This window comes from Citrobacter sp. CK194, from assembly GCF_030333395.1.
Classification (GTDB): Bacteria; Pseudomonadota; Gammaproteobacteria; order Enterobacterales; family Enterobacteriaceae; genus Citrobacter_B; species Citrobacter_B koseri.
In genome coordinates this window covers 344,332-402,002 of record NZ_JAOWGA010000012.1, presented here as the reverse complement: position 1 = coordinate 402,002, position 57,671 = coordinate 344,332, and the positions used below count along the sequence as shown (strand labels likewise).

Below are 57,671 nucleotides of genomic sequence, written 5' to 3'. Positions count from 1 at the left end.
CGGGCATTACGCAACGCGTACCATGCCCAGCACACAACGGAAACCAGCGCCAGCGCGATACCTGAACCGTAGCGCCAGCCGCTAAACTCCGGCAGCCCCTGATTCAGCTCCGCAATATTGACGCACAGCAGGCCAACGCCGATGAGCGCCAGCGCAGGCGCCAGACGCCGCCAGGATAACTTACCATCTCGCTGGCTGTAGAGCAGGTTGGCAAACACCGGGATCACCACCGGCAACGTGCCGATGATCATGGTAGAAACAGGGGCTCCCGTGCGCTGGATGGCGCTCGCCAGGCAGACGTAATAGATCAGATTGCCCATCATCGTCAGCGCGAGTGCGGTTATCCAGTCTTTGCGCGTCAACTGGCGCAGGCGCGCACGCCCCAGCCACGCCAGGGGCACAGCAATTAACCCCAGCGCCAGATAGCGCCCCATCGACTGCAATACCGCCGGATACTCCGGTACGATCAACGGTCCGACAAAAATCAGTCCCCACATTAACCCTGCCAGCAGGGCATACAACACGCCGCTAATCATCGTTGATATCCACATCGTTTCACATTGCGAAAAGTGTAGGCAGGAGAAATGCGCCAGTATTGTATGAGATTGCGCATTAGCGCGGATAAACCTGTTTTTGATAACGCACTGGCGTAATGCCGTAGCGATGGGTAAAGGCGCGCGTGAGATGAGATTGATCGGTTAGCCCGGTGGCGGCCGCCACATCCGCTGCGGGCATCCCGAGCGTGAGAAACGCCTTTGCCCGCCACAGACGGATCGCCATCAGCATTTGGTGCGGCGTAACGTGGAAATGGGCCTTGAACTGACGCTGAAAATGCCAGGGGCTTAATGAGGCGACCCGCGCCAGTTCGTCAAGCGTGACCGGATGCATGTAGTTGTCGTGCAGGTAGTCCCGCACGCGCTCAAAGCGATGCCCGCCTTCCCGCACTTCCGGCGCATGGCGCGCCAGCGGCTGGAAGGTGTCGATCAGATCGAGCAGCAGCCCTTTTTGCGCCAGCGGATCGTCGGTATGCCACAGGCCGTGGATCAGCGTGCAGATCTGGCGTGAGCGCAGCGGATCGTGGCGCGTGACCTCATGAAACCACCAGTGACGAACCCCGGTCACTTCTTCCAGCAGATCGGGATCGAGATAAATCATCCGATAGCGCCAGCCGTCGGCGGTTTCCGCTTCGCCGGTATGCAGCTCATCGGGATTCATGGTGACAACGGAGTGAACGGGGGCAACGTACTGCGTGCCGCGATAGCGAAAGCGTTCGGCGCCGGCTTCAATCGCGCCGATACCGAAGGCTTCGTGGGTATGAGGCTCGAAAGCGTAACGCGAGATATGCGCATGATACAGCTCAACCCCCGGCACCTGCGCCAGATGGCGAAAGCGGGCGCTGTCTTTCTCATCGCTAAACTGTTCGGGTACGCCTTGCACGTTGTCTCTCCCTGAAAGCCATCTGTTCATTATCAGAGATGGCCAGCAGGGATGCCACAACAATTAACCTGTTTTTAACACTTACAGGATGCTTTTGACGCTTTCCGCCAGCGAGGTTGTCGGGCGACCGATCAGTGCGCTCAGAGTATGGCTGTCGTCAAACAGGCCGCCTTTTGCGGCGCCCGCGTCAGAATCAGCCAGCATATCCGCCAGACCCGCTGGCAGGCCCACGCCTTTCAGCGCGGCGGCGAAATCGGCTTCATTCAGGTTCTGATAGACGACCTTTTTCCCGCTCTGTTTTGCCAGTTCGGCGGCTAACTGGCTCAGCGTCCAGCCTTCGTCGCCTGCCAGTTCATACACTTTACCGGCATGGCCTTCTTCGCTGATGACGCGAGCGGCTGCGGCAGCGTAATCGGCACGGGTTGCAGAGGCGATTTTGCCTTCTCCGGCCGCGCCGATAAAGACGCCGTGCTCCAGGGCCGCTGGCGCGCTCGCCAGGTAATTTTCGGTGTACCAGCCGTTGCGCAGCAGGGCGTAAGGAATGCCTGAATCCGCCAGCATTTTTTCGGTTTCCACATGTTCAACATGCAGGCCCAGCGGGGAACGGTCTGCGTGCAGCAGGCTGGTATAGGCAATGAATTTCACGTTTGCGGCTATTGCCGCGTTAATCACGTTGCGGTGCTGAGCGGCACGTTGCCCGACTTCGCTTGATGAGATCAGTAGCAATCTGTCGATGCCCTGCAACGCTGCCGTGAACGCGGATTCGTCGCTGTAGTCCGCCTGGCGTACGGTAACGCCCAGTCGGGTTAGCGCGTCAGCTTTCGCGGGGTTACGGACAATCGCCGCAATCTGGCTGGCAGGAACGGTTTTCAGTAAGGTATCGATAACGTGTTGGCCCAGTTGGCCGGTCGCGCCGGTAATTGCAATCATGGGGGATCTCCCTGTGTTCGTCTTGTGTTTCATTAAGCTAGCACTTAAACTTACTTTTAGTAAGTACGTACAAAAAGGTAAGTGTAAAGATGACGAACCCGACGCTTTCTCAGCAGCTTCGCGATGGCAATTTGTTTGCCGAGCAGTGTCCTTCTCGCGAGGTGTTAAAGCATGTCACCAGCCGCTGGGGCGTATTAATTCTCGTGGCGTTGCGTGATGGAACGCTCCGCTTCAGCGATTTACGCCGCAAGATGGGCGGCGTGAGTGAAAAAATGCTGGCGCAGTCATTACAGGCGCTGGAGCAGGATGGATTTATTCATCGTGTGTCGTACCCGGTGGTGCCGCCGCATGTGGAGTACAGTCTGACGACGCTGGGTGAACAGGTGAGTGAGAAGGTCGCCGCGCTGGCGGACTGGATCGAGCTCAATTTGCCGCAGGTGCTGGCACAGCGGAAAGAGCGAGCGGCATAACGGCTTGCCGGATGGTGCTGCGCTTATCCGGCCTACGGCGTGTCGATCGCATAGGCCGGGTAAGGCGAAGCCGCCACCCGGCGTGGTTTTACTTACTCAAATCCAGCTGATAAATCGCAAAGCCGATGTCATCGGTAGCGACTTTATTCATCGGATATTGTCCCTTCTCTTTGATAAACGCGGCAGCCTTGTCGGACGGCGAGGTTTCGAAGCGGATATCCAGTTTCGTGTCGCTGTGAACTGGCGCCAGACGCCAGTTGTTGTCCGCCGCCGGGTGGATTTCCCCCGCACGCTTCGACTCCGCGCCAATCCACGCCGCCAGCACGGAGCGGTTCTCATCCGGTGATGCAAAAGCGATGTGGCTGTCGCCCGTACCGGCAAATTTGCCGCCGTAGGCGCGATAGTTATTGGTCGCGACCAGGAACATGGCGTTCGGATCGACAGGCTTGCCGTTGAAGGTCAGATTTTTAATACGTTCCGCTTGCGGATTCACCGTCTGGCATTCGCCGTCGTAGCGCGCAGGCTGCGACACATCAATCTGATACTCCACGCCGTCAATCACATCAAAGTTATAGGTGCGAAAACTGTCCCAGTTGATCAATGACTGCGGTTTACTGCTGTGGACATCAATCTGATTGAACTGCCCGGCGGAACATTCCAGCCACTCTTTTACCTCTTTGCCGCTGGCTTTTACGACGACCAGCGTATTCGGATAGAGGTAAAGATCGGCGGCGTTGCGGAAGGTAAGCTGACCTTTTTCCACTTCAACAAAGCTGGCAGGATCGTTTTTACGTCCACCGACTTTAAACGGCGCAGCGGCAGAGAGCACCGGCAGTTTCGCCAGGTCCGGGTCGCCCTGAATAAAGTGTTCGACATACGCTTTCTGCGCGTTGTTCACCACCTGCACGGTAGGATCGTCCTGCACCAGCGCCAGGTAGCTGTACATGTTATCGGCGGACTTACCGATCGGTTTGCTAACAAACTCGCGGGTGGCATCGTGGTCGGCTTTCAGGATACCCACCAGTTTTTTATCTTCTGCGGCCAGCGATTTTTTCGCGGCGGCATCGTAAATGGGCCGCGCTTCGGCTTTCGCATCGGTCACCTGCCATTTGCCGCTGTCGTTGTTGAGCACCAGATCCACCACGCCCAGATGATCGCCCCACATACCCGGCATGACCGCCGGTACCCCGTTAAGCGTACCTTTTGCGATATCCGCGCCGTTGATATCGGCAAAATCTTTGGAAGGGAAGACCGCGTGCGCATGGCCGAACATGATGGCGTCAACGCCGGGGACTTCGCTCAGGTAATACACGGAGTTTTCCGCCATTGTCTGGTACGGATCGGCAGAAAGCCCGGAGTGGGCAATCACCACCACAACGTCGGCGCCGTTGGCCCGCATCTCCGGCACATACTGACGAGCGGTTTCGGTAATGTCGTTGACGGTGACTTTGCCGCTCAGGTTGGCTTTATCCCAGGTCATAATCTGCGGAGGGACAAAACCGATATAGCCAATTTTCAGCGTCTGCGTGTTGCCCTCTTTATCGACCACGTCAGTCTCTTTGATCAGATAAGGCGTAAACAGCGGCTTTTTGGTCTTAACGTCGATGATATTGGCATTCACGTAAGGGAATTTCGCGCCCGCCAGCGCCTTATGCAGATAGTCCAGACCGTAGTTAAATTCATGGTTACCGAGGTTGCCGACCGCATAATCCAGCGTATTCAACGCCTTGTAGACAGGGTGAATATCACCAGCTTTCAGCCCCTTTGCCGCCATGTAATCGCCCAGCGGACTCCCCTGAATAAGATCGCCGTTATCGACCAGCACGCTATTTTTGACTTCATTTCTGGCGGCGTTAATTAAACTTGCTGTGCGTACCAGTCCGAATTTTTCGGTCGCTGTATCTTTGTAATAATCGAAATCCATCATGTTGCTATGCAAATCAGTGGTTTCCATAATCCGAAGATCGACGGTCGCCGCATTCACGCTGGCGGCGATCAGCGTGGCCAGGAGCGTTGCGCTAAACTTAATCATCAGGGGCATCCTTTTTTAGATCTGAAACACAAAAGAAAATGTATATAAGTCTTGTTGCTTACAGAACTGTGAATCATGACATGAATTCAGCCATTAAAACCGCAATCGCTATCACAGATGGCGGATTCATTTACGATGGGGTATAAGTAAAACAAAGAGTTAAACGCCACTGCCATAAACGAGGTGGAGAATGCTAGAACATGTATGCCAGCTTGCACGGAATGCGGGCGATGCCATTATGCAGGTCTACGATGGAATCAAACCGATTGAAATCACCAACAAGCAGGATGATTCTCCGGTTACTGCGGCGGATATTGCCGCCCACGCGGTGATACTGGAAGGGTTACAGGCGCTGACGCCGGATATCCCGGTTTTGTCGGAAGAAGATCCGCCCTCCTGGGATGTGCGCCAGCACTGGCAGCGCTACTGGCTGGTTGACCCGTTAGACGGCACCAAAGAGTTCATCAAACGTAACGGCGAGTTTACCGTCAATATTGCGCTGATTGATAAAGGTAAACCGGTTCTGGGCGTGGTCTACGCGCCCGTCATGAAAGTGATGTACAGCGCTGCGGAAGGAAAAGCCTGGAAAGAAGAGTGCGGCGTACGTAAACGGATTCAGGTGCGCGACGCGCGACCGCCGCTGGTGGTGATTAGCCGCTCCCATGCCGACAACGAGCTGCAAGAGTACCTGCAACAGCTGGGCGAGCATCAGACGACCTCCATCGGCTCATCGCTGAAGTTTTGTCTGGTGGCGGAAGGGCAGGCGCAGCTGTATCCGCGCTTTGGGCCGACCTGCGTCTGGGACACTGCCGCAGGCCATGCCGTTGCCGCTGCGGCCGGGGCGCACGTTCACAACTGGCAGGGGAAACCCCTGGACTATACCCCGCGTGAATCGTTCCTTAACCCCGGCTTCCGGGTCTCTATCTATTAATTATTCAGCAACTTATGCAGCAGGGCGATCACCTGCTGCACCTCTGCCGGGCTTAACCCGCCGTCTTTGGCATACTGAATACGCCCGTCTTTATCGAGCACCACAATGGCGGAGCTCTCTTCTTCAAGCTGCCATGCCTTACGCGCCACGCCATTGCTGTCGACAATAAATTGTGACCACGGATAAAGTTTTTTATTGCTCTCGATGCTGCTGCGCACAAACATGCTGGTGCCCGGAATCGCGTCGTCGGTGTTGACGATAGTGGTCGTCTGGTAGCGGTCATGCGGGAGATTCGCGGATTTAATCGCTTCTATCAGCGCGGCGTTTTTCTCTTTCGCTGCCGTTCGTCCGGCGATGTGCTGCAACACCCGAACTTTCCCGGGGAGCTGCGCGCTATTCCAGCTTTTGTAGCTAAACTTGTTGTTATCAAGAATCAGTTCGCCGCGATCGGCGATCCCAATCGGTGATACGCGCTGATGGGTTTCAAAGTTATGCGCGGAGGCCATCATCGGCAGTAACAGGCACGACAGCGCCAGCAGTTTACGTAAGGTCATGGGGTTTCCTTCTTTATTTTTTGCAGGTGATCCGACCACTTGGGTCTGAGGTTTAATCATATGTGCGAATGATGCTTTTTCCCGCAAGCGTGATGCCAGTTTGCGGACGGGCGCACAAATCCTGCGAAAAATGAAGACTTATACTGAAGACAGCGAATCGGTGAATAGATAATTCTGAATAACTGTAATGAAAAGGTAAATAAACTTATACACACTGGAAACATCGTAGAGATAGTCTATAGTCATATGGCATTAAAATTTGCGCCTTAGAACAGCTGGGCCGAATGTGGCACCGCAAAGGCGTAACGCTCAGCAGGAGATAACAATGAAAATTTTCCAACGGTACAACCCGCTACAGGTGGCGAAGTACGTGAAGATCCTGTTCCGTGGACGGTTATATATCAAGGACGTTGGCGCTTTTGAGTTTGATAAGGGCAAGATTCTTATCCCAAAAGTGAAGGATAAGCAGCATTTGTCTGTGATGTCCGAAGTTAACCGTCAGGTTCTGCGTCTGCAAACTGAGATGGCTTAACCAAAGTGCTATGCAGTAGTTTAAAGTAGTATAAAAAAACGGCTCCCAATGGGAGCCGTTGATGTTTCCAGGGCCGGGCATTTATGCCGGGCCTTCTTCTTTCTCTTTGCTATCCGGCAGTTTAGGGACCAGGATGCTGGTTTTGGTGTCGAGGCGCGTTACCAGTAGCTGATCGATACGGTAGTTGTCGATATCCACCACCTCAAATTTATAACCCGAGAACTTCACCGAGTCGGTGCGTTTCGGGATTTTACGCAGCATAAACATCATAAAGCCGCCGATGGTCTCGTAGTTGCCGGACTGCGGGAACTCGTCGATATCCAGCACGCGCATGACGTCGTCAATCGGCGTTCCGCCGTCGATCAGCCAGGAGTTTTCATCGCGCGCCACGATTTGTTCTTCCAGACCCTGGCCGACCAGGTCGCCCATCAGCGTGGTCATCACGTCGTTCAGCGTGATAATCCCGACCACCAGCGCGTATTCGTTCATGATCACCGCGAAGTCTTCCCCCGCCGTCTTAAAGCTTTCCAGCGCTTCAGAGAGGGTCAGGGTGTCCGGCACGATTAATGTGTTGCGGATCTGCACGCCGCTGTTAAGCGCCATACTCTGGTTTGCCAGAACGCGGTTGAGCAGATCTTTAGAATCAACGTAGCCGATGATGTGGTCGATATCTTCATTACACACCAGGAATTTTGAGTGCGGATGCTCCGCGACTTTATTTTTCAGGCTTTGCTCATCTTCGTGCAGATCGAACCAGATGATGTTTTCACGCGATGTCATGGAAGACGGCACGGTACGTGATTCCAGCTCAAACACGTTTTCAATCAGCTCGTGTTCCTGCTTACGCAGCACGCCAGCAAGCGCCCCGGCTTCCACGACGGCGTAAATATCGTCCGAGGTGATATCGTCTTTACGCACCATCGGGATTTTAAACAGGCGGAAAATGCTGTTTGCCAGGCCGTTGAAGAACCACACTAAGGGGCGGAAAACGAACAGGCAGAAGCGCATCGGGTTGATGATACGCAAAGCCACGGCTTCTGGCGCAATCATACCGATGCGTTTCGGGGTTAAATCGGCGAACAGGATGAACATACCGGTAACTAACGAGAAGGAGAGCACGAAGCTTAACTGCTCGGAGAGTTCTGGCGACATATAGTTCGAGAACAACGAATGAAAGGCCGGAGAGAATGCGGCATCGCCGACGATACCGCCCAGAATGGCGACAGCGTTAAGGCCAATTTGCACCACGGTAAAAAACGTCCCGGGGTTTTCCTGCATTTTCAGGATGCGTTGCGCATTGATGTTGCCTTCATCAGCCAGCAACTTGAGTTTTATCTTTCGTGAAGCGGCAAGCGAGATCTCGGATATCGAGAAGAACGCACTCACAGCGATCAGGCAGAGTATAATTAAAATACTGTTTAACATATCTTATCCGACCGTTCAGGTCAGATCCTCGGAAGGGGAAGTTGATAAATCCGTGTGATATACACATTGAAAACCGGCCCGAAGGATGTGGGCCGGTAATTTCAGTCGCTAGTATAGCGTAAGGAACTGTAAAGCCGCCAGAGGCGCTGAATTAACCTTGCGGCGGTAAGCACACGCCGATCCCGCCAATGCCGCAATAGCCATACGGATTCTTGTGCAGATACTGCTGGTGATCGTCCTCGGCATAGTAAAACGGGGTGGCGGTGTTGATCTCGGTGGTGATGTGGCGATCGTCGTTTGCCGCAGTCATCGCGCTCTGGAAACGCGCCAGGCTGGCATGTGCGGCGGCGTTCTGCTCTGGCGTTAACGGATAAATCGCCGAGCGGTACTGCGTTCCGTGATCGTTGCCCTGCTGCATACCTTGCGCCGGATCGTGATTTTCCCAGAAGACCTGCAACAATTGTTCATAGCTGATAACCTGCGGATCGTAGACGACGCGTACCGCTTCGGCGTGGCCGGTTTGCCCGGAGCAGACTTCCCGATAGGTTGGGTTTGGCGTATAGCCGCCGGTGTATCCCGCTGCGGTGCTGTAAACGCCGGGTAATTGCCAGAACAAACGCTCGACGCCCCAGAAGCAACCCATGGCGAAGAGGGCAATTTCCATCCCTTCGGGCACGTTTGTCATTGAGTGTCCGTTTACCGCATGTAAAGTTGCCACTGGCATCGGGGTATTGCGTCCAGGTAGGGCATCTGCTTGTGAAACAAGATGCTTTTTATCAAATAAACTCATGGGCCATTCTCCCGAAATCAGTAATTGGGGTTAAGGTTGTAACGAGACGCGTCTTTGCACACAATAGTTACAGTGAATGCGTCTAGAGTAAACATAAGAAATATTTGGGTTGTCGTCTGTTTTTCAATCCCGGTTGTTGGGTTTTTGTTAAGCCGTGGAGCGGCATTGTGATTTCCTTCCAGGGGTGGGAATAAGGGATATTCAGGAGAAAACGTGCCATATATCCGTCAGTTATGCTGGGTTAGCTTACTGTGCTTAAGCGGTTCTGCCGTAGCCGCAAACGTCCGTTTACAGGTCGAGGGGTTATCGGGCGAGCTGGAAAAAAACGTTCGTGCGCAGTTGTCTACGATTCAAAGTGATGAAGTGACGCCGGACCGGCGTTTTCGCGCGCGCGTTGATGATGCCATCCGCGAAGGATTAAAAGCGCTGGGCTACTACGAGCCGACCATTGATTTTGAGCTGCGCCCGCCGCCGGAGAAGGGGCGTCAGGTCTTGCTCGCCAAAGTGACGCCAGGCGAACCGGTTCGCATCGGCGGAACAGAAGTGATTTTACGCGGCGGCGCGCGTACCGACAGGGATTATCTGGATTTGCTGAAAACGCGTCCGGCCATCGGAACCGTGCTGAATCATGGCGACTATGACGGCTTCAAAAAGTCATTAACCAGCGTGGCGCTACGTAAAGGCTATTTCGACAGTGAATTTAATAAAAGCCAGTTAGGCGTGTCGCTCGATCGTCATCAGGCGTTCTGGGACATCGATTACAACAGCGGCGAGCGCTATCGCTTTGGCCAGGTCACTTTCGAAGGTTCGCAGATTCGCGACGAGTATCTGCAAAACCTGATCCCGTTCAAAGAGGGAGATTACTACCAGTCGAAAGACCTGGCGGAACTGAACCGCCGTCTGTCGGCCACCGGCTGGTTTAACTCGGTCGTCGTCGCGCCTGAATTTGATAAAGCGCGCGAAACCAAAGTATTGCCGCTGCACGGCGTCATGTCTCCACGTACTGAAAACACCATTGAAACGGGCGTCGGCTACTCTACCGACGTCGGGCCGCGTGTGAAGGCGACGTGGAAAAAACCGTGGATGAACTCCTACGGCCACAGCCTGACCACCAGCGCCAGTATCTCCGCCCCGGAGCAGCAGGTCGATTTCAGCTATAAAATGCCGCTCTTAAAGAACCCGCTGGAACAATACTATCTGGTTCAGGGGGGGATTAAGCGCACCGATCTCAACGACACCGAAGCGGACTCCTCCACGCTTGCCGTTTCCCGCTACTGGGACCTTTCCAGCGGCTGGCAGCGCGCCATCAATCTGCGCTGGAGCCTCGACCACTTTACGCAGGGTAACGTCACCAACACCACCATGCTGCTCTATCCGGGCGTGATGATCAGCCGTACCCGATCGCGCGGCGGCCTGATGCCGACGTGGGGGGATTCCCAGCGTTATTCCATCGATTACTCGAACACCGCCTGGGGTTCGGACGTGGATTTCTCGGTATTTCAGGCGCAAAACGTCTGGATTCGCTCGCTGTACGATCGCCATCGCTTCGTGATGCGCGGCAATCTGGGTTGGATTGAGACCGGCGATTTCGACAAAGTGCCGCCGGATTTGCGTTTCTTCGCCGGTGGCGATCGCAGTATTCGCGGTTATAAATACAAATCTATCTCGCCGGAAGACAGCGACGGCAACCTGAAAGGGGCGTCGAAGCTGGTGACGGGCTCGCTGGAATACCAGTACAACGTGACCGGAAAATGGTGGGGGGCGATGTTCGTCGACAGCGGCGAAGCCGTCAGCGATATCCGTAAGAGCGACTTTAAAACCGGCGCCGGGGTTGGCGTGCGTTGGCAGTCTCCGGTCGGGCCGATCAAGCTCGATTTTGCCGTGCCGGTTGGTGACAAAGACGAACACGGTTTACAGTTTTACATCGGTCTGGGGCCTGAATTATGAGTTTATGGAAGAAAATAAGCCTCGGCGTACTGATTTTTATTCTGCTGCTGCTGGGAACCGTGGCGTTCCTGGTGGGCACCACGACGGGGCTGCATCTGGTCTTTAACGCGGCGAACCGCTGGGTGCCGGGGCTGGAGATAGGTCAGGTAACTGGCGGCTGGCGTGACCTGTCGCTGAAAAATATTCGTTACGATCAGCCCGGCGTGGCGGTGAATGCCGGTGAAATCCACCTGGCGGTGAAACTCGGCTGCCTGTGGGACAGCAGCCTGTGTGTTAACGATCTGTCGTTGAAGGACATCAACGTCGCCATCGACAGCAAAAAAATGCCGCCTTCCGAACCGGTGGAGGAAGAAGAGGACAGCGGGCCGCTGAATCTTTCCACGCCGTATCCCATCACGCTTTCGCGCGTGGCGCTCAGCAATATCAATCTCAAAATTGATGATACGACCGTCTCGGTGATGGATTTCACCTCCGGCCTTAACTGGCAGGAGAAAACCCTGACTCTGAAGCCAACTTCGCTACAGGGACTGCTAATCGCGTTGCCAAAAGTGGCGGAAGTGGCGCAGGAAGAGGTGGTTGAACCGAAGATTGACCATCCCCAGCCGGATGAGAAGCCGCTTGGCGAGACGCTGAAAGATCTGTTCTCAAAGCCCGTGTTGCCGGAGATGGCCGATGTGAATCTGCCGCTCAACCTTAATATTGAGGAGTTTAAGGGCGAACAACTGCGCGTGACGGGCGATACTGACCTGACGGTGCGCAACATGCTGCTGAAAGTCAGCAGCATCGACGGCAATATGAAACTGGATGCGCTGGATATCGACGCCAACCAGGGCACCGTCAATGCGACCGGAACGGCGCAGTTGACCAACTCGTGGCCGGTGGATATCACCCTCAACAGCACGCTGAATATCGATCCGCTGAAAGGCGAAAAGGTGAAGCTGAAGGTAGGCGGCGCGCTGCGTGAACAGCTGGAGATCGGCATTAACCTCTCCGGGCCGGTGGATATGGATCTGCGCGCCCAGACGCGCCTCGCCGAGGCTGGGTTGCCGCTGAACGTCGAAGTGGCAAGCCGCCAGGTTTACTGGCCGTTTACCGGCGACAAGCAGTTCCAGGCCGACGATATCAAACTCAAACTTACCGGCAAGATGACCGACTACACGTTGTCGATGCGCACGGCGGTGAAAGGGCAGGACATTCCGCCCGCCACCATTACCCTGGATGCGAAAGGCAACGAACAGCAGATCAATCTCGATAAGCTCACCGTGGCGGCGCTGGAAGGGAAAACCGAGCTGAAAGCGCTGGTCGACTGGCAGCAGGCGATCAGCTGGCGCGGCGAACTGACGCTGGACGGCATCAACACGGCGAAAGAGATCCCGGACTGGCCTTCTACGCTTAATGGCCTGATCAAAACCCGGGGAAGCCTCTATGGCGGCAGCTGGCAGATGGATGTGCCTGAGCTGAAACTGACCGGTAACGTGAAGCAGAACAAGGTCAATGTTAACGGCTCTCTGAAGGGTAACAGCTACATGCAGTGGATCATTCCGGGTCTGCATCTGGAGCTGGGACGCAATAGCGCCGATGTGAAAGGCGAACTGGGCATTAAGGATCTCAATCTCGACGCCACGATTGATGCGCCGAATCTGGATAACGCGCTGCCGGGGCTGGGCGGTACCGCCAAAGGGCTGGTGAAGGTTCGTGGTACGGTCGATGCGCCGCAGCTGCTGGCGGATATCAACGCGCGCGGATTACGCTGGCAGGAGCTGTCGGTGGCGCAGGTGCGTGTGGAAGGGGACATCAAATCCACCGACCAGATCGCCGGGAATCTTGACGTTCGCGTTGAGCGGATTACGCAGCCGGACGTCAATATCAACCTCGTCACCCTGAATGCCAAAGGCAGCGAAAAGCAGCATGAACTGCAACTGCGGATTCAGGGCGAGCCGGTCTCCGGGCAGCTTGCGCTTGCGGGTAGTTTTGACCGTAAAGAAGCGCGCTGGAAAGGCACGCTCAGCAATACGCGCTTCCAGACGCCGGTGGGGCCGTGGTCGCTGACGCGCGCCATTGCGCTGGATTACCGTAACCAGGAACAGAAAATCAGCATCGGGCCGCACTGCTGGACGAACCCGAATGCGGAGCTGTGCGTACCGCAAACAATCGATGCCGGGGCAGAAGGACGGGCGGTGGTGAATCTCAACCGTTTCGATCTGGCGATGCTGAAGCCGTTTATGCCGGACGCCACGCAGGCCAGCGGCGTCTTTAGCGGGAAAGCGGATGTCGCGTGGGACACCACCAAAGAGGGGCTGCCGCAAGGGCAGGTCACGCTGTCGGGTCGTAACGTGAAGGTAACGCAACGGGTCAATGACGCGCCGTTACCGGTGGCTTTCGACACGCTGAACCTGAATGCCGATCTGCACAATAACCGGGCGCAGTTAGGCTGGATGATCCGTCTGACCAATAACGGCCAGTTCGACGGGCAGGTACAGATAACCGACCCGCAAGGGCGGCGTAATATTGGCGGTAACGTCAATATCCGCAACTTCAACCTGGCGATGGTCAACCCTGTCTTCTCGCGCGGCGAAAAAGCGGCGGGCATGTTGAACGCAAACCTGCGTCTGGGGGGCGACGTGCAAAGCCCACAGATGTTTGGTCAGCTACAGCTGAGCGGCCTGGATGTGGATGGCAACTTTATGCCGTTTGATATGCAGCCAAGCCAACTGGCGATGAATTTCAACGGTACGCGCTCAACTCTGCAAGGCGTGGTGCGCACGCAGCAGGGGCAAATTAATCTGAGCGGCGACGCCGACTGGAGCCAGATAGATAACTGGCGCGCCCGCGTGGCGGCGAAAGGCAGCCGCGTGCGTATCACCGTGCCGCCGATGGTGCGGCTGGATGTTTCCCCGGATGTGGTCTTTGAGGCGACGCCGAGCCTGTTCACGCTGGATGGACGTGTGGATGTGCCGTGGGCGCGTATCGTGGTGCATGAACTGCCGGAAAGCGCGGTAGGCGTCTCCAGCGATGAAGTCATGCTCAATAACGATCTACAGCCTGAAAATCCGCAGAGCGCGTCGATTCCGATCAACAGCAACCTGATTGTCCACGTAGGGAACAACGTCCGCATGGATGCGTTTGGCCTGAAAGCGCGTCTGACCGGCGACCTGAAAGTTGCGCAGGATAAACAGGGACTGGGGCTTAACGGGCAGATCAATATTCCTGACGGGCGCTTCCATGCGTATGGTCAGGATCTGATCGTGCGTAAGGGGGAACTGCTGTTCTCTGGCCCGCCGGATCAGCCACTGCTCAACATCGAGGCGATTCGTAATCCTGAATCGACGGAGAACGACGTCATTGCCGGGGTGCGCGTGACCGGCACCGCAGATGAGCCGAAAGCGGAAATCTTCTCCGACCCGGCGATGTCCCAGCAGGAGGCGCTATCTTACCTGCTGCGCGGCCAGGGGCTGGAGAGCGATCAGAGCGACAGTGCGGCGATGACCTCAATGCTTGTTGGTCTGGGGGTTGCACAAAGTGGTCAGGTTGTGGGTAAAATCGGGGAGACATTTGGCGTAAGCAATCTGGCGCTGGACACGCAAGGGGTGGGCGACTCATCCCAGGTTGTGGTCAGCGGATATGTGCTGCCAGGTCTGCAAGTGAAATATGGTGTGGGTATATTTGACTCTTTGGCGACGCTCACGTTACGTTATCGCCTGATGCCTAAGCTATATCTGGAAGCAGTGTCTGGCGTAGATCAGGCACTTGATTTGCTCTATCAGTTCGAGTTTTAGCAATGCGAATATTTGTTTACGGCAGTTTACGACGCAAACAGGGCAACAGCCACTGGATGACCAACGCCCAGTTGCTGGGCGATTACAGTATCGATAACTACCAGTTGTATAGCCTGGGCCACTATCCAGGCGCAGTTCCGGGAAACGGATCGGTACACGGTGAAGTTTATCGTATTGATAACGCCACGCTGGCCGAACTTGATGCCTTGCGCACCAGGGGCGGCGAATATGCACGCCAGTTAATCCAGACACCGTACGGAAGCGCATGGATGTATGTGTACCAACGTCCGGTCGAAGGGTTAACGCTGATTGAAAGCGGTAACTGGTTAGACAGAGACCAGTGCTGATAAAAAAACACGCCACCTTCGGGTGGCGTTGTTTTATGTGGTGCCATAATCATGCTGCGGATGCTTGATGGCGCTGCGTCCTTCACCACCGCCACTGGAGGTGGCTTAGGATGGATAAAAAAAAGACCCTCAATAAATGAGGATCTCCAATAGTGACGTTGGCCTTAACGCGAAAACGAACTTATTTCTTCGCTGCGCGCTCGAAGGAAGCAACGATTTCAGCTTTAGCCGCTTCAGCGTTGTCCCAGCCGTCAACTTTCACCCATTTGCCTTTTTCGAGGTCTTTGTAGTGCTCGAAGAAGTGCGTGATCTGCGCTTTCAGCAGTTCCGGCAGGTCGTTCACGTCGTTGATGTGATCGTATTCTTTGCTCAGTTTGGTGTGCGGTACGGCAACCAGCTTCGCATCTTCACCGGATTCGTCGGTCATTTTCAGAACGCCAACCGGACGGCAACGGATCACAGCACCCGGTTGCAGCGGATACGGCGTCGGGACCAGAACATCTACCGGATCGCCATCCAGAGACAGGGTGTTGTTGATGTAGCCGTAGTTGCACGGATAGAACATCGCGGTGGACATGAAGCGGTCAACGAACAGTGCGCCGCTCTCTTTGTCAACTTCGTATTTGATCGGATCTGCGTTAGCCGGGATCTCAATAACAACGTAGATATCTTCCGGCAGATCTTTACCCGCAGGGACGTTGAGTAAGCTCATGTCTGTTTCCTTTAAATATATATGGCAAACAAGTGGCGAGTATTATAGCCAACTCGCGCTGAAAGTCTCCGCTTGTTTTCGTCTTCTTTCCCCTCCGGCTGCGATTTTCAGACGGTTTACGTGACAGGAAAATCCATAACAACAGCTGCTTTTTTCATAGGCGAATGAAAGCGATTACAAAGTTGTGATTAACCTTTTATTTACTTTTTTGAAGTGTGATGTAACGCAATCCGTTACATCACCTATTGTCTATAGTTTTCCTCGCGAATGCTTTTCACCCAACAATAACCTGGGCTACGAGGACATCATTATGTGGAAGCGCTTACTTTTAGTCACAGCAGTTTCGGCAGCCATGTCGTCTATGGCAATGGCCGCCCCCTTAACCGTAGGATTTTCGCAGGTCGGCTCTGAGTCCGGCTGGCGCGCCGCCGAAACCAACGTGGCGAAGAGCGAGGCCGAAAAACGCGGCATCACGCTGAAAATTGCCGACGGTCAGCAAAAACAGGAAAACCAGATTAAAGCCGTACGCTCATTTGTCGCTCAGGGCGTGGACGCCATCTTTATTGCGCCAGTGGTCGCGACAGGCTGGGAACCGGTCTTAAAAGAAGCCAAAGATGCGGAAATTCCGGTCTTTCTGCTCGACCGCTCCATTGATGTTAAAGACAAATCGCTCTATATGACCACCGTCACCGCCGACAACGTGCTGGAAGGCAGATTGATCGGCGACTGGCTGGTAAAAGAGGTGGATGGTAAGCCGTGTAACGTTGTTGAGCTGCAAGGCACCGTCGGGGCCAGCGTGGCGATCGACCGTAAGAAAGGGTTTGCCGAAGCCATCGCCAAAGCGCCAAACATCAAAATCATCCGCTCTCAGTCTGGCGACTTTACCCGTAGTAAAGGGAAAGAGGTGATGGAGAGCTTTATCAAAGCGGAAAACAACGGCAAAAACATCTGCATGGTTTACGCCCATAACGACGACATGGTGATCGGCGCGATCCAGGCGATTAAAGAAGCGGGCCTGAAGCCGGGAAAAGATATTCTGACGGGCTCTATCGACGGCGTGCCGGATATCTATAAAGCGATGATTGATGGCGAAGCCAACGCCAGCGTTGAACTGACGCCGAACATGGCCGGGCCCGCTTTCGATGCGCTGGAGAAATACAAAAAAGACGGCACGATGCCTGAGAAGCTGACCATCACCAAATCGACGCTGTACCTGCCTGACACCGCAAAAGAAGAGTTAGAGAAGAAGAAAAACATGGGCTACTGATTTTGCTGTTGGTCTTCTGTAGGCCGGATAAGGCGTTACGCCGCCATCCGGCATTTATTGCCTGATGGCGCTGCGCTTATCAGGCCTACGGAAAGGCCGCGCTTTCGAACCGGAGGAATGCCATGACTATCGACCAAAATCAGGAAATCCTCCGTACCGAGGGACTCAGTAAATTCTTTCCCGGCGTTAAGGCGCTGGATAACGTCGATTTTAGCCTGCGCCGGGGCGAAATCATGGCGCTGCTCGGGGAAAACGGGGCGGGAAAATCAACGCTGATTAAAGCATTAACCGGCGTATACCATGCCGATCGCGGCACTATCTGGCTGGAAGGCCAGGCGATTTCACCGAAGAATACCGCGCATGCCCAGCAACTGGGGATCGGAACTGTCTACCAGGAGGTTAACCTTCTGCCCAATATGTCGGTGGCGGATAACCTGTTTATCGGTCGTGAGCCCCGGCGTTTTGGCCTGCTACGGCGCAAAGAAATGGAGAAACGCGCCACTGAATTGATGGCCTCTTACGGCTTTTCGCTGGATGTGCGTGAGCCGCTCAACCGCTTTTCCGTTGCAATGCAGCAGATTGTCGCTATCTGCCGGGCCATCGATCTCTCCGCGAAAGTCCTGATCCTCGACGAACCTACCGCCAGCCTCGACACCCAGGAAGTTGAGATGCTGTTTGGCCTGATGCGCCATCTGCGCGATCGCGGCGTCAGCCTGATCTTTGTTACGCACTTTCTCGATCAGGTTTATCAGGTGAGCGATCGGATCACCGTGTTACGCAACGGCAGCTTTGTCGGCTGCCGCGAAACCCGTGAGCTTCCACAGATCGAACTGGTGAAAATGATGCTGGGGCGCGAACTGGAGACCCATGCGCTACAGCGGGCGGGGCGCACCTTGCTGAGCGATAAACCGGTGGCTGCCTTTAAAGATTACGGCAGGAAGGGCACGATCTCGCCGTTCAGCCTGGAAGTCCGCCCCGGCGAGATCGTCGGTCTGGCAGGGCTGTTGGGATCGGGGCGTACCGAAACCGCAGAGGTGATCTTTGGCATTAAACCGGCCGACAGCGGCAGTGCGACGATCAAAGGTAAGCCGCAAACCCTGCGATCGCCGCATCAGGCTTCGTGCCTTGGGATTGGCTTTTGCCCGGAAGACAGGAAAACGGACGGCATTATTGCCGCCGCATCGGTACGGGAAAATATCATTCTGGCGCTACAGGCGCAGCGAGGCTGGCTGCGGCCGATTTCCCGCAGAGAACAGCAGGAGATTGCCGAGCGTTTTATCCGCCAGTTGGGCATTCGTACCCCCAGTGCGGAACAGCCGATTGAATTTCTCTCCGGCGGCAATCAGCAAAAAGTGTTGCTGTCGCGCTGGTTGCTGACCAAACCGCAGTTCCTGATCCTGGATGAGCCGACACGCGGCATCGACGTTGGGGCGCATGCGGAGATCATCCGCCTGATCGAAACGCTGTGTGCGGACGGGCTGGCGCTGCTGGTCATCTCCTCTGAACTGGAGGAACTGGTGGGCTATGCCGATCGGGTGATCATCATGCGCGATCGTAAACAGGTGGCGGAGATCCCGCTGGCGGAACTGTCCGTTCCGGCGATCATGAACGCCATTGCGGCGTAAGGAGAATAGTGTGATGCCTCAGTCTCTCCCGCAAACCACACCGCCGAAGCGACGTTTTCGCTGGCCGACAGGTATGCCGCAGATCGTGGCATTGCTGCTGGTGCTGTTGGTGGACAGCCTGGTGGCGCCGCATTTCTGGCAGGTGATTTTGCAGGATGGTCGCCTGTTCGGCAGCCCGATTGACATTCTTAACCGCGCGGCTCCCGTTGCGCTGCTGGCGATTGGGATGACGCTGGTGATCGCCACTGGCGGTATCGATCTCTCCGTCGGGGCGGTAATGGCGATTGCCGGAGCGACCACTGCCGCCATGACGGTGGCCGGGCACAGTTTACCGGTGGTGCTGCTCGCGGCGCTGGGAACCGGCGTACTGGCGGGCTTGTGGAATGGCATTCTGGTGGCGATCCTTAAAATTCAGCCGTTTGTCGCCACGCTCATTCTGATGGTGGCCGGACGTGGCGTGGCGCAACTCATCACCTCCGGGCAGATCGTCACCTTTAACTCACCCAACTTATCGTGGTTCGGCAGCGGTTCGCTGCTGCTGTTTCCGACGCCCGTGATTATCGCGCTGCTTACCCTGGTGGTGTTCTGGCTGCTGACCCGTAAAACGGCGCTGGGGATGTTCATTGAAGCGGTGGGGATCAACATTCGGGCGGCGAAAAATGCCGGGGTGAACACCCGCATTATCGTCATGCTCACCTATGTTCTGAGCGGCCTGTGCGCGGCGATTGCGGGCATCATCATCACGGCGGATATTCGCGGCGCGGACGCCAATAACGCCGGACTCTGGCTGGAACTGGACGCCATTCTGGCCGTGGTTATTGGCGGCGGCTCGCTGATGGGGGGGCGCTTTAACCTGCTGCTGTCGGTCGTGGGCGCATTGATTATCCAGGGGATGAATACCGGCATCCTGCTGTCAGGCTTTCCGCCGGAGATGAACCAGGTCGTCAAAGCCATCGTGGTGTTATGCGTGCTGATTGTGCAGTCGCAGCGCTTTATCAGTCTGATAAAAGGAGTGCGTGGTCGTGATAAAACGTAACTTACCGTTGATGATCACCCTCGGGGTTTTTGTGCTGGGCTACCTCTATTGCCTGACGCAGTTCCCCGGTTTCGCCTCAACCCGGGTTATCTGCAACATCCTGACCGATAACGCTTTCCTCGGGATTATCGCGGTTGGCATGACCTTCGTGATCCTCTCCGGCGGCATCGATCTGTCCGTGGGATCGGTGATCGCGTTTACCGGCGTTTTTCTGGCGAAGGCCATTGGCTACTGGGGGATCTCGCCGCTGCTGGCCTTCCCGCTGGTACTGGCGATGGGCTGTGCGTTCGGGGCATTTATGGGGCTGCTGATTGATGCGCTGAAGATTCCGGCGTTTATCATTACGCTGGCGGGGATGTTCTTCCTGCGTGGCGTCAGCTACCTGGTGTCTGAGGAGTCGATTCCGATTAACCACCCGATTTACGATACGCTCTCCAGCCTGGCGTGGAAAATCCCCGGCGGCGGGCGTCTGAGCGCAATGGGGCTGCTGATGCTGGCGGTGGTGGTGATCGGTATTTTCCTCGCGCACCGTACGCGGTTTGGTAATCAGGTTTACGCCATTGGCGGAAATGCGGCGTCGGCGAACCTGATGGGGATTTCGACGCGCAGCACCACCATCCGTATTTATATGCTCTCTACCGGGCTTGCGACGCTGGCGGGTATTGTTTTCTCCATTTATACCCAGGCCGGTTATGCGCTGGCGGGCGTTGGCGTTGAGCTGGATGCCATCGCATCGGTGGTGATTGGCGGTACGTTGCTGAGCGGAGGCGTGGGGACGGTGTTAGGTACGCTGTTCGGCGTGGCGATCCAGGGGCTGATCCAGACCTATATTAACTTCGATGGCACGCTGAGTTCCTGGTGGACGAAGATCGCTATCGGGATTTTGTTGTTTATTTTTATTGCCTTGCAGCGTGGTCTGACGGTGCTGTGGGAGAATCGCCAGAGCTCTCCGGTTACGCGTGTCAACACAGCCGCAACACCGAAGTAACATATTGAATTTCCTGAAACGTATAAACTTTTTCCGGTTGTAGTCGATAGATTCTATATCCCTACAACCGGAAAGATAACGATGCCAAAATCCCTCTCTATTCGTACAAGTTTACTGGTTTTACTGTCTTTACTTACCCTGCTCCTGTTGCTGACGGGCGGTATGGGGCTCTACGCCTCCACCCGTATTATCACTTCCTGGGTCTATTATGGGGTGATGACGGGGGCGACGCTGGCCGCCATCGGCCTGCTGGCGCTGGTATGGCTGATGTTGCGTAATAAGCTCCTGAAACCTCTTGATAATGTTGTTGAGCAACTGGAGCGTCTGGCGACAGGGGATTTATCGCCGACGGTAAGCCGTTTTGCCAGCTCTGAATTTAACCGTCTGAATACCGCCCTTGAAGAGATGCGTGCGGCGCTGAGTGAATCCGTGGTACGCGTTCGTGACGCCAGCACGCAAATTGATACCGGCAGCCGTGAACTGACGGCGGGCAACCTGCATCTGGCGCAACGCACGGAGTCTACGGCCACCTCGCTGGAACAGACAGCCGCCAGCATGGAAGAGCTGACTGCGACGGTGAAACTGAACGCTGAAAATGCCGATCAGGCGCACCAACTGGCGAAATCAGTCTCGGACACCGCCGATCGCGGCAGTGAGATGGTGTGCTATGTCATTGAGAAAATGCGTGATATTTCCGGCAGCTCTGACCGTATCGCCGATATTCTCGGCGTAATTGACGGCATCGCTTTCCAGACCAATATTCTGGCGCTGAATGCCTCCGTTGAAGCGGCGCGCGCCGGTGAACAGGGGCGCGGTTTTGCGGTGGTTGCCGGTGAGGTGCGTAATCTTGCCAGCCGCAGCGCCGATGCCGCGAAAGAGATCCGCGCGCTCATCAGCGACTCGCAAACGCATGTCGGAGAGGGCAGCGATCTGGCGATGCAGGCCGGTGAAACGATGGATGAGATTGCGACAGAAGTGATGCGCATGACCAAACTGATGCGTGAGATTGCCAGTGCTTCTCAGGAACAGAGCCGGGGCATTGAGCAGGTGAATATCGCGGTCAGTCAGATGGATGAAACCGCACAGCAGAACGCGGCGCTGGTACAGCAATCTTCCGCAGCCACCCGTTCGCTGGAAGAGCAGTCCCATGCGCTGCTGGAGGCGATGGCCGTATTTAAGCTACAGGCAGCGTAACCGAACGTAGGCCGGATAAGGCGAAGCCGCCACCAGGCAATAAATTGCCGGATGGCAACGCTGCGCGTTTTATCCGGCCTACATCCGTGCGATTAATGATAATTATGCGTCCGGGAACTCGCGGATGAAACGCTCTACGTCTTCCACCATATGATCGGTGCCGACGAAGAACGGACGGCGCTGGTGCAGGCTTTCCGGCGTAATATCCAGAATGCGCTCTTTACCGTCGCTCGCTTTGCCGCCCGCCTGCTCAGCCAGGAAGGCCATCGGGTTGCATTCGTACAGCAGACGCAGTTTCCCTTCCGGGTGGCTGGCGGTGCTCGGGTAGAGGTAGATCCCGCCTTTCAGCAGGTTGCGGTGGAAATCCGCCACCAGGGAGCCAATATAGCGCGAGGTGTACGGGCGATTCGTGGACTTGTCCTCTTCCTGGCAGAACTTAATGTACTTCTTCACGCCATTCGGGAATTTGATGTAGTTGCCTTCGTTAATGGAGTAGGTGTTGCCCTTCTCCGGGAAGCGCATACGCTCCTGGCACAGGCAGAAAACGCCCAGCGACGGATCGTAGGTGAAGGCGTGTACGCCGCAGCCGGTGGTGTAAACCAGCATGGTTGAAGAGCCGTAGACCACATAACCCGCAGCTACCTGCTTGTTGCCCGGTTGCAGGAAATCTTCTTCCGTCACCGGCGTGCCGACAGGCGTTACGCGGCGGTAGATAGAGAAAATAGTACCGACAGAGACGTTAACATCGATGTTGGACGAGCCATCCAGTGGGTCCATCAGCACCACGTATTTCGCGTGTTCGCAGCCTTCAAAGACGACAATTTCATCTTCTTCTTCAGAAGCGATGCCCGCCACAATATCGCGCGCCTTCAGTGCAGCTTTCAGTTTTTCGTTCGCGAACAGGTCGAGTTTCTGCTGAACCTCGCCCTGCACGTTCTCAGCACCGCTGGCACCCAGGATATCGACCAGACCGGCCTTGTTGATATCGCGGTGGATGATCTTGGCGCCCAGCTTTATTGCCGACAACAAAGCAGTGAGCTCACCGGTAGCATGAGAGAACTCGTGCTGCTTTTCGACAATAAATTCACCTAACGTTTTCATAACACTTTCCCTGCAATTGATATGGAGTAAAGCGACCGTAACAATCTTAACAAATATTTCAGCGGCCGCGCTCAGGTGAATCGCGCCAGCAAAGTACGGAATATCCTGAAATGCGTTTCTCACTTGCCTGACATGTGCGTAAAATGGCCCCCAGATTAAAAAAGGGTAGTGACGTATGCGCATTCATATTTTGGGAATTTGTGGCACTTTCATGGGCGGTCTGGCGATGCTGGCGCGCTCGCTCGGTCATGAAGTAACGGGTTCGGACGCCAATGTGTATCCGCCGATGAGTACCCTGCTTGAGAAGCAGGGCATTGATTTAATTCAGGGTTACGACGCCAGCCAGCTCGACCCACAGCCAGACCTGGTGATCATCGGCAACGCCATGACCCGTGGAAATCCGTGTGTTGAAGCGGTGCTGGAAAAGAACATTCCGTATATGTCCGGCCCGCAGTGGCTGCATGACTTTGTTCTGCGCGATCGCTGGGTGCTGGCCGTAGCCGGTACGCACGGTAAAACCACCACGGCAGGCATGGCGACCTGGATTCTGGAAGCCTGCGGTTATCAGCCGGGCTTCGTGATTGGCGGCGTTCCGGGTAATTTCGACGTTTCTGCCCGTCTGGGTGAAAGTCACTTCTTCGTCATTGAGGCGGATGAATACGACTGCGCGTTCTTCGATAAGCGTTCCAAGTTTGTGCATTACTGCCCGCGCACGCTGATCCTCAACAACCTTGAGTTCGACCATGCGGACATCTTTGACGATCTGAAAGCGATTCAGAAGCAATTCCACCACCTGGTGCGCATCGTGCCGGGGCAAGGGCGCATTATTTTCCCGGAACACGACATCAACCTGAAGCAGACGATCGCGATGGGCTGCTGGAGCGAGCAGGAACTGGTGGGCGAGCAGGGGCACTGGCAGGCGAAGAAACTGAACGCGGATGCATCCGTTTGGGAAGTGTGGCTGGACGGTGAAAAAGCCGGTGAAGTGAAGTGGTCGCTGGTCGGTGAACATAATATGAATAACGGGCTGATGGCGATTGCCGCCGCTCGTCATGTTGGCGTGATGCCTGCGGATGCGGCTAACGCGTTGGGATCGTTCATCAACGCCCGTCGTCGTCTGGAGCTGCGCGGTGAAGCCAACGGTGTGACGGTGTATGACGATTTCGCTCACCACCCGACGGCGATTCTGGCGACGCTTGCGGCGTTGCGCAGTAAAGTGGGCGGTACGGCGCGTATTCTTGCGGTGCTGGAACCGCGCTCCAACACCATGAAGATGGGTCTTTGCAAAGACGATCTGGCTCCGTCGTTAGGGCGTGCGGATGAAGTGTTCTTGTTGCAACCGCAGCATATTCCGTGGCAGGTGGCGGAAGTCGCGGATGCCTGTGTTCAGCCTGCGCACTGGAGCGGGGATGTGGACGCGCTGGCCGATATGGTGGTGAAAACCGCGCAGCCTGGCGATCATATTCTGGTGATGAGCAACGGCGGGTTCGGCGGCATCCATCAAAAACTGTTGGATGGCCTGGCGAAAAAGGCAGAGGCTGCGGAGTAATCATATGCCCGGTGGCGCTGCGCTTACCGGGCCTACAAACTGTAGGCCGGATAGGACACATTGCGTCGCCATCCGGCAATACCAAATGCACCAGGCTGTAGGCCGGATAAGACGCGTTGCGTCGCCATCCGGCAATACCAAATACACCAGGCTGTGTAGGCCGGATAAGACGCGTTGCGTCGCCATCCGGCAATACCAAATACACCAGGCTGTGTAGGCCGGATAAGACGCGTTGCGTCGCCATCCGGCAAATACCAAATACACCAGGCTGTAGGCCGGATAAGACGTTTTGCGTCGCCATCCGGCACACTTAACTCACGTACGCATTACTCTTCGTTTTCCGCCAGCTCACGCAGATACTGGAAGATCTGCCGCGCCGACTTCGGCGGCTTATTGCCTTCTTTCTCTTTCTTCGCGTTGCGGATCAGCGAGCGAAGCTGCTGACGGTCAGCATTCGGCCACAGGCTCAGCACTTCCTCCACCGCATCATCACCTTCAACGATCAGGCGATCGCGCAGTTGCTCAAGCTTATGGAACAGCACCACCTGCTGGTTGTGGCGGTTTTTCAGCTTATCCAGCGCCTGACGAATAGGTTCAACGTCGCGTTGACGCAGCATCTTACCGATCAGCTGCAACTGACGGCGGCGGCCTTCCATCTTAATACGCTGGGCCAGCTCAATGGCGGCGCGCAGATCCGCATCAAGCGGGATCTTATCCAGCGCGTTTTTCCCCAGATCCACAATTTCCGCGCCCAGGCGTTTTAACTCCTCGGCATCGCGTTTAATTTCACTTTTGCTGACCCAGATAATTTCATCGTCTTCGTCTTCGATGTCATCACCGGGAACGTCGTCGAGCCAGTCTTCGGGCTGCTTTGTCATGTCAGGCTCCTTAAAAAAAGAGGCTAATGTTACCAGTTAAGATGCGCACTGAAAAACGGTTCTCTGTTAGACTTCAGAGAAACTCTCTCTACAGTATGGCATTTGCGATGAAAGTAATCTCACAAGTTGAAGCGCAGCGTAAGATTCTGGAAGAAGCGGTCTCGACAGCCCTGGAGCTCGCCTCAGGCAAATCAGACGGCGCGGAAGTCTCTGTCAGCAAGACCACCGGCATCAGCGTCAGCACCCGTTATGGTGAAGTGGAGAACGTAGAATTTAATAGTGACGGCGCGCTGGGGATCACCGTTTATCACCAGAACCGTAAAGGCAGCGCGTCATCCACCGATTTAAGCCCGCAGGCGATTGCCCGTACCGTACAGGCAGCGCTGGATATTGCTCGCTATACCTCGCCGGACCCGTGCGCGGGCGTGGCAGATAAAGATCTGCTGGCCTTTGAGGCGCCGGATCTCGATCTGTTCCACCCGGCGGAAGTAACCCCGGATGAGGCCATTGATCTGGCTGCTCGCGCGGAGCAGGCGTCGTTGCAGGCGGATAAACGTATTACCAACACCGAAGGCGGCAGCTTTAACAGCCATTACGGCATCAAAGTGTTCGGCAACAGCCACGGCATGTTGCAGGGGTATTGCTCCACGCGCCATTCGCTCTCAAGCTGTGTCATCGCCGAAGAAAAGGGCGACATGGAGCGTGATTACGCCTACACCATTGGCCGCGCGTTAGGCGATCTGCAAACGCCGGAATGGGTGGGCGCCGAGTGCGCGCGCCGTACGTTATCTCGCCTGGCGCCGCGCAAACTCTCGACCATGAAAGCGCCGGTGATTTTCGCGAATGAAGTGGCGACCGGGTTGTTTGGCCATCTGGTCGGCGCGATTGCGGGCGGCTCGGTATACCGTAAATCGACCTTCCTGCTCGACTCGCTGGGCAAACAAATTCTGCCGGAATGGCTGACCATCGAAGAACACCCGCATCTGCTGAAAGGGCTGGCCTCTTCGCCGTTCGACAGCGAAGGTGTGCGCACAGAGCGTCGCGACATTGTGAAAGACGGCGTGCTGACCCAGTGGCTGCTGACCAACTATTCCGCGCGCAAACTGGGGCTGAAAAGCACCGGGCACGCGGGCGGGATCCATAACTGGCGCATTGCCGGGCAGGGGCTGAGCTTTGAACAACTGCTCAAAGAGATGGGCACCGGTCTGGTCGTCACCGAACTCATGGGCCAGGGAGTGAGCGGCATTACTGGCGACTACTCCCGTGGCGCGGCCGGTTTCTGGGTTGAGAACGGCGAGATCCAGTATCCGGTCAGCGAGATCACCATCGCCGGGAATTTAAAAGAGATGTGGCGCGATATCGTGACCGTCGGTAACGATATTGAAACGCGTAGCAATATACAGTGTGGTTCCGTGCTGTTACCGGAGATGAAAATCGCCGGGCAGTAACACTCGTTTGTTTTCAGGTTGCAGGACGAGCGCGTCTTTGTCGTTCTTGCCCTGTAACTTGAATTAGCGATGTAGGCCGGATAAGACGCATCGCGTCGTCATCCGGCATTTCCCTTGGGCCATAAGTAATCCCTATTCCCGTCACACTTTTTCACATTCGGCGATCGCGCGAATGTGCTTTTTCTCATCGGTTTTTCCGCCTTTCCTTGCGACGTATGTCACAGTTTTTCAGCGATAAATCGCCAAATCCCCCTTTTCTGTGGAACAGATCACTGTCGCCACTCGCCTTTCCACTTCGAAGTGGAAAACAACTCGCTACAAACTTTTAACCCCTGCCGTTAGTTTTAACCCAGAGCCATTAACGGGGTAAGACGAGTGAATAACGGAGCAGTAATGAACGACATGGGGGAGCAGGTGACGGAGATCGGTGAACTGGCCGATCGCATGCTGGCGCAGGTGTATGCCTTACTCAGCGAACATCACATCATTCCCAACGCCGTACAGGAACAAATGCTGACGTCTCATGTTCGCGCCATGGCGCACCGGTCAGTGACCGGCGAGCCTTTGCCGGAAGTGGATGCCAGTTTATTTGATGAAATTTCAGCCGAATCAATGGCACTTGCCCGCGACATCGTGGCGGCGTTTGGCAACCTTCCAGAGGAAGAAGCCTGGCTGCTGTCAGTACATTTCGAAGTCGCGAAAGACAACCTTTAAGGAGCAAAAAATGGAACAGATTACAGTCGTAATTGGCGATCGTCTGGGTAAGGGCCAGAAAGTGGCGGCAGGTGTGGAAAAAGCCGGTGGTCGTGCGGTGGTGGTGCCGGGCGTGGCGGCGGATATGAAGCTGGGCGACGTGATGAAAGCGGAAAACGCTACCTTTGGCATCTCTTTTTGCGGTAGCGGCGGCGCGGGTGCCATCACGGCGCAAAACAAGTATGGCTACAAAGCCAAATACGGGATGCGCTCTGTGGATGAAGGCGTCACGGCTATCAACGAAGGCTGCAACGTGCTGGGGTTCGGCTTTATGGATAAAGAAGAACTTGGCGAGCGTCTGGTTCAGGCGTGGCAGAAGAAATACGGCGCTTAAGTATGAAAGAACAATTCACCACTACGGTGAGAGTCACCGGTAAAGGCGAAGCCAAAGCGCGCGCCTTTGCCGATGCCCTGAACCACGTTCAGGGCGCGGTGATGAAAGCATCGCCGCATATTTTATTGCGTATTGAGCCACAGGATGTGCAGGTTGTTCAAGCGCGTGAAACGGTGCGCAAAGAAGCGTTTTTATTTGTCTTTTTGCGCCGGGAAAGACGCACCTACAGCGTGGAGCTGGAAGTGACCGTCAACGTGACTGCCATCAATCTCGACAAGGTGGACTTCGTCGCGCAACGCTGATTCTTTATTAAAAGGCATAAATATGTTCCTGATAATATTAATAAAATCGCTCATCATTGGTGGCCTGGTCGGCGTCGGTGTGGGCGCCGGGGCTGCACGCATGTTTCATGCGCCGACTACACAGGGTATGGGCGCGTTTCGTACATTGGGGGAACTGAACTCCTGTGAAGGGGACCCGGCTTCTCACTTCTCCTTCGGTCTGGGCTTCTTCTTCAACGCCTGGGCCTCATCCGTTGCGGCGGGTTCATTCACGCAGGATGTCGATCACCGCATCATCCCGAACTGGGGCGCGGCAGCGCTGATGATCAAAAACCGCAATGTCGGCGAGACGCTGCACGATCCGAAGAAAATGGCGATTGCCTGCGGCATCATCGGCATGATCGTCGTGACCTTCCTCAACCTTACCGCCTCTTCCGTACCGGAAGCGTTGCAGGTCACCGCCGTTAAGGTATTGGTGCCTGCGGCTAACCTGCTGGTGAATACCGTGATGCCGGTTATCTTCTGGCTGGCGGCGATCGACGCCGGGAAAAAATCAGGCTTCTGGGCCACCGTGTTTGGCGGCGCGGCGCAGCTGATCATGGGTAACGCCGTTCCGGGTCTGGTGCTGGGTATTCTGATCGGCAAAGGCGTTGAAGAGAGCGGCTGGAACCACGTCACCAAAGTGATGATGGTCGCCATTGTGGCGCTGTTTGTCCTGAGCGGCTTCTTCCGCGGCTTCGACATGAAGATGATCGAATCCTTCAATATGACCGTGCCGAACTGGCTCGAACTGATCCACGGCTCGCTCAGCGGCAAATAACGGAGGCCATCATAATGGAACAGAATAAAGGTTTTTGGTATGCCGACTGGTCGTTCCCGATCTTTGTAGGCTTGCTCTCATCCGGCGTTTTTGCCGGGACGCATATGTACTACCTGTACGGTATCGGCGCGTTTAACGAAGTGGCCTTTGTGGCAATGCTGAAAGCGGGGATGGACACCGGCGTTTACGGTGCGGTGGCCGCGTTTGGCGCAAGCTTCCTGTTTGCCCGCATTATCGAAGGGTCGCTGGTGGGGATTCTGGACATCGGCGGGGCGATCCAGACCGGCGTCGGTCTTGGGGTTCCGGCGCTGCTGCTGGGCGCAGGGATCGTTTTCCCGGTCGCTAACTTTGTCGCCTCGTTAATCACCGGTCTGGTGATTGGTCTGGCAATTGGCTACGTCATCATTCTGGCGCGTAAGTTCACCATCAATCAGAGCGACTCCACCTACGGGGCGGACGTGATGATGGGGGCGGGTAATGCGTCAGGCCGCTTCCTGGGGCCGCTGATCATCCTCAGCGCGATGACCGCCTCGATTCCAATCGGCGTGGGTTCTTTGCTGGGGGCGTTGCTGTTCTATCTCTGGCAGAAGCCGATCACCGGCGGCGCGATCCTCGGCGCCATGATTTTAGGTTCGATCTTCCCGATTGCCATTAGCTAACTGTTGATTTGTAGGCCGGATAAGGCGGTTACGCCGCCATCCGGCAAAGGAGAGAGCGATGTATGATTTACTCCTGCGCCGTGCGCGTCTGGTTGACGATACGGTGAGTGATATCGCCCTGAAGGACGGCAAAATTGCCGCGCTGGGCAATATCCAGCAACCGGCGGCGAAAACCGTCGATCTGCGCGGCGAGTATTACGTTAGCGCAGGGTGGATTGATTCCCACGTCCACTGCTATCCGAAATCCCCGATTTATCACGATGAGCCGGACAGCGTCGGTATTGCGACAGGCGTCACCACCGTTGTTGATGCGGGCAGTACCGGCGCAGACGACATTGATGATTTCTACACGCTGACCCGTGAAGCAGCCACTGAAGTTTATGCGTTGCTGAATATCTCCCGCGTAGGGCTGATCGCACAAAACGAACTGGCGAATATGGCCAATGTCGATGCGGACGCCGTGAAACAGGCGGTGAAACGCCATCCGAATTTCATTGTGGGCCTGAAGGCGCGAATGAGCAGTAGCGTGGTGGGTGAAAACGGCATTACGCCGCTGGAATGCGCCAAAGCGATGCAGAAAGAGAACGGCGATCTGCCGTTGATGGTACACATCGGCAACAACCCGCCGGATCTGGATGAGATCGCTGAGCGTCTGACGGCGGGCGATATCATCACTCACTGCTATAACGGCAAACCTAATCGCATTCTGACGCCGGACGGTGAGCTGCGCGCGTCAATCACCCGGGCGCTACAGCGCGGCGTGCGCCTGGACGTTGGTCACGGCACTGCCAGCCTGAGCTTTGCGGTCGCGCAGCGCGCGATTAGCTTAGGCATTTTGCCGCACACCATCAGCTCGGATATCTACTGTCGTAACCGCATCAATGGCCCGGTTTATTCGCTTGCCAACGTGATGTCGAAATTCCTCGCCATCGGCATGACGCTGCCGCAGGTCATCGACTGTGTGACGGCAAATGCTGCTGATGGCCTGAACCTGAAAAGCAAAGGCCGCCTTGAGCCAGGTCTGGACGCCGACTTGACCCTCTTTACGCTCAGGCGCCAGCCAACCGTGCTGGTGGACGCTGAAAACGACAGCTTACAGGCTGAAAAATTGCTGGTGCCGCTTGCCGCCATCCGTGCGGGTAAGGGCTATGTAACCGAACAAGGGAGTGCTGAACGTGACTTCGATTTATGAAAAATACAATCTGAAACAAGTGATTAATACATCAGGGCGCATGACCGCGCTCGGTGTTTCCACCCCGCGCCCGGAAGTGGTGCAGGCGGCAATGGATGGCATGAACCAGTACTTTGAGATGAAAGATCTGGTCAATAAAACCGGGGAGTACATTGCAAAACTGCTGGATGTGGAAGGGGCGACGGTCGTCTCCTGCGCCTCGGCGGGGATTGCCCAGTCGGTAGCGGCGGTACTGGTTCAGGACAGCGACTGGCTGCTGGAAAACCTGCATGTTACTCCGATCGAGAATAACGAAATTGTATTGCCGAAAGGGCACAACGTTAACTTTGGCGCGCCGGTTGGCACGATGGTGGCGCTGGGCGGCGGTAAGCTGGTCGAAGCCGGTTATGCCAACGAATGTTCCGCAGCACAGCTTGCGGCGGCGATCACTCCGCGCACGGCGGCGATCCTCTATATCAAGTCTCACCACTGCGTGCAGAAAAGCATGCTCAGCGTAGAGCAGGCGGCGGTAGTCGCGCGCACGCACAATTTACCGTTGATTGTGGATGCGGCGGCAGAAGAGGATTTGCAGTGTTACTACCGCGTCGGCGCGGATCTGGTGATCTACAGCGGCGCGAAAGCGATTGAAGGGCCGACCAGCGGTCTGGTGATCGGTAAAACTCAGTACGTCGAGTGGGTGAAACGCCAGACGGCGGGCATTGGCCGCGCCATGAAAGTCGGCAAAGAGGGCATCCTCGGGCTGACCTGCGCCATCGAACTCTACCTGAACGCGCAGAAAGAGAGCGGCGCGGAGATGGTCGAAAAAATGACGCCGTTTATTGATGTGCTGAATGCGCTTAATGGCGTGAGCGCCCGCGTGGTGTGGGACAGCGCCGGACGCGATATCGCGCGAACGGAAATTAAATTCGATGAGGCCGTGACCGGCATTGCCACCGGCGATCTGGTGGAAGCCCTCAAACAGGGTGAGTACGCCATCTATTTCCGTGGCTACAAAGCTAACGAAGGCATTATTGAGGCGGATGTCCGCAGCGTAAATCAGGCGCAACTGGAGATTGTGGCACGCCGTATTCGCGACGTGATTAATCAGGAGAAAAAAGCATGAAACTGACCCCTAACTTTTACCGTGACCGCGTTTGTCTGAACGTTCTGGCGGGTTCCAAAGAGAACGCCCGTGAGATTTATGCGGCGGCGGAAGGCCATGTGCTGGTCGGCGTGCTCTCCAAAAATTACCCGGATGTCGATAGCGCGGTGGCGGATATGCGCGAATATGCGGCGCTTATCGACAATGCCCTCTCTGTTGGCCTGGGGGCTGGCGATCCGAACCAGTCGGCGATGGTGAGCGAAATCTCTCGTCAGGTGCAGCCGCAGCACGTTAATCAGGTCTTTACCGGCGTGGCGACCAGCCGCGCGCTGCTGGGGCAGAGTGAAACGGTCGTTAACGGTCTGGTCTCCCCGACGGGGACGCCGGGCAGGGTGAAAATTTCTACCGGCCCGCTGAGCAGCAAAACGCCGGACGGCATTGTTCCCGTTGAGACGGCGATTGCCCTGCTGAAAGACATGGGCGGCAGCTCGATTAAATACTTCCCGATGGGCGGCCTGAAATGCCGTGATGAGTACAAAGCGGTAGCGGAAGCCTGCGCCCGTCACGACTTCTGGCTGGAGCCGACTGGCGGTATCGATCTGGAAAACTTTGGCGAGATTTTGCAGATTGCGCTTGATGCCGGCGTCAGCAAAATCATTCCTCACATTTATAGTTCGATTATTGATAAGGTGAGTGGCAACACCCGTCCAGACGATGTGCGCCAGCTGTTGGCCATTACCCGGACGTGCGTAGGTTAATAGCAAGAGTGAGGTAAGTGACGTGCGATTCCCCAACCAACGTTTGGCACAGCTGTTTGATATGTTGCAAAACGAGACGCTGCCGCAGGATGAGCTGGCGCAGCGGTTGTCGGTTTCCACGCGCACCGTGCGGGCGGACATTACTGCGTTGAATGCGTTGCTGACGCAGTATGGCGCGCAGTTTGTTCTGAGCCGGGGCAACGGTTATCAGCTCCGAATTGACGATCCGGCCCGCTATCAAACCCTGCGGGAGCAGCAGCCGAGTACGCTGCGCATCCCGCGAACCAGCCAGGAACGGGTGCACTATCTGGTGGTTCGTTTCCTGACGTCCGCTTTCTCGCTCAAACTGGAAGATCTGGCGGATGAGTGGTTCGTCAGCCGCGCGACGCTGCAAAATGATATGGCGGAAGTTCGCGAGTGGCTGCGCCGCTATCATCTGACGCTGGAAACCCGCCCGCGCCACGGCATGAAATTGTTCGGCAGCGAAATGGCGATCCGCGCGTGTCTGACCGATCTCCTGTGGACGCTGGCGCAGCAGGACCCGGCGAACCCGTTGATTGTGGAAGAAGCGCTTAACGCGGGCGTACCGGAGCAATTGCAGCCGATTTTGCAGGAAATATTTACCCGTTTTCGTATCCGTCTGACAGATGAAGGCGAGCTGTTTTTACGCCTGTATTGCGCCGTCGCGGTACGGCGCATCAGCGAAGGGTATCCGCTGTCAGAATTTACCACGGAAGAGGTGGAGGACAACGTCTGCTTCGCGGCGCGGGATATTGCGGCGGTGCTGCAACACCTGGCGGATAAACCGCTGTCGGCGTCTGAAGAGAACTGGCTGAAGGTACACATTGCCGCACGGCAGGTGCAGGAGATTGCTCCCAGCGCCATCAATGCCGATGACGATGAAGCGCTGGTTAACTATATCCTCCGTTTTATCAACACGCAGTACAACTATAACCTGTTGAATGACAAACAGTTACACGCCGACCTGCTCACCCACATCAAAACGATGATCACGCGGGTGCGCTATCAGATCATGATCCCCAATCCGCTACTGGAAAACATTAAGCAGCACTACCCTATGGCGTGGGATATGACGCTGGCGGCCGTGTCGGGTTGGGGAAAATACACGCCATACACCATCAGCGAAAACGAGATTGGTTTTCTGGTATTGCATATCGGCGTTGGGCTGGAGCGTAGTTACAACATCGGTTACCAACGGCAGCCTAAAATCCTGCTGGTATGTGACGCGGGAAATGCGATGGTACGCATGATCGAAGCGGTGCTGGCGCGGAAATATCCGCAGATTGAGATCGTGAGAACCCTGACTCTGCGTGACTATGAGCAGCGGGACAGCATTGCCGAAGATTTTGTCATCTCTACCGCGCGCGTCAGCGAAAAAGATAAGCCGGTGGTCATGATTGCGCCATTCCCTACCGACTACCAGCTGGAGCAGATCGGCAAGCTGGTGCTGGTGGACAGAACCCGCCCGTGGATGCTGAACAAATACTTCGACGCCGCTCACTTTCGCATTATCGACGGTGCAATGGATCAGCAGACGCTGTTTAAGACATTGTGCGATCAGCTGCAAAGCGAGGGGTTTGTGGATGCGGAGTTTCTCGACTCGGTGGTTGAGCGTGAGGCCATTGTCAGCACGATGTTAGGCGACAGCATCGCCCTGCCGCACGCCCTGGGATTGCTGGCGAAGAAAACGGTGGTCTATACCGTGCTCGCGCCGCAAGGCATCGTCTGGGGAGATGAGACGGCGCACGTCATCTTTTTACTCGCCATCAGTAAAAGCGAGTATGAAGAAGCAATGGCGATCTACGATATTTTTGTCACTTTCCTGCGTGAGCGCGCCATGACGCGGCTCTGCGCCAGCCAGAATTTTGCCGAGTTCAAAGCGGTAGCGATGGAGTGCGTGAGCCGTTTTTGAGAGGCGTTTTCCAGAAATGAATGTTAATGCAAATGTAATGCTATAACGCATTACATTTGTTTATCCTGAAGCAGAGAAACGGCGTTAAAGAGTGCGATCAACGTAAATGATGAACGACCTGGTTACTGCTGCCGCGCCAGATCAGCATCGGGTCTTTAAGATCCTGTACGAATTTACCGTCGACCAGCACGTTAATCAGATCCACAACCTGCATTTGCGCGGCGGTGAGTTCATCCAGCTTATAACCCGTCCATACCCAGATGTCTTTGCCGGGGCACTCTTCGCGAATGCGTCGCACCAGTTTCAGAATGTCCGGTACGTTTTGGGGATGCAGCGGATCGCCGCCAGACAGTGAGATCCCCTGGCGTTTAATCCGCGCGTCGTTCAGATCGTTAATGATCTGGTCTTCCATCTCTTTCGTAAACGGTTTACCCGAATTGAGCCGCCAGGTGCTTTTGTTGTAACACCCGGGGCATTCATGCACGCACCCGGAAACAAACAGAGTACAGCGCGTGCCGGGGCCGTTGACGATGTCGACGGGGTAGTACTGGTGAAAGTTCATTGTTTCCTCGTTGCATTTGGCGCTGTAGCGGCGTTGGCCGCTCTCACTTACCCAGGTCACTTACTTATGTAAGCTCCCTGGGATTCGTTCGTTTGCCGCCTTGCTACAACACCAACTGCTTAGAGGAAACTCATGAAATTGGAACTATAGCCAGCGGTTGTAGGCCGGATAAGGTGTTTACACCGCCATCCGGCATTTACGTATTGCAAACGGAGGATTAACCGATCTGCCCATTGCCTAAATGCTTAACGCGGCGCTTCACTTCTTCCTGCTTACCGGCGTTAAACGGACGCGCATCCGGGCTGCCTAAATAACCGCATACGCGGCGGGTGACTGAAACACGCGCGGCGTCGTGGTTACCGCATTTCGGGCAGGTAAACCCTTTGCTGGTGCACTCGAACTCGCCGGTAAAGCCGCACTCGTAACACTCATCGATTGGCGTGTTGGTTCCGTAATACGGCACGTGCTGATAGCTGTAATCCCAGACGTCTTCCAGCGCTTTCAGGTTGTGCTGAATGTTCGGGTATTCGCCGTAGCAAATGAAGCCACCGCTCGCCAGCGGCGGATACGGCGCTTCGAAATCGATTTTATCGTACGGGTTCACCTTTTTCTCCACGTCGAGGTGGAAGCTGTTGGTGTAGTAGCCTTTATCGGTCACGCCCGGTACGACGCCAAACTCAGCGGTATCCAGACGGCAGAAGCGGTCGCACAGGTTCTCGCTCGGTGTGCTGTACAGGCTGAAGCCATAGCCGGTTTCGTCTTTCCACTGATCCACCGCCTGACGCAGGCGCTCGACAATGGCGATACCTTTAGCGCGCAGCGCTTCGCTGTCGTACAGATGTTTGTCGCCAAACAGCGCGTTGATGGTTTCGTGAATACCGATATAGCCCAGCGAAATTGACGCGCGGCCGTTTTTAAAAATCTCGGAAACGTCATCGTCAGCTTTCAGGCGGACACCACAGGCGCCTTCCATATAAAGGATTGGCGCAACGCGGGCTTTCACGCCTTCCAGACGGGCGATACGGGTCATCAGCGCTTTACGCGCCAGCACCAGGCGATCGTCCAGTAGCTTCCAGAACGTTGCTTCATTGCCACCGGCTTCCAGCGCGATACGCGGCAGGTTGAGGCTGATGACGCCCAGGTTGTTGCGGCCATCGTGAACCTGTTCGCCGTTCTCATTTTCCCAGACGCCGAGGAAGCTGCGACAGCCCATAGGCGTTTTGAACGAGCCGGTCACTTTCACCACCTGATCGTAGTTCAGGATGTCTGGATACATGCGTTTGCTTGCGCACTCCAGCGCCAGCTGTTTGATGTCGTAGTTCGGATCGCCAAACTTGTGGTTCAGACCGTCGCGAATCGCAAACACCAGTTTCGGGAACACAGCGGTTTTACGGTTCTTACCCAGACCTGCGATACGGTTACGCAGGATGGATTGCTGAATCAGGCGCGATTCCCAGCTGGTGCCGAGGCCAAAACCAAAGGTGACGAACGGCGTCTGCCCGTTGGCGGTGTGCAGCGTATTCACTTCGTATTCCAGAGACTGGAAAGCGTCGTAGCACTCTTTCTCGGTACGGGCGTGCGCGTAGCCGTCAGCGTCCGGGATCTGCCACTCTTCGGCGGTCTTACGGTGTTTATTGAAGCTGGCGGTAACAAACGGCGCCAGCACTTCATCAATACGGTTGATGGTGGTGCCGCCATAAATATGGCTGGCGACCTGTGCGATGATTTGCGCGGTTACGGCCGTGGCGGTGGAGATGGATTTCGGCGGCTCGATTTCCGCATTCCCCATCTTAAAGCCCTGCGTCAGCATGCCTTTCAGATCGATCAGCATACAGTTGAACATCGGGAAGAACGGAGAATAGTCGAGATCGTGATAGTGAATGTCGCCGCGCTCGTGCGCCTGCACCACATCACGCGGCAGCAGATGCTGACGGGCGTAGTGTTTCGCCACGATACCGGCCAGCAGATCGCGCTGGGTCGGGATCACTTTACTGTCTTTGTTGGCGTTTTCGTTCAGCAGCGCGGAGTTGGTTTGCTCAACCAGACCACGAATTTCCTGGTTCAGACGGCCACGTTTTTCACGTTGAATATCACGGTCATGGCGGTATTCAATGTAAGCGCGAGCGAGTTGTTTGTACGGCCCGGACATCAGCTGGTTCTCAACGGCTGTCTGGATCTCGTTGATATCAACCTGGCTGCGCTCATTCATCTGGTTACTAACGACTTCTGCGACGGTGGCGCAGTAATCTGCGTCATCGACTCCCGCTGCTTTAGCTGCACGCAGAATGGCTTCCTTGATGCGCTCTGATTTAAACGGCACTTTACAGCCATCTCGTTTCATCACATGCGGTGTCATGATCACTCCATATTTATAAGAACAGGTTATCCACAGAGGCTGAGGAAGTCTGCGTGGGTTTATTCATCTCTCTATCCAACGACTTCCCGCAATCCCGACCCACGTTATCCACAACATCACCGTTATGGCGTCGTGTTGTGTTTGTAGCAATTGTAGTCGATTAATACAACATATTGGGTCGGGTTGCATTTTAAGTTCTATATGTAGTGATTTGCATCAAAGATGTTTACGATTTTATTGATTCAGAACAAAGTAAAAATTTAAGAGTACGAATGGCGGGCGCTTGCGCTTAATGTAAATTTTTGGACTTAAAAATTGCGTAAAAATTCAACAAAATTCGGGCGTTAAGCCAGGCGTTCGTCAAACCGGCGCGAAAAGAAACGGCCGGTTTGACGCTGGAGGGGTTATTGCGCTGTTGCGTTCATCCAGTGAATACCCGCATTGATAAATGCAGCAACAGCGACGATCCCCAAAACCAGGGGGACAAGCCGGGTGTTTTTTACCGCAATAGTGGGTTCTAGCGAAACCGAAGGCACATCTGGTGAGAGCAGCGCAAGCACCTCTTCGGCAGAGGAAGCGTTGATGAGTGATTCACGCACTTTATCGTCCACCAGAGATGAGGTTAGTCGGGTTAATAATTGCATATGCGTACTACCTGCTTCTTCTGGGGGAATCGCCAGCAGAAATACCAACTGAACCTCCTCGTCACCCTCAAGACCCGGCCACATGACGGGCTGGCGAAACAGGGCGACGCTAAATGCGGCCTGGACAACCGAGCCGCATTTCCCATGTGGGACAGCCAGCGACTCTCCCAACGCCGTGGGCCCTTCGCTTTCACGGCGCAGGACGCTATCAATAAACATCGCCTTGTCGTTGATCAGGCCCTGCCTGAACAGAGCGGCGGACATCTCCCCGATCACCGCTTCAGGAGTGCGGTGCGGCGGATCGATAAAAATCAGTTCAGAATGCGTAAGCGCGGACAACTCCATGTTATGCCTCCGGTTGCGTATCAGTGAGAATCCATACCGTTTGCCAGCCGGAAAGCTCGCAAGCGCCGTTGAATGCTGCGCCCGTCAGCAGATCTGTTCCTGTGACAGGCAGTGAAAGTGATTGTGGTATTCCTGTGACGTTCACGACGCAGTACAGCGTTTCGCCTTCTGTAGGATGCTGGCGAACGACGCCAAAGAGCGCGTCAGGCAATTCAGGAACGCGCTGCGAGGCGAACGGAGAAAATGCGGGATGCTGCTGGCGTATATGCGCTAACTTCGCCAGAGACGAGTAGATTCGGGATTGTCTCGTTTCCGGCGAGAGCAACTGCTCATGGAGCGTGGCAGCGTCCAGTTTTTCCCGGTTAATGCGGCGATTTATGCCCGATTCGAGCAGCCCGGCGTTGTCATTTTCACTGCCGAAGAGGCTGTGATAATAGATCGCAGGCACGCCCCGCAGCATAAAGAGGATGGCGTGCGCGGCGGTGAATCTGGCGAGCTGGTCGTCGGGACTTTCCCCTGGCTCGCTCAATGCGCTCAGAAAGTTGATGTTAAGTTCATACGGCGACTGGCTGCCGTCAGGGTTGGTTTTCCATGAAATACGCCCCTGCTTGCGTTCTACCTCGCTTATCAGAAACTGCCGCTCTTCTGCGCAAAGGAGATTTTCCACGGGACGCAGCCCGATGCCGTCGTGGCTGGCGAGGAAATTAAAAAAGGTCGTCTTGTCGGGAAGCGCATCCTGTTCCAGACGTTGCGCCCACTGGCGTAACCAGCGTGCGTTACCGCGTAAAAAGGCATGGAGCGTCAGCGGCGGCAAGGGGAACTGATACACCATGTGAGCTTCATCGCCGTTGCCGAAGTAGCTGATATTTTCCTGATGCGGGACGTTGGTTTCCGTAATCAACAGGCAGTCAGGCCAGGTCGCATCCAGAATGGCGCGCCAGAGTTTAACGATCAGATGCGTCTGCGGCAGGTGAATACAGGTGCTGTTTCGCTCTTTCCACAAAAAACCGATCGCATCGAGCCTGATTGCGCGCGCGCCGCGCGCTGCGTATTCCAGCAGGATGTCGATACTTTCCAGTAACACGTCAGGTTCACGGAAATTCAGATCGATCTGATCGGCGCTGAATGTCGTCCAGATATGTACGGTTTCCCCCGTTTTGCGCTTGAATGGCGTAAGCAGGGGAAGGGCGCGTGGACGCGTGACAAGATGATAGTCATCGTCAGGGTCGGCGCTAATAAAGTAGTGCTGATAACGCGGTTCGCCGTGTAAATAGCCCTGGAACCAGCGGCTTTGCTGAGAGATATGGTTAATCACGAAATCAAACATCAGATTAAAATCGCCTGCCAGCGCTGCAATGTCTGACCACTGGCCTAACTCTGGCGCAATGTGGCGATAATCTTTAACGCTGAAGCCATCATCAGATGTCCACGGGAACATGGGCAGCAGGTGAATGTCGCTGATGACGCCTTTAAGCCAGCGTGTCGAAAACTGATGCAGACAGGCAAGAGCGTTTGCGTCCCCGCTATGGATACTGTCGCCGTAAGCTATCATCCACACCCGGCTCTGATCCAAAGGCGCGGCGGTTTTCTCCCGTAGCTTCCAGCGTTGACAGAGTTGCTCGATTTTCGCCGCCAGCGCGTACCGATCCGCATGGGGATAAAGCTGAGCTAACGTGTTTTTGATGAAGGTATGATGGGCGTTCTGGCTCATACTTTTTCGTTACGCTCCTGATGAGTAAAAAGAAAATCACACGTACTGCAAGGCAAAATGGTGGCGCAATCTGCGACAGGTTCTTCCAGATAATTGATCTGCGGAATATTTCTTAGCGAAGGCGGGAGCGGCACCGGGTGCTCTCCGGCATTGAAAATGCGAATTATTGTTCCGTCTACCGTATGGGCATGGGGGATTGCGGAAAGCATCAGCGGTTCGGGAAGCGTCAGCAGACTGAATGTTTCCGGCAGCGAGCGCGAAGCAAAATTGAGCGTAAAACGCTCCAGGCGGTTGTCCAGCGTGTTCAACGTCTGATTTTGCCAGGTGAATGGCTGGCGCGTCACGCGGGTTTCAAGATGCCTTAACGTCACAGGGTCGGCCCGATCGGCAAGCGCCAGCGTCAGGCTGAAATGCAGCGGTTTAAGCAGCTGCGCGTCGGGCGTGTTGACGACGGTATTATTAATGCCGGAAGCGCGTCCGGGTCGCCAGTCAAGATCGTCACGTCCCAGGACTCCCGTTGATTTAAACAACGTCAACGCTATCTGCGCCGTCCCGTTCTGGCATATCTGAAACTCTTTCATGCCCAGGCTATTGATGATGAGCGAGCGGTTGTTTTCTTCAATGGCGATAATGCCCTCGCTGGTTTCAATATCGACCGGCTTTTCCCGATAGTGCTGACGCCAGTCGGCCGGCGCATCGGCAACAGGACGCCGGATGACGGCAAAGGGCTGAGAGGCGATGGATTCCGTGGTGCGAATATCGCTGTTGATGAGTAAGCGCAGGCGGTGATCGCAGACGGTGTTTTCCAGCGAAACGTCGATAAAAAGCTGAGCGTCATGCTGGCGAAGCTCGCAGACAAGGCGTACAGGGTAGGGCTGAACATCCTGCGCCGCTCGCGCCGCCAGCGAAGGGGGCAGCATCAGCGTGGCGCTTAGCGTCATCCGTTCAATGTGCGGGCCTTTCTCGCAGGCAATAAGCGTAAATGTGTGGCAGCGCTGCGGAACATCGCCCTCCAGCGGCGAAAAGTCATAGCTATCGCCCGCATCCGCACAGTCTTCAAAGGTCAGCAGGTCGGATATTACCCGGCCATTGCGCTTATCATGAAGCGACAGCGAACCGGCATGCAGCACCAGCCGGTAATCGTTGTTTTCAATGGCACTTTCAGCGCAGTTGCGCATTGCAGGCGCGATGCGTGACGATTCCTGCACCTGAATGTGGGTATAGCCCAGCGGCGGTAACGCTGGCGCGTCAATAGCGACCTGCCAGCGGTAATAAGGCGGAAGTTCGACCTCTTTTTCGCCCTGCACAGTAACCTGAACCGTGCGCCCGCCGGAGACCTGCGTGCGTTCGAGAACGCTGAACGAAAGAGGACGCGCATGATGGCTGAGTTCAATACCGGCCGTACGGCTATATAATGTGGCTTTGATAATGCCCGACCAGGCGGTGGCGCTGGGGTTGATGACGAAAAGATCGCCCTCTTCACAACTGGCGGTCGCCAGTTCTTTTACGACCAGATTCCACAGGCTATGGCTAAGCTGTTCCGTTTGCTCAAGGCGATGGAGAATGTCGCGATTGGTGGCATCGCTGTTACACCCGCCGATGGAGTCATGCGCATGATTACGCAGAAGGTTTTTCCATATCTGATCAACCCATTGCACGTTGACCTCAATGCCCTGATAACGCGCCAGCGCAATGGTGGGTTCGAGCTTGCCTAACAGGAACTGTTCAACATCATAATTCTTCTTTTTGATGTCGTAACGTACTGAACCGATTGTTTTATGAATGCGGGTATAGCGGGGAGATTTTAATTCCCCTTGCCAGCGATCATATCCTGATGCCTGTTGTCGAAGGCGGTCAATGTACGCTTCCAGAGAGGAGATCTGAAAACGATCGCCTTCAGGGGAACATGCGCTGGCGATACGCAGTATCTCCGGCAGATGGGGATCAATATTGACCTGGTCGCCGCCGCAGGGCAGGAGCAGATCGTTCAGGCCGGAGCGTTGGCGGATGTGGTTGACGATTGGGAATATTTTGTCGTGCAGATGCGCGTCGTCTGCACGAATATTTTTTGCCGCGCCATAGCCGAAGGGCATGGCGCAAGCGATAACCTGCGCGCCGGACGGCGCTTGCCAGATGAACTGACTCTTTTCGACCTGCGTATCATGGTTGATGCCCCGCCAGAAAACGATGTTATCAAGGTTACACCCGCGAAGCAGAGTCGGGAGCTGGCTGTTATGGCCGAACGTATCGGGTAAATAGCCGACCATCATGGCATGGCCCAGTTTACGCGCGGAAAGTATCCCGTATTTCAGGTTGCGAATGATGGATTCACCATGAACATTATACGTATCCGTCTGGGTGTACCACGGGCCGATAAAAAGCCGTCTGTCGGCGACCAGCTGTTTCAGCCGCTCGCAGTATTGAGGATTGACGGCCAGGAAATCTTCCACGACAGCCGTTTGGCCGTCGAAGTGGTAACAGGTATACGCAGGGTTCTGTTCCAGGGTTCGGATCACATCCGCAAAATTCCAGGACGCGAGAATATTGCTATCCTGCAAGGTGAAATACCATTCCTGATCCCAGTGCGTATGGGCGATGACGTGAATGTTGCTCATTTCTACTTCCTGAATTATTTGGCGATCTTAGGGCTGGCGAAGAGCACGCCCAGCGCGCATACAAGAGAACCGGCAAACACGCTGATCAGATACCCTGTGACATTTGTCGCCAGCGGCCATCCCCAGATGGCAGGCAACGGCAGCGATTGCTTCACGCCGAGTGCGATAGCAATAAGCGCGCCGGACATCGCGCCGACCATAAAGACCGGAATCAGGCGTGGATTTTTCAGGATGAAAGGAATGGCGCCTTCTGAAATACCAATGAATCCCAGCAGTAAAGACGTACCGCCGACGGTTTTTTCTTCGCTGCTAAACACGTTGGGCAGGCCAAAACGGTTATTCAGCAACGCCGCCAGGCCGACGCCGATAGATGGAATGACGATCGCCAGCTCTCTGGCGGTTAAATCGAAGGTTTCGCTGACGCCGTTAAGCCCCAGCGCCACCGAACCAGCGGCTTTATTGATGGGGCCGCCGAGGTCGAAGGCCGTCCCTGCGGCGATCATCATGGCGTAAAAACCGCGCCCGGTGTCGCCAGCGGAGGTGAAAAACTCGACCATCGCCTGGTTGATTGCGCCAAAGAAGGGGTTGATCAGGTACTGCATAACGATGACGAGCGTAATGCCGGTACACAGCGGCACGATAAGCATCGTTTTAATGGTGGTAAGCTGGGCGCGAACGTTAATGGTATTGTTGAGCCACTGCACCAGATGACCGACAAAAAAGCCGATGGCGATGGCGCCGAAGAAGCCTGAAGGCATAAAACCGTCGAGATCAAAAAAGCGTTTATAGACCTCGTCGGACATAATGCCGCCGATAAGTCCGGGGATCAGCGCAGGTTTACCGGCAATAGAGAACGCGAGGTACATGGCAAAAACCGGGTACATGAACTTGATCACCATAAAGCCCAGTTTATCCAGCACCTCGAACGGCGTACCGGCAATTGGAATAAACTGCCCGGTTATTTTGGCGACCGCCATCAGTAATCCGCCGAGGACGACGACCGGGAGCATATAGCTGATCGCCGCCATAATATGGCCGATGAAGATCTGCCAGGCGGAGCGAGCCTCTTCCTGTTCTTCACACGCGGCCGTTACGGTTTTATCCATCGCCAGCGCCTGACGCAGGTAACGATCGGTGTTTTTGATCAGTTCCTGAGTACGTATTTTGAGATGAGGAACGTTATCGAATCGTTCAGCGTCCTGGATGGGAACATCGATTGCCAGAATGACGGCATCTGCGCTGGCAATATCTTGTCGGGAAAGCTTGTTTTTGACGCCATCGCTTCCTTGTGTTTCCACTTTGACGATGACGTTATTTTCTTCTCCCCACGCTGCAATTTTGTTGGCAGCCATAAAGGTATGAGCGATGCCGGTCGGGCATGCCGTTATCGCGACGACTTTTTGCCTTGTCATTGTAAAACCCCTAACAATAGAATTGCAGAAATTATAAAGAGAAATAAAAAAGGCAATAAAAGGTTTGATGGTACTAATTGCGTATCACCATACCTGTTGAATAGAGTGTGATTCGCATTCCAGTGTTATAAATACGATATTGATAGAATATATTATATTCGTAGGTTAAGGGTGGGTTTTATGAATTCCTTTCAGGGTAGTGAAAGATTAATATTTGAGTATATTCAGTGTCATGCTCATGAAATATCGGGTATTTCAGCTAAGGTGATTGCGAGCGAAACATTCACCACTACAACATCCGTTAATCGGGTGTGTAAAAAAATGGGATACCGGAGCTATACCGAGCTACGGTATCAGTTTTCTCGCGACAGGTTAATAGCCGAACCCGCAAGATATGTTGTTGGTGATGAAAAAGAAGAGACCATTACACAACTGTGCAACATACTGGTTAATTCCAGCCATATCTTCTTATATGCGCGCGGCGCGTCATTGACCAGCCTGAATTATTTGTCGCGTTTTTTGTCGCTGGCGAGCTTGCCGCACCTCATTCTCAATGATGTTCATCAGCTGACGCGTGTCTCTAAAGGTACGCTGGTGTTGATCAGCAAATCGGGTGAAACGGCGTCGTTAGTCGAAATGGCGCGAAACGCGTTACGTAAGGGATTAAAAATCATTGCGATTACAAAACGAGAATCCACGTTAGCGACGATTTCAACATTATGCTGGCCTCTGGATATTGATATTGACGCAATCTCGTTATATCAACGAGAAGGCCAGCTGGAACTGCTGACGGTAGTAGACCGCATCGGATGTTATCTGCTGCAATACGATGCGGCATAGCGCGTTAAAGCTGTTTTACGATACCAAGACGTACGGCGTAATCATTTTCATGATGACCGTCGTCATTGATATAGGTTTTATCAAGAGAGACCAGCTCGACGTACGGCGTCCAGCCATCGTCCAGTTTGTAGTTGAATGCGAGGGTATGTTCCCAGTAAGTATCGTCGCCCGTCCCCTGATCGACGCCATCCTGATAGCGGAAACGGGGGTTATAAGACATGCCAAAGTTACCAATATTGTAGGCAAACCATATATCGAACTGATGAGATTCACGACGTGTATAACCGCTGCCGTCTAACTCTCTGTCGCTGTGCGCATCGTTCACCGTGTTGTAACGATAACGGGCAGAAAGGTTAAGGCCATTATCGAAGGATTTCCAGCCCTGAATAAAAGGGCGATAATGGGTATTACTGGACGTAAATACGGTGACCATCCCCGGTGCGACCGAGTAACCGTCACCTAAATCAAAGCGCCAGCGAGTTTCTATTTCCTGGGCCGCTTCGGTCACGCCTTTATCATCGGAACTGTAGCGATCGGTATCGCCAAAAAACGTATCGTTATGGTTTTGCGCAGCTTCAACGGAGAAATAAAAACCATTGTCGGCCTGGTGCATGACTTTAATTCTGGAATCATTAGCTTCTGAATTGGTATTATGACCAAAACGCAAATCAACAGAGGTATTACCGCACCATCCCTGGCTGCTAATGAGTAAAGCTGAAAGTAAACTTAACTTAATAAGAGGTTTATTCATGATATCCTGCCGGTTATATGATAAGTGTCAGTGGCAGGTCTATTTTTGTTTTATTCTTTAGCGCGTGTAAATTTTATGATGGTACATTCTAAGTATCACTATACGCGGCATTTTTTTACGCTGTCAGAAAGACGGAGAAAATATCTGTGGGCTGAATAATCCGGGATACAGACAGGTCTGTCCGTATCCCGTTGTGATTACTTTTGCAACCACCAGACGGCCTCAAACGGGCGTAACGTCATGGCGGCTGGGCGGGTGGCAACCTCGTCGTAGTTGTGCATCAGCGCCTGCCAGTTTCCTTCGTGATGCTCTGGCAGCCAGGCCTGACAGGCGTTGCTCAGGTTGGCGACCACCAGTAGCCGCTGCCCCTGCCATTCGCGGCGATAGCACCATACATGCGGGCTGTCCGGCAGCAGATCCTGATAATTCCCCCAGGTTAAGACCGGCTCTGTTTTGCGCAAGGCAATCAGTCTTTGATAGGTGTAGAACACCGAGTCTTCATCATTTAGCGCCGCCGCCACGTTGATGTCCGCATAGTTATCGCAAAGGTTGATCCACGGCTCGCCTTGCGTAAACCCTGCATTCGCGCTGCTATCCCACTGCATGGGCGTGCGGCTGTTATCGCGGGATTTGCTGGCAAGAATAGCCAGTAAATCATTGGCTTCCCGGCCCTGGGCGCGCAGCCCGGCAAACATGTTGTGGCTTTCCACGTCACGGTAATCGGTGATGTGGGAGAAATGCGGGTTTGTCATGCCAATTTCTTCGCCCTGGTAGATATAGGGCGTACCCTGCATACCGTGCAGCACCATCGCCAGCATCTTCGCCGCCGGAACCCGCAGTTCGCCTTCGTCGCCAAAGCGCGACACGATACGCGGCTGATCGTGGTTACACCAGAACAGGGCATTCCAGGCAACGTTATGCATCCCCTGCTGCCAGTGGCGAAACAGCGCTTTTAGCAACACGTAATCCGGCTTTGCCAGCGTCCATTTCTCGCCGCCGGGATAATCGACTTTCAGATGATGGAAGTTAAAGGTCATCGACAGCTCGCTGCCATCGAGAGCGGCATACCGCTGACAGTTTTCCAGAGTGGTGGATGACATTTCGCCCACCGTCATCAGGTTACGCGGAGTAAAAACGTCACGGTTCATCTCGTGCAAGAACTCATGCGCGCGCGGCCCGTCGGTGTAAAAGCGGCGACCATCGCCGTCCAGATCGTTCGGGAAACGCTGATCTTTGGAGATGAGGTTCACGACATCCAGGCGCAGCCCGTCCACGCCGCGATCGGCCCAGAATTCACACACTTTTTTCAGCTCAGCGCGTACCGCCGGATTTTCCCAGTTCAGGTCGGCCTGTTCCGGGGCGAAAAGGTGCAGGTAATACTGTTCGCTCTGGGCATGCCAGCGCCAGGCGCTACCGCCAAATTTGGAGCGCCAGTTATTGGGCGGCGCATCCGGCGTACCGTCGCGCCAGATATAAAACTCCCGGTGCGGACTCTCTTTATTCAGCGCGTTATGGAACCAGGCATGCTGCGTGGAGGTGTGGTTAAACACCATATCCAGAATAATGCGGATGCCGCGCGCTTTGGCCTGCGCCGCCAGTTCGTCAAAATCATCCAGCGTGCCGTAGGCCGGGTCGATGGCGGTGTAGTTCGCGACGTCGTAGCCGTTATCAATCTGCGGTGAAACATAGAATGGCGTCAGCCAGATAGCATCCACCCCCAGTTTTTGCAGGTAATCAAGACGCTGCGTAACGCCGCGTAAATCGCCGGTTCCGCTGCCGGTCGTGTCCTGAAAACTTTTGGGATAGATCTGGTAAATAACGCCGTTTTGCCACCAGTGGGGAAGGGTATTCATGCTTGTAACCTACATATGCGATGGGGCGCAACTGCGCCCCGAAGAAGAATCAGACAATCTGCAACGTGCCCTGACGGTATTTACGCTGATAGATAACGGAAGTCAGCACGATTGGGATGACGACCGCGATCGCCATCGCCATGCTAAACACCTGCCAGTAGCTCGGCTGGATGGAAAGAATGCCCGGCAAGCCGCCGACGCCGATCCCGTTCGCCATGACGCCGTTCAGGCCGCATAACAACCCGGCGAGGCCAGAGCCGATCATGGCGCACAGCATCGGGAAGCGGTATTTCAGGTTGATGCCGTACATCGCCGGTTCGGTCACGCCGAGGTAGGCGGAGATGGCGGCCGGAACGGAAATTTCGCGTTCGTTGTGCTTACGGCTGGAGATAATAATGCCCACCACAGCGGAAGCCTGGGCGATATTCGACAGCGCAATCAACGGCCATACCGGCGTACCGCCCATGCTCTGAATCATCTGCATATCGATAGCCAGCGTAGTCTGATGTACGCCGGTAATGACCAACGGAGCATACAGGAAGCCGAATAGCGCCGCGCCGACAGGGGCGAAACTCCCGGTCATCAGATGGCGCACCGCAAAGGCCACGCCATCGCCAATCATGCGGCCAAACGGGCCGATAAAGGCGTGTGCGAGAAAGACCGCGAGGATCAACGAGCATACCGGCACTACCACCAGATAGAGGTAATCCGGCACGATGCGCTTCATGCGCGTTTCAATAAAGCCGAGCGCCAGACCCGCCAGCAATGCCGGGATGACCTGCGCCTGATAGCCGACTTTCGCAATGCTGAACATGCCGAAGTCCCACACTTCAGGAGCCTGCTGGCCCAGCAGATAGGCGTTCATCAACTGCGGCGACACCAGCGTTACGCCGAGTACGATACCGAGGATCGGCGTGCCGCCCATTTTCTTCACCGCAGACCAGCAGATCCCGACCGGCAGGTAGAAGAAGATCGCTTCGCCGATCAGCCACAGGAAGTCGTAGATCGTTTTCAGCGCGGGATGCATCTGCGCCAGCGTCTGGCCGTTGCTCATCGGCAGATCGCCGATCACGTTGCGAAAACCTAAGATCAGACCGCCGCTGATCAGCGCAGGCAGCAGCGGGAAGAAGATCTCAGCGAAGTGGGAGATCAACTGCTCGTGCCATTTCATATTCTGCCGCGCGGCTTTTTTAGCCTGCTCTTTGTCGGCGTGCGCCTGACCGGTGGTCGCCAGCAGCGCGTTGTAGTAGTCGCCAACGTCAGTGCCAATCACCACCTGGAACTGCCCGGCGTTGGTGAAGCAGCCTTTAACCATCGGTAATTGTTCAATTTCTTTCGGTCTGGCATTTGCTGGCTGGTTCAGCACAAAGCGCAGGCGAGTAATGCAGTGGCTCACCGTGGCGATATTGTCTCGCCCGCCGACCAGTTCAATCAGCTGGTCTATATCAGCTTGTTTTACTTTGCTCATCATAAAGCCCCGTGGCAGATGAAATGTGTCCCTGTAAGCCGGATGATAAGACGCTTTAGCGTCGCCATCCGGCAGCTCTTACGTTGTTGGCGCAAGAGTATATCTTCGGTGAATATTAAAAAATGGGAACGTTCCCGAAACGCAGCGAAGATCACAAATTACCGTTCAGAAAAGAATCAGGAGAGGGTAGACGGAATGACGATCTGGCGGGGATCGCTGCGGCCGTTGATTTGCTCGATCAGCTGTAAGGCCGCTTGTTTCCCGGCTTCAGCGTAACCGGGATCAACCGTGATAATCTCCGGGTGGAGAAATTTCATCAGCGGCGTGTTCCCGACGCTCGCCAGTTGCAGAGAATCGATACGCTGTTCCTGCAAATATTTACTGGCGCCCAGCGCCAGCGTATCGGTCGCGCAGACCAGCGCGCTGGTGTCTGGCGTAATGACATCCGCAGCGTGCTCATAGCCTTGTTTCATCGCCAGGCCAGGCAGAGCGGCGACAGGGTGCAGTTTATTTTTTTTGCAGAAACTCAGATAGGCTTCGTGACGGCGCTTACCGGTCGTGACGTCGCTGTGAGGCACGCCGAGAAAGCTGATCGCCCGATGTCCCTGGTCATACAGACGCTGCATTAAGGTATGGATAGCGCCTTCGTCGTCATAGCACACCGACGCAAAACCGCTGGCGTCCCGTGCCAGCAGCACCAGCGAGGCCTGCCAGGGCGCAAGCATCTCCTCGCAAATACCGGTAAAACCGAACAGCACCACGCCGTCAATATTACGCCGTCTGAGCATCCCCAGGTGTTCTTCTACCAGTTCTGGCGAGAACTGACTCTCCATCATGATGGGATCGTAACCCTGCTCGTAAAATGCGGGCAGCATGGTCTGGACGGCGAGGTTTTCTGACAGGGAATCCAGACGGGTAACGATAATGGCGACCACTTTATCACTTTGCCCGCGCATGGCGCGTGCGGAACGGGAAGGGGAAAAACCATGTTGATTCATTACGGCTTCCACACGTTCACGAGTCCGTTCACTTACCCCGCTTTCGTTGTTGAGCACGCGGGAAACGGTGGATTTCCCTACGCCGCTTAAGCGGGCAATGTCTTTAATGGTCAGCCGATTCTGCATCCTGTTTTCCCGTGGTGCGCATCAAGTTGTGTCAAAAAGAGTAACTTTACTCAAGCCAGGGGCAATGGGTAAAGTCTGGTTTATACGCTTCATCCTTCAAGCTAAATGTTTTTGTGTATACGTTTGGTTTAATTACACGGCGGTATCATACCGCCATAATTGCCACAAACCTTATGGTTTTCTGCGTATAATGCGCGGCGCCAATCATTCACTTACCGGAGGCTGCATGGATCCCGAACCCACCCCTCTCCCGCGATGGAGAAATAGCCCTTTCCGGTAAGCCTGTTTTTCACTGTCTTACCGGATACGTAAGGCAGTGACGTTCCCGACGTCCCTGTTATCGCTTTAAATTATCGTCAGGTAAGGCTTTGCCGCGCCTGAGAGATGTTTCTGCGCCGCTTTTTCGGCGCGGAGGGACTGCTTATGCTGAAAAATATCACCCGCGAGCTGTTTGCCCGCCTTAACCGTCATTTACCTCATCGTCTGGTGCATCGCGACCCCCTGCCCAGTGCGCAGAGCGTTGCGAATACTCCGATTCCCCCGTCATTGAGCGATCGCTGCCTGAAAATGGCGGTGATGGAAGAGGCGGCGCTCTGGCGCGCATTCGATGCGCATCCTGAGGGGCTGAATGTCGCAGAGGTGGAGGATGCGCGCGAGAAATACGGTGAAAATCAGCTGCCCACACAGAAGCCGACTCCGTGGTGGAGACACCTGTGGGTCTGCTATCGCAACCCTTTCAATATCTTGCTGACCATTCTCGGCGTCATCTCCTATGCCACGGAAGATCTGTTTGCCGCAGGCGTTATTGCGCTGATGGTCGGGATTTCGACGCTGCTGAATTTTGTGCAGGAAGCACGTTCGACCAAAGCGGCAGATGCGTTGAAGGCGATGGTCAGCAATACCGCTACGGTGCTGCGCGTTATCAATGAGAAAGGCGAGAACAGCTGGGTTGAGCTGCCCATCGACCAACTGGTGCCGGGCGATATTATCAAACTGGCGGCGGGCGATATGATCCCGGCGGATTTACGCGTTATTCAGGCGCGCGATCTGTTTGTCGCGCAGGCTTCGCTCACGGGCGAATCTCTGCCGGTAGAAAAAGTGGCGACAACCCGCGACCCTAAGCAAAGCAATCCGCTGGAATGCGACACGCTGTGCTTTATGGGCACCAACGTGGTGAGCGGAACGGCGCAGGCGATCGTCATCGCGACGGGCGGCGAGACCTGGTTTGGTCAACTGGCGGGCCGCGTGAGCGAGCAGGAAAGCGAGCAAAACGCGTTTCAGAAAGGCATCAGCCGCGTCAGTATGCTGTTGATCCGCTTTATGCTGGTCATGGCACCTATCGTGTTGATCATTAACGGCTATACCAAAGGCGACTGGTGGGAAGCGGCGCTGTTTGCGCTCTCGGTCGCGGTAGGGCTGACGCCGGAAATGCTGCCGATGATTGTCACCTCCACGCTGGCGCGCGGGGCGGTGAAACTGTCGAAGCAAAAAGTCATTGTTAAGCACCTGGACGCCATTCAGAACTTCGGCGCGATGGATATTCTCTGCACCGACAAAACCGGTACGCTGACTCAGGATAAAATTGTGCTGGAGAACCATACGGATGTCTCCGGCAAGCCCAGCGAACGCGTGCTGCATTCCGCCTGGCTGAACAGCCACTACCAGACCGGGTTGAAAAATCTGCTGGATACCGCAGTGCTGGAAGGCGTGGATGAAGAGTCTGCGCGTCAGCTCTCCGGGCGCTGGCAGAAAATTGATGAGATCCCGTTTGATTTTGAGCGTCGCCGGATGTCCGTAGTGGTGGCGGAAGAAGCCGATGTGCATCAACTGGTGTGCAAAGGCGCGTTGCAGGAGATCCTCAGCGTCTGCACCCAGGTGCGCCACAATGGCGACATTGTGCCGATGGATGACAACATGCTGCGCCGGGTGAAGCGCGTAACGGATACGCTGAACCGCCAGGGGCTGCGCGTGGTGGCCGTTGCCACGAAGTATCTGCCTGCGCGGGAAGGGGATTATCAACGCATTGATGAGTCTGACCTGATCCTCGAAGGCTACATTGCGTTTCTCGATCCGCCGAAAGAGACGACCGCTCCGGCGCTGAAGGCGCTGAAAGAGAGCGGCATCACCGTGAAGATCCTCACTGGCGACAGCGAACTGGTGGCGGCGAAAGTATGCCATGAAGTCGGGCTTGATGCGGGCGATGTGGTGACTGGCAGTGATATCGAAGGGCTGAGCGATGATGAACTGGCGGAACTTGCCGCGCGCACCACGCTGTTTGCACGCCTGACGCCGATGCACAAAGAGCGCATCGTCACGCTGCTGAAACGCGAAGGGCATGTGGTTGGCTTTATGGGCGATGGCATCAATGATGCTCCGGCATTGCGTGCGGCGGATATCGGCATTTCCGTTGATGGCGCCGTGGATATTGCCCGCGAAGCTGCGGATATCATCCTGTTGGAAAAGAGCCTGATGGTGCTGGAAGAGGGCGTTATCGAAGGGCGTCGCACGTTCTCCAACATGCTGAAATACATCAAAATGACCGCGAGTTCTAACTTTGGTAACGTCTTTAGCGTGCTGGTGGCGAGCGCATTCTTGCCCTTCCTGCCAATGCTGCCGCTGCACTTACTGATTCAGAACCTGCTGTACGATGTATCCCAGGTGGCGATCCCGTTTGATAACGTGGATGACGAGCAGATCCAGAAGCCACAACGCTGGAATCCCGCCGATCTGGGGCGTTTTATGATCTTCTTCGGGCCAATCAGTTCAATTTTCGACATCCTGACCTTCTGCCTGATGTGGTGGGTATTCCATGCGAATGTGCCGGAAGCGCAAACCCTGTTCCAGTCGGGTTGGTTTGTCGTCGGGCTGTTATCGCAAACATTGATTGTGCATATGATTCGCACGCGCCGCGTACCGTTTATTCAGAGCCGCGCCGCATGGCCGCTGATGCTGATGACGCTGGTGGTGATGGTGGTGGGTATCGCGCTGCCGTTCTCGCCGTTGGCGGGCTATCTGCAATTACAGGCGCTGCCGCTGAGCTACTTCCCGTGGCTGATCGCTATTCTCGCGGGTTATATGACATTGACACAATTAGTGAAAGGTTTTTATAGCCGTCGTTACGGCTGGCAATAATCCAGAATAATGGCTGCTGCGGCAGCCATTACGCTTTTCTGTACTCCGTAAATATATCCTCACGAAAGTTCCTGTTTTATTTTTTTTGAAATACTAAAGAGTGTGACGGATCACAATTTTACTCCTCTTTCAGACATCTTTTTATCAGGAAAAAGACCTTCATTGCAAAAATGAAACAGCGTGCTAAAAATATTTCCATTCAGTCATATTTTATGAACATAATTATCGTAATACTTTCTTACATGCGTTGGCCTGCGCAGGCTACGCTGTAAAAGGTCATATATAACTGTAAGTTAAGCCCGGCACTCTTTTATCCTGTCAGTTAGCGCTATTCATGGCATTTTTTAAACTGCCAGCGAACCCTATAAAGATCGCCAGGATTTGATTAAACGGATTCAGGATATGAAGTAATACCTCTGGCGGGGTAAGGACTTTATCCGCCTGAACCTAAAGATTAATTCAAGGGGACGACCATGGGTGAATTTTATTCGTCGGTAATGGATTTGTTTTACCGAATCTCAATGTGGGTTGCCGGATTGGCGCTGTTGATTATGGTGGCCGTTATTCCCGTTGGGATATTTGCGCGCTATGTGATGAACAGCGCGCTGTCATGGCCGGAACCGGTCGCCATTCTTTGCATGGTGACATTCACCTTTGTTGGCGCAGCGGTGAGCTATCGCGCGGGTTCCCATATCGCTGTCAGCATGGTGACCGACCGCCTGAGCGAGGGCGCGCAGCGAATCTGTTTCATTGTGGCGGATCTGATGCTGATGGCCGTTAGCCTGTTTATCCTCTGGTACGGCTCCCTGCTGTGCTACGACCTGTGGGAACAGCCGGTGGCGGAATTTCCTCTGTTATCAGCGGGTGAGAACTACCTGCCGTTGCCTGTCGGCTCGGCCATCACGCTGCTTTTCATTATCGAGAAAATTTTCCGTGGTTCGCAGTATCAACGTCCTGTCGTCATGCTGGGCTCAACCCATTAATGCGCGACCCCATTTCATAAAGGAAAGCAGATGGATGCATTTATTCTCGTCTTTACGCTCGGCATTATGCTGGCGATTGGGGTGCCGGTAGCATACGCGGTGGGCATTAGCGCGATCGTTGGCGCCTGGTATATCGACATTCCCCTGGAAGCGGTCATGATCCAGCTCACCAGCGGCGTGAACAAATTTTCGCTGCTGGCGATCCCATTTTTTATTCTGGCGGGGGCGATTATGGCGGAGGGCGGTATTGCGCGTCGCCTGGTGAACTTCGCCTACATCTTTGTCGGCTTTATACGCGGCGGGCTGTCGCTGGTGAACATTGTGGCGTCTACCTTTTTTGGCGCGATTTCCGGCTCGTCCGTCGCGGATACGGCGTCTATCGGCTCGGTGATGATCCCGGAGATGGATAAAAAAGGCTATCCGCGTGACTTCGCGGCGGCGGTCACCGCCAGCGGCTCCGTACAGGCGATCCTGACGCCGCCCAGCCACAACTCGGTGATTTATTCGCTGGCGACGGGCGGTACGGTGTCGATTGCCGCGCTGTTTATCGCCGGCATTCTGCCGGGGCTGCTGTTAAGTTTTACCCTGATGGTGATGTGCGTCGGTTTTGCCCATAAGCGCGGTTATCCGAAAGGCGAGCGGGTGCCGTTTCGCCAGGCGTTGAAGATTTTTGTCGATACGCTGTGGGGGCTGATGACGGTTGTCATCATCATGGGCGGGATCCTCTCTGGCATCTTCACCGCGACGGAATCGGCGGCGATCGCCTGTCTGTGGGCCTTCTTCGTCACTATGTTTATCTACCGCGACTACAAATGGTCTGAACTGCCGAAGCTGATGTACCGCACGGTAAAAACGGTCACCATTGTGATGATCCTGATCGGGTTCGCCGCCGCATTTGGCGCCATCATGACCTACATGCAGCTGCCGATGCGCATTACCGAGGCGTTCACCAGTATTTCAGATAACAAATACGTCATCCTGATGTGCATTAACATTATGCTGCTGCTGATCGGGACACTGATGGACATGGCGCCGCTGATCCTGATCTTGACGCCTGTTCTGCTGCCGGTCACTACGGCATTGGGTATTGATCCGGTGCATTTCGGCATGATCATGCTGGTGAATCTTGGGATCGGCCTGATTACGCCGCCGGTGGGATCGGTGCTGTTTGTTGCCAGTGCGGTGAGTAAGCAGAAAATAGAGCAGGTGGTGAAGGCGATGCTGCCGTTCTACGCGGTACTCTTCCTGGTGTTGATGTTAGTGACCTATATTCCGGCGATCTCGCTGTTCCTGCCGAAACTGTTTGGGGTGATGTGATAAATGCCCGGTGGCGCTGGCGCTTACCGGGCCTACAAATGGCACTGCCGTAGGCCGGATAAGGCGAAGCCGCCATCCGGCGCAATGCCCGGTGGCGCTGGCGCTTACCGGGCCTACAAACGGCACTTCCCGTAGGCCGGATAAGGCAAAGCCGCCATCTGGCGCAATGCCCGGTGGCGCTGGCGCTTACCGGGCCTACAAACGACACTGCCGTAGGCCGGATAAGGCGGAGCCGCCATCCGGCGCAGACATATTTTTAAGGAGACTTAGCGGCGAACAGCGATCGCTTCGATCTCGATTTTTACGTCTTTCGGCAGACGCGCAACTTCAACGCATGAACGTGCCGGGAAGGTCGCATTATGCTCGGTGAAGAATGCTTCATAGGTCGCATTCACGGTCGCGAAGTCGTTCAGGTCTTTAACGAACACGGTTGTTTTCACGATGTCGCCCACTTTCAGGCCTGCGGCTTCGACGATAGCTTTTACGTTTTCCAGCGACTGGCGCGCCTGAGCGGACACGTCATCCGGTACGCCGCCGGTTTTTGGATCAACCGGGATCTGACCGGAAGTGATGATCATGCTGCCCAGGTCAACGCCCTGAACGTATGGGCCGATAGCTGCGGGTGCATTTTCCGTCGCGATAGTTTTGCTCATGATTTCTCCTGAATTACAGCGGTAAATTAGGTACAGGCCATTATAGGGAGCCGGATACCCATTACCAACCTCAATTAGTTGGCCAGCACCACATAATGCGAAAACTCTTTTTCGCAGTATTTACATTTGAGCGCAATGTCATCTGTGCGTTTTTTCACTGCAAAACTGGATGAAACCGGCTCAGCATGACTGATGCAGTTGCTGTTCGGGCAGACCAGCACGTTGTCGATGCGATCCGGCAGGCTCGGGCGCGATTTGCCCACCACATCATAGTTATCGATGCGGTTTACCGTTGCCTGCGGCGCGTACAGGGAGAGCTGGTTAACCTGTTCTTCGGTCAGGAAGGTGTTCTCGATTTTAATCAGGTCTTTACGCCCCATCTCGCCGGACGGCAGGTTAAGGCCGATGGTGATGCGCTGATCGGTCTCGGTCAGTTTGAACAGCGTCAGTAACTTAAAGCCAACCTGCGCGGGAATGTGGTCGATTACGGTGCCACGTTTGATCGCTTCAACCTGTAGTTTATTGTCGTGTGTCATCTCTTTTCCCCTTACAGTGCCAGATCGCTATTCAGAACCAGTGCCAGTAACGCCTGGCGAGCGAAAATACCGTTTCCTGCCTGCTGGAAGTACCAGGCGTGCGGCGTTTTATCTACGTCGGTGGTGATCTCATCAATACGCGGCAGCGGATGCAGAACCTTCATGTTTTCACGCGCGCCGTTCAGGTCGCTGGCGCGCAGGACAAACTGCGCTTTGACGTTGGCGTATTCGGACGGGTCCAGACGCTCTTTCTGCACGCGGGTCATATACAGAATATCCACTTCCGCCATCACCTCTTCGATGGCGCTGTGCAGACTCCAGGCAATGCCTTTCTCATCCAGCATATCCAGAATGTATTGCGGCATCGCCAGCGCGTCCGGCGCGATAAAGTAGAAGCGGTTGCCGTCAAACTTCGCCAGCGCCTGCGTCAGTGAGTGTACGGTTCGGCCATATTTCAGGTCGCCGACCATAGCGATGTTCAGATTGTCCAGGCGGCCCTGGGTTTCCTGAATGGTAAACAGATCCAGCAGCGTCTGGGTCGGATGCTGGTTTGCGCCGTCGCCGGCGTTCAGTACCGGCACGTTGCCGG

General features: G+C 55.0%; 50 protein-coding genes (2 of these 50 only partly in view). 27 read left to right on the top strand and 23 right to left on the bottom strand.

The features are described 5' to 3' along the window. The 3 genes from OGX80_RS02570 to OGX80_RS02560 all read right to left on the bottom strand — a co-directional run. Nucleotides 1–536: the 5' portion of a DMT family transporter gene (locus OGX80_RS02570; RefSeq protein ID WP_047459435.1), read on the bottom strand. It extends 430 nt beyond the left edge of the window; 536 of the gene's 966 nt are visible here — the first part of the coding sequence; its start codon is at nucleotides 534–536; its stop codon lies beyond the left edge, outside the window. A gap of 76 nt (nucleotides 537–612) precedes the next feature. Further along, entirely contained in the window at nucleotides 613–1,437 is an 825-nt protein-coding gene (locus tag OGX80_RS02565) for an AraC family transcriptional regulator (protein ID WP_047459432.1), read from the bottom strand. An 81-nt stretch (nucleotides 1,438–1,518) separates the two neighbouring features. Beyond that, nucleotides 1,519–2,367 carry an SDR family oxidoreductase gene (locus OGX80_RS02560; RefSeq protein WP_115182063.1) on the bottom strand — a complete coding sequence of 283 codons (849 nt, stop codon included), beginning with the start codon at nucleotides 2,365–2,367 and terminating at the stop codon, nucleotides 1,519–1,521. An 89-nt stretch (nucleotides 2,368–2,456) separates the two neighbouring features. Here OGX80_RS02560 and OGX80_RS02555 point away from each other — a divergent pair, with 89 nt between their 5' ends. Beyond that, entirely contained in the window at nucleotides 2,457–2,837 is a 381-nt protein-coding gene (locus OGX80_RS02555; RefSeq protein WP_115182062.1) for a winged helix-turn-helix transcriptional regulator, read from the top strand. An 88-nt stretch (nucleotides 2,838–2,925) separates the two neighbouring features. Here OGX80_RS02555 and OGX80_RS02550 read toward each other — a convergent pair whose 3' ends face one another. Next, nucleotides 2,926–4,869, bottom strand: coding sequence for a bifunctional 2',3'-cyclic-nucleotide 2'-phosphodiesterase/3'-nucleotidase (locus OGX80_RS02550; RefSeq protein ID WP_104867857.1), 1,944 nt, complete (start codon nucleotides 4,867–4,869; stop codon nucleotides 2,926–2,928). A gap of 190 nt (nucleotides 4,870–5,059) precedes the next feature. Here OGX80_RS02550 and cysQ point away from each other — a divergent pair, with 190 nt between their 5' ends. Further along, the gene (gene cysQ, locus OGX80_RS02545; RefSeq protein ID WP_047459424.1) at nucleotides 5,060–5,800 is read left to right on the top strand and encodes a 3'(2'),5'-bisphosphate nucleotidase CysQ; all 741 of its coding nucleotides are present in this window, start codon (nucleotides 5,060–5,062) and stop codon (nucleotides 5,798–5,800) included. Here cysQ and OGX80_RS02540 read toward each other — a convergent pair. Beyond that, nucleotides 5,797–6,354, bottom strand: coding sequence for a YtfJ family protein (locus OGX80_RS02540; protein ID WP_071257359.1), 558 nt, complete (start codon nucleotides 6,352–6,354; stop codon nucleotides 5,797–5,799). The genes cysQ and OGX80_RS02540 overlap by 4 nt on opposite strands. Before the next feature lie 325 nt (nucleotides 6,355–6,679). Between OGX80_RS02540 and OGX80_RS02535 the strand changes: the two genes are divergently transcribed. Then, a complete protein-coding gene (locus tag OGX80_RS02535; RefSeq protein WP_004857160.1) occupies nucleotides 6,680–6,886 on the top strand; it encodes a DUF1107 domain-containing protein in 207 nt (68 codons plus the stop codon). Nucleotides 6,887–6,967: 81 nt separating this feature from the next. Here OGX80_RS02535 and paeA read toward each other — a convergent pair whose 3' ends face one another. Continuing rightward, the gene (gene paeA, locus OGX80_RS02530) at nucleotides 6,968–8,311 is read right to left on the bottom strand and encodes a polyamine export protein PaeA (RefSeq protein ID WP_012134390.1); all 1,344 of its coding nucleotides are present in this window, start codon (nucleotides 8,309–8,311) and stop codon (nucleotides 6,968–6,970) included. A 151-nt stretch (nucleotides 8,312–8,462) separates the two neighbouring features. Continuing rightward, complete coding sequence (gene msrA / locus OGX80_RS02525) at nucleotides 8,463–9,101, bottom strand: peptide-methionine (S)-S-oxide reductase MsrA (protein WP_024130782.1); 639 nt, start codon at nucleotides 9,099–9,101, stop codon at nucleotides 8,463–8,465. A gap of 213 nt (nucleotides 9,102–9,314) precedes the next feature. On the opposite strand from msrA, the gene tamA reads away from it, so the two are divergent. Genes tamA through OGX80_RS02510 form a run of 3 tightly spaced genes read left to right on the top strand, consistent with a single transcriptional unit; the run spans nucleotide 9,315 to nucleotide 15,171 of the window. Next, a complete protein-coding gene (gene tamA, locus OGX80_RS02520; protein WP_012134388.1) occupies nucleotides 9,315–11,048 on the top strand; it encodes an autotransporter assembly complex protein TamA in 1,734 nt (577 codons plus the stop codon). Beyond that, nucleotides 11,045–14,824, top strand: a complete 3,780-nt coding sequence (gene tamB / locus OGX80_RS02515) for an autotransporter assembly complex protein TamB (RefSeq protein WP_071257361.1) — start codon at nucleotides 11,045–11,047, stop codon at nucleotides 14,822–14,824. The genes tamA and tamB overlap by 4 nt, the downstream gene beginning before the upstream one ends. A 2-nt stretch (nucleotides 14,825–14,826) precedes the next feature. Further along, nucleotides 14,827–15,171 (top strand): gamma-glutamylcyclotransferase family protein, encoded by a 345-nt coding sequence (locus tag OGX80_RS02510; RefSeq protein ID WP_012134386.1) that lies wholly within the window; start codon nucleotides 14,827–14,829, stop codon nucleotides 15,169–15,171. Nucleotides 15,172–15,352: 181 nt separating this feature from the next. Here the strand turns inward: OGX80_RS02510 and ppa are convergent, their stop codons facing one another. Continuing rightward, entirely contained in the window at nucleotides 15,353–15,883 is a 531-nt protein-coding gene (ppa, locus tag OGX80_RS02505; RefSeq protein ID WP_012134382.1) for an inorganic diphosphatase, read from the bottom strand. A gap of 310 nt (nucleotides 15,884–16,193) precedes the next feature. Here ppa and ytfQ point away from each other — a divergent pair, with 310 nt between their 5' ends. The 5 genes from ytfQ to OGX80_RS02480 all read left to right on the top strand — a co-directional run bounded on the left by ytfQ (nucleotide 16,194) and on the right by OGX80_RS02480 (nucleotide 21,993). After that, nucleotides 16,194–17,150 (top strand): galactofuranose ABC transporter substrate-binding protein YtfQ, encoded by a 957-nt coding sequence (ytfQ, locus tag OGX80_RS02500; protein WP_012134381.1) that lies wholly within the window; start codon nucleotides 16,194–16,196, stop codon nucleotides 17,148–17,150. A gap of 122 nt (nucleotides 17,151–17,272) precedes the next feature. Continuing rightward, the gene (gene ytfR / locus OGX80_RS02495) at nucleotides 17,273–18,775 is read left to right on the top strand and encodes a galactofuranose ABC transporter, ATP-binding protein YtfR (RefSeq protein ID WP_115182061.1); all 1,503 of its coding nucleotides are present in this window, start codon (nucleotides 17,273–17,275) and stop codon (nucleotides 18,773–18,775) included. Nucleotides 18,776–18,788: 13 nt separating this feature from the next. Beyond that, the gene (ytfT, locus tag OGX80_RS02490) at nucleotides 18,789–19,811 is read left to right on the top strand and encodes a galactofuranose ABC transporter, ATP-binding protein YtfT (protein ID WP_024130780.1); all 1,023 of its coding nucleotides are present in this window, start codon (nucleotides 18,789–18,791) and stop codon (nucleotides 19,809–19,811) included. Beyond that, complete coding sequence (gene yjfF / locus OGX80_RS02485; RefSeq protein ID WP_024130779.1) at nucleotides 19,798–20,799, top strand: galactofuranose ABC transporter, permease protein YjfF; 1,002 nt, start codon at nucleotides 19,798–19,800, stop codon at nucleotides 20,797–20,799. The genes ytfT and yjfF overlap by 14 nt, the downstream gene beginning before the upstream one ends. Nucleotides 20,800–20,880: 81 nt before the next feature. Continuing rightward, nucleotides 20,881–21,993, top strand: coding sequence for a methyl-accepting chemotaxis protein (locus OGX80_RS02480; RefSeq protein WP_080750335.1), 1,113 nt, complete (start codon nucleotides 20,881–20,883; stop codon nucleotides 21,991–21,993). 102 nt (nucleotides 21,994–22,095) lie between these two features. On the opposite strand, the gene fbp is transcribed toward OGX80_RS02480, so the two are convergent. Beyond that, the gene (gene fbp, locus OGX80_RS02475; RefSeq protein WP_024130778.1) at nucleotides 22,096–23,094 is read right to left on the bottom strand and encodes a class 1 fructose-bisphosphatase; all 999 of its coding nucleotides are present in this window, start codon (nucleotides 23,092–23,094) and stop codon (nucleotides 22,096–22,098) included. 175 nt (nucleotides 23,095–23,269) lie between these two features. Between fbp and mpl the strand changes: the two genes are divergently transcribed. Further along, nucleotides 23,270–24,643 carry a UDP-N-acetylmuramate:L-alanyl-gamma-D-glutamyl-meso-diaminopimelate ligase gene (gene mpl, locus OGX80_RS02470; protein WP_024130777.1) on the top strand — a complete coding sequence of 458 codons (1,374 nt, stop codon included), beginning with the start codon at nucleotides 23,270–23,272 and terminating at the stop codon, nucleotides 24,641–24,643. Between the two features lie 326 nt (nucleotides 24,644–24,969). On the opposite strand, the gene yjgA is transcribed toward mpl, so the two are convergent. Then, a complete protein-coding gene (gene yjgA, locus OGX80_RS02465) occupies nucleotides 24,970–25,521 on the bottom strand; it encodes a ribosome biogenesis factor YjgA (protein ID WP_012134373.1) in 552 nt (183 codons plus the stop codon). Between the two features lie 95 nt (nucleotides 25,522–25,616). On the opposite strand from yjgA, the gene pmbA reads away from it, so the two are divergent. The 10 genes from pmbA (at nucleotide 25,617) to OGX80_RS02415 (ending at nucleotide 34,780) form a co-directional block, all read left to right on the top strand. Further along, nucleotides 25,617–26,969, top strand: a complete 1,353-nt coding sequence (pmbA, locus tag OGX80_RS02460; protein ID WP_071257364.1) for a metalloprotease PmbA — start codon at nucleotides 25,617–25,619, stop codon at nucleotides 26,967–26,969. A 393-nt stretch (nucleotides 26,970–27,362) separates the two neighbouring features. After that, on the top strand, nucleotides 27,363–27,683 hold the full coding sequence (locus OGX80_RS02455) for a glycine dehydrogenase (RefSeq protein ID WP_012134369.1): 321 nt from the start codon (nucleotides 27,363–27,365) through the stop codon (nucleotides 27,681–27,683). A gap of 10 nt (nucleotides 27,684–27,693) precedes the next feature. Then, nucleotides 27,694–28,056 (top strand): SFCGS family glycine-rich protein, encoded by a 363-nt coding sequence (locus OGX80_RS02450; protein WP_012134368.1) that lies wholly within the window; start codon nucleotides 27,694–27,696, stop codon nucleotides 28,054–28,056. 2 nt (nucleotides 28,057–28,058) lie between these two features. Beyond that, nucleotides 28,059–28,358 (top strand): DUF4312 family protein, encoded by a 300-nt coding sequence (locus OGX80_RS02445; RefSeq protein ID WP_012134367.1) that lies wholly within the window; start codon nucleotides 28,059–28,061, stop codon nucleotides 28,356–28,358. A 22-nt stretch (nucleotides 28,359–28,380) separates the two neighbouring features. Beyond that, complete coding sequence (locus OGX80_RS02440) at nucleotides 28,381–29,157, top strand: DUF4311 domain-containing protein (RefSeq protein WP_012134366.1); 777 nt, start codon at nucleotides 28,381–28,383, stop codon at nucleotides 29,155–29,157. 14 nt (nucleotides 29,158–29,171) lie between these two features. Next, nucleotides 29,172–29,816 carry a DUF4310 family protein gene (locus tag OGX80_RS02435; RefSeq protein ID WP_012134365.1) on the top strand — a complete coding sequence of 215 codons (645 nt, stop codon included), beginning with the start codon at nucleotides 29,172–29,174 and terminating at the stop codon, nucleotides 29,814–29,816. Between the two features lie 58 nt (nucleotides 29,817–29,874). Beyond that, nucleotides 29,875–31,008: an amidohydrolase/deacetylase family metallohydrolase gene (locus OGX80_RS02430; protein WP_112001304.1), complete on the top strand. Its 1,134-nt coding sequence runs from the start codon at nucleotides 29,875–29,877 to the stop codon at nucleotides 31,006–31,008. Beyond that, nucleotides 30,992–32,110 carry a DgaE family pyridoxal phosphate-dependent ammonia lyase gene (locus tag OGX80_RS02425; RefSeq protein ID WP_115182360.1) on the top strand — a complete coding sequence of 373 codons (1,119 nt, stop codon included), beginning with the start codon at nucleotides 30,992–30,994 and terminating at the stop codon, nucleotides 32,108–32,110. The genes OGX80_RS02430 and OGX80_RS02425 overlap by 17 nt, the downstream gene beginning before the upstream one ends. Continuing rightward, nucleotides 32,107–32,847 (top strand): 2-dehydro-3-deoxy-phosphogluconate aldolase, encoded by a 741-nt coding sequence (dagF, locus tag OGX80_RS02420; RefSeq protein ID WP_047459393.1) that lies wholly within the window; start codon nucleotides 32,107–32,109, stop codon nucleotides 32,845–32,847. Before OGX80_RS02425 ends, dagF begins: the two co-directional genes overlap by 4 nt. Before the next feature lie 22 nt (nucleotides 32,848–32,869). Beyond that, nucleotides 32,870–34,780, top strand: coding sequence for a BglG family transcription antiterminator (locus OGX80_RS02415; protein ID WP_049009908.1), 1,911 nt, complete (start codon nucleotides 32,870–32,872; stop codon nucleotides 34,778–34,780). 97 nt (nucleotides 34,781–34,877) lie between these two features. Here OGX80_RS02415 and nrdG read toward each other — a convergent pair whose 3' ends face one another. The 6 genes from nrdG to OGX80_RS02385 all read right to left on the bottom strand — a co-directional run bounded on the left by nrdG (nucleotide 34,878) and on the right by OGX80_RS02385 (nucleotide 44,425). Continuing rightward, nucleotides 34,878–35,342 carry an anaerobic ribonucleoside-triphosphate reductase-activating protein gene (gene nrdG / locus OGX80_RS02410; protein WP_115182060.1) on the bottom strand — a complete coding sequence of 155 codons (465 nt, stop codon included), beginning with the start codon at nucleotides 35,340–35,342 and terminating at the stop codon, nucleotides 34,878–34,880. 217 nt (nucleotides 35,343–35,559) lie between these two features. After that, the gene (nrdD, locus tag OGX80_RS02405) at nucleotides 35,560–37,698 is read right to left on the bottom strand and encodes an anaerobic ribonucleoside-triphosphate reductase (RefSeq protein ID WP_047459384.1); all 2,139 of its coding nucleotides are present in this window, start codon (nucleotides 37,696–37,698) and stop codon (nucleotides 35,560–35,562) included. Nucleotides 37,699–38,102: 404 nt separating this feature from the next. After that, nucleotides 38,103–38,687 carry a fructose PTS transporter subunit IIA gene (locus OGX80_RS02400; protein WP_115182059.1) on the bottom strand — a complete coding sequence of 195 codons (585 nt, stop codon included), beginning with the start codon at nucleotides 38,685–38,687 and terminating at the stop codon, nucleotides 38,103–38,105. Between the two features lies 1 nt (nucleotide 38,688). Further along, nucleotides 38,689–40,398, bottom strand: a complete 1,710-nt coding sequence (locus OGX80_RS02395; RefSeq protein WP_115182058.1) for a sugar phosphorylase — start codon at nucleotides 40,396–40,398, stop codon at nucleotides 38,689–38,691. Further along, on the bottom strand, nucleotides 40,395–43,013 hold the full coding sequence (locus tag OGX80_RS02390; protein ID WP_115182057.1) for a glycoside hydrolase family 38 N-terminal domain-containing protein: 2,619 nt from the start codon (nucleotides 43,011–43,013) through the stop codon (nucleotides 40,395–40,397). The genes OGX80_RS02395 and OGX80_RS02390 overlap by 4 nt, the downstream gene beginning before the upstream one ends. Nucleotides 43,014–43,027: 14 nt before the next feature. Beyond that, a complete protein-coding gene (locus tag OGX80_RS02385) occupies nucleotides 43,028–44,425 on the bottom strand; it encodes a PTS fructose transporter subunit IIC (RefSeq protein ID WP_115182056.1) in 1,398 nt (465 codons plus the stop codon). Between the two features lie 180 nt (nucleotides 44,426–44,605). On the opposite strand from OGX80_RS02385, the gene OGX80_RS02380 reads away from it, so the two are divergent. Further along, nucleotides 44,606–45,265, top strand: a complete 660-nt coding sequence (locus tag OGX80_RS02380) for a MurR/RpiR family transcriptional regulator (RefSeq protein WP_104867846.1) — start codon at nucleotides 44,606–44,608, stop codon at nucleotides 45,263–45,265. A gap of 4 nt (nucleotides 45,266–45,269) precedes the next feature. On the opposite strand, the gene OGX80_RS02375 is transcribed toward OGX80_RS02380, so the two are convergent. The 4 genes from OGX80_RS02375 to treR all read right to left on the bottom strand — a co-directional run bounded on the left by OGX80_RS02375 (nucleotide 45,270) and on the right by treR (nucleotide 50,461). Next, entirely contained in the window at nucleotides 45,270–46,016 is a 747-nt protein-coding gene (locus OGX80_RS02375) for an oligogalacturonate-specific porin KdgM family protein (RefSeq protein ID WP_047459367.1), read from the bottom strand. A 197-nt stretch (nucleotides 46,017–46,213) separates the two neighbouring features. After that, nucleotides 46,214–47,869, bottom strand: coding sequence for an alpha,alpha-phosphotrehalase (treC, locus tag OGX80_RS02370; protein WP_115182055.1), 1,656 nt, complete (start codon nucleotides 47,867–47,869; stop codon nucleotides 46,214–46,216). A gap of 49 nt (nucleotides 47,870–47,918) precedes the next feature. After that, nucleotides 47,919–49,337, bottom strand: a complete 1,419-nt coding sequence (treB, locus tag OGX80_RS02365; protein WP_024130770.1) for a PTS trehalose transporter subunit IIBC — start codon at nucleotides 49,335–49,337, stop codon at nucleotides 47,919–47,921. Between the two features lie 176 nt (nucleotides 49,338–49,513). Then, nucleotides 49,514–50,461 carry a trehalose operon repressor TreR gene (gene treR, locus OGX80_RS02360; protein WP_012134348.1) on the bottom strand — a complete coding sequence of 316 codons (948 nt, stop codon included), beginning with the start codon at nucleotides 50,459–50,461 and terminating at the stop codon, nucleotides 49,514–49,516. On the opposite strand from treR, the gene mgtL reads away from it, so the two are divergent. The 4 genes from mgtL to OGX80_RS02345 all read left to right on the top strand — a co-directional run bounded on the left by mgtL (nucleotide 50,433) and on the right by OGX80_RS02345 (nucleotide 55,893). Next, the gene (mgtL, locus tag OGX80_RS22355; protein ID WP_071818874.1) at nucleotides 50,433–50,741 is read left to right on the top strand and encodes a mgtA regulatory leader peptide MgtL; all 309 of its coding nucleotides are present in this window, start codon (nucleotides 50,433–50,435) and stop codon (nucleotides 50,739–50,741) included. The genes treR and mgtL overlap by 29 nt on opposite strands. A 143-nt stretch (nucleotides 50,742–50,884) precedes the next feature. Then, a complete protein-coding gene (gene mgtA, locus OGX80_RS02355) occupies nucleotides 50,885–53,593 on the top strand; it encodes a magnesium-translocating P-type ATPase (RefSeq protein ID WP_047463800.1) in 2,709 nt (902 codons plus the stop codon). Between the two features lie 473 nt (nucleotides 53,594–54,066). Then, nucleotides 54,067–54,576: a TRAP transporter small permease gene (locus OGX80_RS02350; protein WP_012134344.1), complete on the top strand. Its 510-nt coding sequence runs from the start codon at nucleotides 54,067–54,069 to the stop codon at nucleotides 54,574–54,576. Nucleotides 54,577–54,606: 30 nt separating this feature from the next. After that, nucleotides 54,607–55,893, top strand: coding sequence for a TRAP transporter large permease (locus OGX80_RS02345; protein WP_012134343.1), 1,287 nt, complete (start codon nucleotides 54,607–54,609; stop codon nucleotides 55,891–55,893). A 266-nt stretch (nucleotides 55,894–56,159) separates the two neighbouring features. On the opposite strand, the gene ridA is transcribed toward OGX80_RS02345, so the two are convergent. The 3 genes from ridA to pyrB form a co-directional block, all read right to left on the bottom strand. After that, a complete protein-coding gene (gene ridA / locus OGX80_RS02340) occupies nucleotides 56,160–56,546 on the bottom strand; it encodes a 2-iminobutanoate/2-iminopropanoate deaminase (RefSeq protein WP_286471087.1) in 387 nt (128 codons plus the stop codon). A gap of 74 nt (nucleotides 56,547–56,620) precedes the next feature. Further along, complete coding sequence (pyrI, locus tag OGX80_RS02335; RefSeq protein WP_012134341.1) at nucleotides 56,621–57,082, bottom strand: aspartate carbamoyltransferase regulatory subunit; 462 nt, start codon at nucleotides 57,080–57,082, stop codon at nucleotides 56,621–56,623. 11 nt (nucleotides 57,083–57,093) lie between these two features. After that, nucleotides 57,094–57,671, bottom strand: partial view of an aspartate carbamoyltransferase gene (pyrB, locus tag OGX80_RS02330; protein WP_012134340.1) — the 3' portion only. The gene runs 358 nt beyond the window's last position; only the last 578 of its 936 coding nucleotides appear in the window; its start codon lies beyond the right edge, outside the window; its stop codon occupies nucleotides 57,094–57,096.

What these genes read in the sequence shown, in the direction of transcription:
- treR (WP_012134348.1), bottom strand. Translation starts at nt 50,461, where the DNA reads ATGCAGAATCGGCTGACCATTAAAGACATTGCCCGCTTAAGCGGCGTA.
- OGX80_RS02480 (WP_080750335.1), top strand. Translation starts at nt 20,881, where the DNA reads ATGCCAAAATCCCTCTCTATTCGTACAAGTTTACTGGTTTTACTGTCT.
- mgtA (WP_047463800.1), top strand. Translation starts at nt 50,885, where the DNA reads ATGCTGAAAAATATCACCCGCGAGCTGTTTGCCCGCCTTAACCGTCAT.
- OGX80_RS02345 (WP_012134343.1), top strand. Translation starts at nt 54,607, where the DNA reads ATGGATGCATTTATTCTCGTCTTTACGCTCGGCATTATGCTGGCGATT.
- mgtL (WP_071818874.1), top strand. Translation starts at nt 50,433, where the DNA reads ATGTCTTTAATGGTCAGCCGATTCTGCATCCTGTTTTCCCGTGGTGCG.
- pyrI (WP_012134341.1), bottom strand. Translation starts at nt 57,082, where the DNA reads ATGACACACGACAATAAACTACAGGTTGAAGCGATCAAACGTGGCACC.
- OGX80_RS02510 (WP_012134386.1), top strand. Translation starts at nt 14,827, where the DNA reads ATGCGAATATTTGTTTACGGCAGTTTACGACGCAAACAGGGCAACAGC.
- OGX80_RS02560 (WP_115182063.1), bottom strand. Translation starts at nt 2,367, where the DNA reads ATGATTGCAATTACCGGCGCGACCGGCCAACTGGGCCAACACGTTATC.
- ytfQ (WP_012134381.1), top strand. Translation starts at nt 16,194, where the DNA reads ATGTGGAAGCGCTTACTTTTAGTCACAGCAGTTTCGGCAGCCATGTCG.
- OGX80_RS02380 (WP_104867846.1), top strand. Translation starts at nt 44,606, where the DNA reads ATGAATTCCTTTCAGGGTAGTGAAAGATTAATATTTGAGTATATTCAG.
- ytfR (WP_115182061.1), top strand. Translation starts at nt 17,273, where the DNA reads ATGACTATCGACCAAAATCAGGAAATCCTCCGTACCGAGGGACTCAGT.
- OGX80_RS02395 (WP_115182058.1), bottom strand. Translation starts at nt 40,398, where the DNA reads ATGAGCCAGAACGCCCATCATACCTTCATCAAAAACACGTTAGCTCAG.
- OGX80_RS02535 (WP_004857160.1), top strand. Translation starts at nt 6,680, where the DNA reads ATGAAAATTTTCCAACGGTACAACCCGCTACAGGTGGCGAAGTACGTG.
- ridA (WP_286471087.1), bottom strand. Translation starts at nt 56,546, where the DNA reads ATGAGCAAAACTATCGCGACGGAAAATGCACCCGCAGCTATCGGCCCA.
- OGX80_RS02350 (WP_012134344.1), top strand. Translation starts at nt 54,067, where the DNA reads ATGGGTGAATTTTATTCGTCGGTAATGGATTTGTTTTACCGAATCTCA.
- mpl (WP_024130777.1), top strand. Translation starts at nt 23,270, where the DNA reads ATGCGCATTCATATTTTGGGAATTTGTGGCACTTTCATGGGCGGTCTG.
- ytfT (WP_024130780.1), top strand. Translation starts at nt 18,789, where the DNA reads ATGCCTCAGTCTCTCCCGCAAACCACACCGCCGAAGCGACGTTTTCGC.
- nrdG (WP_115182060.1), bottom strand. Translation starts at nt 35,342, where the DNA reads ATGAACTTTCACCAGTACTACCCCGTCGACATCGTCAACGGCCCCGGC.
- OGX80_RS02375 (WP_047459367.1), bottom strand. Translation starts at nt 46,016, where the DNA reads ATGAATAAACCTCTTATTAAGTTAAGTTTACTTTCAGCTTTACTCATT.
- OGX80_RS02450 (WP_012134368.1), top strand. Translation starts at nt 27,694, where the DNA reads ATGGAACAGATTACAGTCGTAATTGGCGATCGTCTGGGTAAGGGCCAG.
- dagF (WP_047459393.1), top strand. Translation starts at nt 32,107, where the DNA reads ATGAAACTGACCCCTAACTTTTACCGTGACCGCGTTTGTCTGAACGTT.
- OGX80_RS02435 (WP_012134365.1), top strand. Translation starts at nt 29,172, where the DNA reads ATGGAACAGAATAAAGGTTTTTGGTATGCCGACTGGTCGTTCCCGATC.
- OGX80_RS02555 (WP_115182062.1), top strand. Translation starts at nt 2,457, where the DNA reads ATGACGAACCCGACGCTTTCTCAGCAGCTTCGCGATGGCAATTTGTTT.
- pmbA (WP_071257364.1), top strand. Translation starts at nt 25,617, where the DNA reads ATGGCATTTGCGATGAAAGTAATCTCACAAGTTGAAGCGCAGCGTAAG.
- paeA (WP_012134390.1), bottom strand. Translation starts at nt 8,311, where the DNA reads ATGTTAAACAGTATTTTAATTATACTCTGCCTGATCGCTGTGAGTGCG.
- treB (WP_024130770.1), bottom strand. Translation starts at nt 49,337, where the DNA reads ATGAGCAAAGTAAAACAAGCTGATATAGACCAGCTGATTGAACTGGTC.
- OGX80_RS02440 (WP_012134366.1), top strand. Translation starts at nt 28,381, where the DNA reads ATGTTCCTGATAATATTAATAAAATCGCTCATCATTGGTGGCCTGGTC.
- nrdD (WP_047459384.1), bottom strand. Translation starts at nt 37,698, where the DNA reads ATGACACCGCATGTGATGAAACGAGATGGCTGTAAAGTGCCGTTTAAA.
- OGX80_RS02385 (WP_115182056.1), bottom strand. Translation starts at nt 44,425, where the DNA reads ATGACAAGGCAAAAAGTCGTCGCGATAACGGCATGCCCGACCGGCATC.
- OGX80_RS02540 (WP_071257359.1), bottom strand. Translation starts at nt 6,354, where the DNA reads ATGACCTTACGTAAACTGCTGGCGCTGTCGTGCCTGTTACTGCCGATG.
- OGX80_RS02445 (WP_012134367.1), top strand. Translation starts at nt 28,059, where the DNA reads ATGAAAGAACAATTCACCACTACGGTGAGAGTCACCGGTAAAGGCGAA.
- OGX80_RS02455 (WP_012134369.1), top strand. Translation starts at nt 27,363, where the DNA reads ATGAACGACATGGGGGAGCAGGTGACGGAGATCGGTGAACTGGCCGAT.
- OGX80_RS02400 (WP_115182059.1), bottom strand. Translation starts at nt 38,687, where the DNA reads ATGGAGTTGTCCGCGCTTACGCATTCTGAACTGATTTTTATCGATCCG.
- tamB (WP_071257361.1), top strand. Translation starts at nt 11,045, where the DNA reads ATGAGTTTATGGAAGAAAATAAGCCTCGGCGTACTGATTTTTATTCTG.
- cysQ (WP_047459424.1), top strand. Translation starts at nt 5,060, where the DNA reads ATGCTAGAACATGTATGCCAGCTTGCACGGAATGCGGGCGATGCCATT.
- treC (WP_115182055.1), bottom strand. Translation starts at nt 47,869, where the DNA reads ATGAATACCCTTCCCCACTGGTGGCAAAACGGCGTTATTTACCAGATC.
- fbp (WP_024130778.1), bottom strand. Translation starts at nt 23,094, where the DNA reads ATGAAAACGTTAGGTGAATTTATTGTCGAAAAGCAGCACGAGTTCTCT.
- OGX80_RS02550 (WP_104867857.1), bottom strand. Translation starts at nt 4,869, where the DNA reads ATGATTAAGTTTAGCGCAACGCTCCTGGCCACGCTGATCGCCGCCAGC.
- OGX80_RS02390 (WP_115182057.1), bottom strand. Translation starts at nt 43,013, where the DNA reads ATGAGCAACATTCACGTCATCGCCCATACGCACTGGGATCAGGAATGG.
- OGX80_RS02430 (WP_112001304.1), top strand. Translation starts at nt 29,875, where the DNA reads ATGTATGATTTACTCCTGCGCCGTGCGCGTCTGGTTGACGATACGGTG.
- msrA (WP_024130782.1), bottom strand. Translation starts at nt 9,101, where the DNA reads ATGAGTTTATTTGATAAAAAGCATCTTGTTTCACAAGCAGATGCCCTA.
- ppa (WP_012134382.1), bottom strand. Translation starts at nt 15,883, where the DNA reads ATGAGCTTACTCAACGTCCCTGCGGGTAAAGATCTGCCGGAAGATATC.
- yjgA (WP_012134373.1), bottom strand. Translation starts at nt 25,521, where the DNA reads ATGACAAAGCAGCCCGAAGACTGGCTCGACGACGTTCCCGGTGATGAC.